The 57,671-nt window shown below is 51.8% G+C and carries 38 protein-coding genes (2 of these 38 cut by a window edge); 24 read left to right on the top strand and 14 right to left on the bottom strand.

Annotated elements, in window-relative coordinates; translation table 11 throughout:
• The 6 genes from KK083_RS17930 to KK083_RS17905 form a co-directional block, all read left to right on the top strand.
• A protein-coding gene (locus tag KK083_RS17930; RefSeq protein ID WP_254165568.1) for a glutamine synthetase family protein crosses the window boundary here: on the top strand, positions 1-1,098 show its 3' portion. 261 nt of this gene lie to the left of the window's left edge; only the last 1,098 of its 1,359 coding nucleotides appear in the window; the start codon falls outside the window, past its left edge; its stop codon occupies positions 1,096-1,098.
• 248 nt (positions 1,099-1,346) lie between these two features.
• Complete coding sequence (locus tag KK083_RS17925) at positions 1,347-2,972, top strand: tetratricopeptide repeat protein (protein WP_254165566.1); 1,626 nt, start codon at positions 1,347-1,349, stop codon at positions 2,970-2,972.
• 239 nt (positions 2,973-3,211) lie between these two features.
• Positions 3,212-4,345 carry a phytase gene (locus tag KK083_RS17920; protein ID WP_254165564.1) on the top strand — a complete coding sequence of 378 codons (1,134 nt, stop codon included), beginning with the start codon at positions 3,212-3,214 and terminating at the stop codon, positions 4,343-4,345.
• Positions 4,335-7,121, top strand: coding sequence for a TonB-dependent receptor (locus KK083_RS17915; RefSeq protein ID WP_254165556.1), 2,787 nt, complete (start codon positions 4,335-4,337; stop codon positions 7,119-7,121). The genes KK083_RS17920 and KK083_RS17915 overlap by 11 nt, the downstream gene beginning before the upstream one ends.
• Before the next feature lie 21 nt (positions 7,122-7,142).
• Positions 7,143-8,717, top strand: a complete 1,575-nt coding sequence (locus KK083_RS17910) for a hypothetical protein (RefSeq protein ID WP_254165554.1) — start codon at positions 7,143-7,145, stop codon at positions 8,715-8,717.
• Positions 8,718-8,987: 270 nt separating this feature from the next.
• On the top strand, positions 8,988-10,124 hold the full coding sequence (locus KK083_RS17905; protein WP_254165552.1) for an iron-containing alcohol dehydrogenase: 1,137 nt from the start codon (positions 8,988-8,990) through the stop codon (positions 10,122-10,124).
• 229 nt (positions 10,125-10,353) lie between these two features.
• Here KK083_RS17905 and KK083_RS17900 read toward each other — a convergent pair whose 3' ends face one another.
• The 5 genes from KK083_RS17900 to KK083_RS17880 all read right to left on the bottom strand — a co-directional run bounded on the left by KK083_RS17900 (position 10,354) and on the right by KK083_RS17880 (position 15,767).
• Complete coding sequence (locus KK083_RS17900) at positions 10,354-10,590, bottom strand: hypothetical protein (RefSeq protein WP_254165550.1); 237 nt, start codon at positions 10,588-10,590, stop codon at positions 10,354-10,356.
• 614 nt (positions 10,591-11,204) lie between these two features.
• Complete coding sequence (locus tag KK083_RS17895) at positions 11,205-12,242, bottom strand: hypothetical protein (protein ID WP_254165548.1); 1,038 nt, start codon at positions 12,240-12,242, stop codon at positions 11,205-11,207.
• Positions 12,239-12,832: a DUF6436 domain-containing protein gene (locus KK083_RS17890; RefSeq protein WP_254165546.1), complete on the bottom strand. Its 594-nt coding sequence runs from the start codon at positions 12,830-12,832 to the stop codon at positions 12,239-12,241. Before KK083_RS17890 ends, KK083_RS17895 begins: the two co-directional genes overlap by 4 nt.
• A 286-nt stretch (positions 12,833-13,118) precedes the next feature.
• Complete coding sequence (locus tag KK083_RS17885) at positions 13,119-13,952, bottom strand: rhomboid family protein (RefSeq protein WP_254165544.1); 834 nt, start codon at positions 13,950-13,952, stop codon at positions 13,119-13,121.
• Positions 13,953-14,126: 174 nt separating this feature from the next.
• Positions 14,127-15,767, bottom strand: a complete 1,641-nt coding sequence (locus KK083_RS17880; protein WP_254165542.1) for an ABC-F family ATP-binding cassette domain-containing protein — start codon at positions 15,765-15,767, stop codon at positions 14,127-14,129.
• Between the two features lie 285 nt (positions 15,768-16,052).
• Here KK083_RS17880 and KK083_RS17875 point away from each other — a divergent pair, with 285 nt between their 5' ends.
• The 11 genes from KK083_RS17875 (at position 16,053) to KK083_RS17825 (ending at position 34,054) form a co-directional block, all read left to right on the top strand.
• Positions 16,053-17,789, top strand: coding sequence for a PQQ-dependent sugar dehydrogenase (locus tag KK083_RS17875; RefSeq protein ID WP_254165540.1), 1,737 nt, complete (start codon positions 16,053-16,055; stop codon positions 17,787-17,789).
• A 383-nt stretch (positions 17,790-18,172) separates the two neighbouring features.
• Positions 18,173-19,183: a sugar phosphate isomerase/epimerase family protein gene (locus KK083_RS17870; protein ID WP_254165538.1), complete on the top strand. Its 1,011-nt coding sequence runs from the start codon at positions 18,173-18,175 to the stop codon at positions 19,181-19,183.
• 105 nt (positions 19,184-19,288) lie between these two features.
• Positions 19,289-19,870 (top strand): RNA polymerase sigma factor, encoded by a 582-nt coding sequence (locus KK083_RS17865; protein WP_254165536.1) that lies wholly within the window; start codon positions 19,289-19,291, stop codon positions 19,868-19,870.
• A gap of 82 nt (positions 19,871-19,952) precedes the next feature.
• Entirely contained in the window at positions 19,953-20,159 is a 207-nt protein-coding gene (locus KK083_RS17860) for a hypothetical protein (RefSeq protein WP_254165534.1), read from the top strand.
• Between the two features lie 54 nt (positions 20,160-20,213).
• Positions 20,214-21,218, top strand: a complete 1,005-nt coding sequence (locus tag KK083_RS17855; RefSeq protein ID WP_254165532.1) for a FecR family protein — start codon at positions 20,214-20,216, stop codon at positions 21,216-21,218.
• A gap of 28 nt (positions 21,219-21,246) precedes the next feature.
• Positions 21,247-24,786 (top strand): SusC/RagA family TonB-linked outer membrane protein, encoded by a 3,540-nt coding sequence (locus KK083_RS17850; protein ID WP_254165530.1) that lies wholly within the window; start codon positions 21,247-21,249, stop codon positions 24,784-24,786.
• A gap of 7 nt (positions 24,787-24,793) precedes the next feature.
• Entirely contained in the window at positions 24,794-26,197 is a 1,404-nt protein-coding gene (locus tag KK083_RS17845; RefSeq protein ID WP_254165521.1) for a SusD/RagB family nutrient-binding outer membrane lipoprotein, read from the top strand.
• Between the two features lie 29 nt (positions 26,198-26,226).
• A complete protein-coding gene (locus KK083_RS17840) occupies positions 26,227-30,105 on the top strand; it encodes a lamin tail domain-containing protein (RefSeq protein ID WP_254165519.1) in 3,879 nt (1,292 codons plus the stop codon).
• Complete coding sequence (locus tag KK083_RS17835; RefSeq protein ID WP_254165517.1) at positions 30,102-31,328, top strand: M14 family metallopeptidase; 1,227 nt, start codon at positions 30,102-30,104, stop codon at positions 31,326-31,328. Before KK083_RS17840 ends, KK083_RS17835 begins: the two co-directional genes overlap by 4 nt.
• An 11-nt stretch (positions 31,329-31,339) precedes the next feature.
• Positions 31,340-32,308: a hypothetical protein gene (locus KK083_RS17830; RefSeq protein WP_254165515.1), complete on the top strand. Its 969-nt coding sequence runs from the start codon at positions 31,340-31,342 to the stop codon at positions 32,306-32,308.
• Between the two features lie 195 nt (positions 32,309-32,503).
• On the top strand, positions 32,504-34,054 hold the full coding sequence (locus KK083_RS17825) for a glutamate racemase (protein WP_254165513.1): 1,551 nt from the start codon (positions 32,504-32,506) through the stop codon (positions 34,052-34,054).
• A 190-nt stretch (positions 34,055-34,244) separates the two neighbouring features.
• Here the strand turns inward: KK083_RS17825 and KK083_RS17820 are convergent, their stop codons facing one another.
• The 4 genes from KK083_RS17820 to KK083_RS17805 all read right to left on the bottom strand — a co-directional run bounded on the left by KK083_RS17820 (position 34,245) and on the right by KK083_RS17805 (position 41,525).
• On the bottom strand, positions 34,245-35,759 hold the full coding sequence (locus tag KK083_RS17820) for a S10 family peptidase (RefSeq protein WP_254165512.1): 1,515 nt from the start codon (positions 35,757-35,759) through the stop codon (positions 34,245-34,247).
• Positions 35,760-35,870: 111 nt separating this feature from the next.
• A complete protein-coding gene (locus KK083_RS17815) occupies positions 35,871-37,271 on the bottom strand; it encodes a RagB/SusD family nutrient uptake outer membrane protein (RefSeq protein ID WP_254165510.1) in 1,401 nt (466 codons plus the stop codon).
• Between the two features lie 22 nt (positions 37,272-37,293).
• Positions 37,294-40,338, bottom strand: a complete 3,045-nt coding sequence (locus KK083_RS17810) for a SusC/RagA family TonB-linked outer membrane protein (RefSeq protein WP_254165508.1) — start codon at positions 40,336-40,338, stop codon at positions 37,294-37,296.
• A gap of 485 nt (positions 40,339-40,823) precedes the next feature.
• A complete protein-coding gene (locus KK083_RS17805; RefSeq protein WP_254165506.1) occupies positions 40,824-41,525 on the bottom strand; it encodes a DUF481 domain-containing protein in 702 nt (233 codons plus the stop codon).
• Positions 41,526-41,643: 118 nt separating this feature from the next.
• On the opposite strand from KK083_RS17805, the gene KK083_RS17800 reads away from it, so the two are divergent.
• Complete coding sequence (locus KK083_RS17800; RefSeq protein ID WP_254165503.1) at positions 41,644-42,282, top strand: hypothetical protein; 639 nt, start codon at positions 41,644-41,646, stop codon at positions 42,280-42,282.
• 80 nt (positions 42,283-42,362) lie between these two features.
• Here the strand turns inward: KK083_RS17800 and KK083_RS17795 are convergent, their stop codons facing one another.
• Positions 42,363-43,481 carry a glycosyltransferase family 4 protein gene (locus tag KK083_RS17795; RefSeq protein ID WP_254165501.1) on the bottom strand — a complete coding sequence of 373 codons (1,119 nt, stop codon included), beginning with the start codon at positions 43,479-43,481 and terminating at the stop codon, positions 42,363-42,365.
• A 228-nt stretch (positions 43,482-43,709) separates the two neighbouring features.
• On the opposite strand from KK083_RS17795, the gene KK083_RS17790 reads away from it, so the two are divergent.
• Both KK083_RS17790 and KK083_RS17785 read left to right on the top strand, forming a co-directional pair.
• On the top strand, positions 43,710-44,696 hold the full coding sequence (locus tag KK083_RS17790) for an ABC transporter ATP-binding protein (RefSeq protein ID WP_254165499.1): 987 nt from the start codon (positions 43,710-43,712) through the stop codon (positions 44,694-44,696).
• Positions 44,697-44,855: 159 nt separating this feature from the next.
• Positions 44,856-45,533, top strand: coding sequence for a phospholipase D-like domain-containing protein (locus KK083_RS17785; protein WP_254165497.1), 678 nt, complete (start codon positions 44,856-44,858; stop codon positions 45,531-45,533).
• 150 nt (positions 45,534-45,683) lie between these two features.
• Here the strand turns inward: KK083_RS17785 and KK083_RS17780 are convergent, their stop codons facing one another.
• On the bottom strand, positions 45,684-46,025 hold the full coding sequence (locus KK083_RS17780; protein ID WP_254165495.1) for a winged helix-turn-helix domain-containing protein: 342 nt from the start codon (positions 46,023-46,025) through the stop codon (positions 45,684-45,686).
• Positions 46,026-46,155: 130 nt separating this feature from the next.
• Between KK083_RS17780 and KK083_RS17775 the strand changes: the two genes are divergently transcribed.
• Both KK083_RS17775 and bcp read left to right on the top strand, forming a co-directional pair.
• Entirely contained in the window at positions 46,156-46,782 is a 627-nt protein-coding gene (locus KK083_RS17775; protein WP_254165493.1) for a porin family protein, read from the top strand.
• A gap of 276 nt (positions 46,783-47,058) precedes the next feature.
• Complete coding sequence (gene bcp / locus KK083_RS17770; protein ID WP_254165491.1) at positions 47,059-47,571, top strand: thioredoxin-dependent thiol peroxidase; 513 nt, start codon at positions 47,059-47,061, stop codon at positions 47,569-47,571.
• 89 nt (positions 47,572-47,660) lie between these two features.
• On the opposite strand, the gene KK083_RS17765 is transcribed toward bcp, so the two are convergent.
• Together KK083_RS17765 and KK083_RS17760 are read right to left on the bottom strand one after the other, a co-directional pair.
• Complete coding sequence (locus KK083_RS17765) at positions 47,661-48,428, bottom strand: DUF4440 domain-containing protein (RefSeq protein WP_254165489.1); 768 nt, start codon at positions 48,426-48,428, stop codon at positions 47,661-47,663.
• 296 nt (positions 48,429-48,724) lie between these two features.
• Positions 48,725-51,103: an ABC transporter permease gene (locus KK083_RS17760; protein WP_254165487.1), complete on the bottom strand. Its 2,379-nt coding sequence runs from the start codon at positions 51,101-51,103 to the stop codon at positions 48,725-48,727.
• A 509-nt stretch (positions 51,104-51,612) separates the two neighbouring features.
• On the opposite strand from KK083_RS17760, the gene KK083_RS17755 reads away from it, so the two are divergent.
• Both KK083_RS17755 and KK083_RS17750 read left to right on the top strand, forming a co-directional pair.
• Positions 51,613-54,072 (top strand): transglycosylase domain-containing protein, encoded by a 2,460-nt coding sequence (locus KK083_RS17755; RefSeq protein WP_254165477.1) that lies wholly within the window; start codon positions 51,613-51,615, stop codon positions 54,070-54,072.
• A 250-nt stretch (positions 54,073-54,322) separates the two neighbouring features.
• A complete protein-coding gene (locus KK083_RS17750; RefSeq protein ID WP_254165470.1) occupies positions 54,323-56,446 on the top strand; it encodes a penicillin acylase family protein in 2,124 nt (707 codons plus the stop codon).
• Between the two features lie 148 nt (positions 56,447-56,594).
• Here the strand turns inward: KK083_RS17750 and KK083_RS17745 are convergent, their stop codons facing one another.
• Positions 56,595-57,671, bottom strand: partial view of a hypothetical protein gene (locus tag KK083_RS17745; RefSeq protein ID WP_254165463.1) — the 3' portion only. 291 nt of this gene lie beyond the right edge of the window; only the last 1,077 of its 1,368 coding nucleotides appear in the window; its start codon lies off the right edge, out of view; it ends in the stop codon at positions 56,595-56,597.

Below are 57,671 nucleotides of genomic sequence, written 5' to 3'. Positions count from 1 at the left end.
AGAACGATCCCCTGGGAGAATGACGTTCCCTTTGTGCTGGGTGACATCATGGATGCATCGGGCAATCCGGCGTACGTTTGTCCGCGGCAATTGGTGCATAAGGTGCTTCAGGATGCGGAGCAGGCGGGTTTCACGCCGTACTTTGCGCAGGAGTTCGAATGGTTCAATTTTTCAGAGACACCACAGAGCGCGCAGGATAAAAATTACAGGAACCTCACACCGCTGACGCCGGGCATGTTCGGATATTCCATTCTACGCAGCACATTGAAAAATCCGTTCTTCACAGACCTGTTCGAGCTGTTGGGAAAATTCAATGTGCCCTTGGAAGGACTGCACACGGAGACCGGACCCGGTGTATACGAAGCTGCCATCCAGTATGCGGGACTGGCGGAGGCCGCTGACCGTGCTGTGCTCTTCAAGACCGCTGTTAAGGAGATCGCCTACAAGCACGGCATCATGGCAACGTTTATGGCCAAGATCAGCGAAAGCCTGCCGGGATGTGGCGGCCACGTGCACCAGAGCCTGTGGGACAAAGCCGGAAAGAACAACCTGTTCTACGACGCCAAAGACAAGCAGAAGATGAGCGCGCTGATGAAAAGTTATATCGCGGGACAATTGTATTGCCTGCCGCACATTCTGCCCATGTATGCGCCCACCATCAACAGCTACAAACGCCTGGTAGAAGGTGCGTGGGCGCCGACCACACTTACGTGGGGCATCGACAATCGTACCGTGGCATTGCGCGTGTTATGCGGTGGCAGTAAATCGTCGCGACTCGAAACGCGGGTGATCGGCTCGGATGCCAACCCGTACCTGGCCATGGCCGCAGCGCTCGCGTCAGGATTATACGGCATCAAAAAGAACCTGAAGCTGAAGCAGCCCGCCACGGAAGGCAACGGCTACAAAGACTTCTCGAACGGTGTGCTTCCCGGCAACCTGTATGAAGCCACACAACTGATGAAGTCATCGGCCGTAGCCAAAGAGATCCTGGGAGAAAAATTCGTAGAACACTTCACCCAGACCCGCGAGTGGGAGTGGAGGCAGCATTTGAAAGCGGTGACGGATTGGGAATACCGGCGTTATTTTGAAATTATTTAGGAGTAGGTACGATCCCGATAGCTATCGGAAACGAGATACGAAGTACGATTTCGTACCTACCTGTTGCCTACTGCTATTGCCTACTGCCTACTTACTACCCGGTTCGAAGCGTAGTGGTGAAAGTCCGAAGCTTAGTCTCCGTTCGGAGCTGCCTCGTACCTCATACTTCGTACCTCGTACCTTCTTAACACCCTATTAACATTCAGGAAACATCCCCTTCTTAATTTTAAGCTTTCAAAAAAGCTTACGTGAAAGTTCGTGTATTTGGTTTGGCCGGGTTGTTATTGCTGACGGTGTCTTTTAGTATTGCCCAGCCTGTGAATGCCGTGATTGATTCGATCTGTGCCCGCGCGGAGCAGAAACTGTTTGCCCAGCCTGATTCGGCGTTCATCCTGGCACGCGCAGCACTGTCGCAGGCACGCGAGCAGAAATACAACGCCGGCATCGGCAGCAGCCTGCACCTGATCGGGTCTGTCTTCTATCATCAGGGATTTTATAATGAGGCGCTGAAAAAATTGCTGGAAGCGGAGGTCATCTTTGAGACCGAACATCTTGACGATGAGATGGCCGCCAACCTCAATCAGCTGGGCCTTGTCTATTATAATATCCGCCAGCCTGACGTGGCCCTGGAGAAACACCAGAAAGCATTATCGTTATACAAGAAAACAGGCAATGAAAAGGGGAGGGCTTATACCTTTGGCTGCCTGGGGCGTTTGTTCGAAAAAAAGACGGACTATTCCCGCGCGCTGGAATTTCAAAACCGGGCGCTGCAACAATACGAAGCCCTGAAAGACATTCAGGGAACGGCCACCATCCTGGAAAACATCGGCAGCATTTATGAAGACCTCGGGCAGTTTCCGACAGCGAAAGAATTCTTTACAAAAGCCCTGTCGTTGAACGAGCTGACCAAAGACAGCCTTTCCATGATCGTGAACCTGAACAACCTTGCCGACGGCTACCGCAAGACGAACAACAACGAACAGGCTATTGTCTACACGAAAAAAGCGCTGGAGCTTGCTTTGCGGCTCAGGGACCAATACCAGGTGGTGAGTGCTTATAAAGACCTCGGTAAAGTGTATTACCAGGCCGCGCTTTACAAAGAAGCATACGAGAATCTCGAAAAAGGCCGCACACTCTATGAGGAGCTCTATGGAGAGGATATGCGCAAACAGGTAACACTGCTTCAAACACTCTTCGATGTGGAAAGAAAGAACAACGAGATCCAGATGCTGGAAACTTCTCAGCAGCTTGATTCGGTGATCAAGATCTCGCTGGCGGCGGGGATCTCGCTCGTATTTCTTTTGGGCACGGCCATCATCAGCCGGCAAAGACTGAAGATCCGGCAGGACCAAGACATCATCGAAAGAAAAGAGTCAGAACAGCGGTTGATGCAGGCAGAGCTTGAAAATTCGCACCTCCAGGAAAAGCAGCTTCAGGTGGCCCTCGACGACAGATCAAAATCGTTGACAGCCCACACACTCCACATCATCAGCAAAAACAAAACGCTGGAAGACATCCGCACCAAGCTGGCAGAAACGATGCAGGACGATCTGCGCGACCAACGGAAAAAAGTATCCAACCTGGTTAAGCTCATCGACCAGAATTTTGTGCAGGATAAGGACTGGAACGATTTCCGGAACATCTTTGAACAGGTGCACCAGAATTTCTTCGACCAGCTCCACCGCATCTCCACTGACCTGACGTCTGCCGATGTTCGCCTGGCCGCGCTCATCCGGTTGAACCTTCCTTCGAAAGATATCGCCACCATCCTGGGCATCTCCACCGACAGCCTGCGTATTTCCCGTTATCGTCTTCGTAAAAAGCTAGCCCTCGAACAGGGGCAGAGTCTTACAAACTTTATCCTTTCACTTTGATCGTCAGCACGAGCACTGTTGATGCATGTTAACTGTAGTTGTATACGGCGGAGAATTGTTAACATTTGCTTAACATGTCATAACCAACTGACTCTCAAATTATTTAAAACACATTCCCGTTTTTTGTTGCCTTGCTGTTAACGGTCCTGGATTTCATTGTTGCCTATTTGATAACGCGTTTTGGTTGTTCTGTGCACCGTCGGGCCCCAATCTTTGCCTCCACAAACAACTGTTAATTCATGTACAATTACCTCGCCGTAATAATCCTCGTTCTGTTGCTCTGTAGCGCCTGCACACCTTCTCATCAGGAAGCCGGCGTTTCTGATACGCTGCGTCGCCAGACGGTGTATCCTACCCAACAGGTCGTCGAGCCCGCGATCGTGACCGAACCCGTGATGTTCGATACAGATGATCCTGCCATCTGGGTAAACCCCGCTGATCCTTCTCAAAGCCTGATCATCGGCACGGATAAAGATGAGAACGGTGGGCTCTATGCATTCGACCTGCAAGGGAAAATAATCAAGGAGAAAACACAATCATTAAAAAGGCCGGACAATGTAGATATAGAATACGGCGTGAACATCGGCGGCAGATCTTACGATATCGCCGTTACCACAGAGCGCCTTACGCACAAGCTCAGGATCTACAGTGTGCCCTACATGAAGCCGCTTGATAACGGAGGCATCGAGGTCTTTACCGGTGAAACGGGTGACATGTTCCGCGACCTGATGGGGATCGCGCTTTATAAAAACGCTTCCGGTGACATTTATGCCATCGTCGGGAGAAAGAACGGTCCCGACGGTACGTACCTGTGGCAATATAAGCTGGAAGACAACGGGCACGGCGCTGTAAAAGCAACACTCGTACGCAAGTTCGGAAAGTACAGCGGCAAAAAAGAGATCGAAGCCATTGCCGTGGATGACAAGCCTGGATACGTCTATTATTCAGACGAAGGTGTTGGCGTACGGAAGTATTACGCAGATCCTGCCAAAGGAAATGAAGAGCTTGCCTTGTTTGGCACTTCCGGTTTTACCCAAGATCACGAAGGTATTTCCATCTACCAGGTCAGTGACAGCACCGGATACATTCTGGTATCGGATCAGGGCGCCAACCAGTTCTTTGTTTTCAGTCGTGAAGGCTTTGAAGGCAATCCGCACGATCACAGGCTTGTGAAGATCATTAAAGTGGCGGCACAGGAAAGTGATGGGTCGGACGTGACCAGTGTATCGCTGAACGACACTTTCAGGAACGGATTGTTCGTGGTGATGTCAACCGACAAGACCTTTCACTACTATCGCTGGGAGGATATTGCCGGAGACGATCTCAACACTGCTGCAAACAAAAACCAAACAACTACGGCGTATGGCAAATAAGATCCTGTTCGTGCTGTTGTTGTGTGGCTTTGCTTCGTATAGCGCCACCATCAAAGGTGTAGTTACCGATGTTACGGGGGAAACACTGGTGGGCTCATCGATCATTATAAAAGAGGTGAGCAATGCGTATAGCATGGCCGGGTTAGATGGTTCTTATTCCATCACCAACCTGAAACCGGGAACTTATACCATTACCGCAAGCTTCATCGGTTACAGAAGCATTTCGCGGCAAGCGACCCTTTCCGATGACGGCGATGTTGTAACGGTGTTGTTTGCGCTTGAAGCCGATCTCACACAACTGGGAGAGGTGACCATCACGGCCAAAGCCACCGGTGGATCAGATACAGAGGCCCGCATGATCGAGCGCACCTCACCCAATACCCTGAATGTGATCTCTGCCAAGGCGATCGCTTTATCGCCCGATATTTCTGTGGCCAATGTGATCCAGCGTGTCTCGGGATTATCTGTTGAACGAAGCAGCAACGGTGATCCGCAGTATGCGATTGTTCGTGGCATGGACAAACGGTACAGTTACACGCTGGTGAATGGCGTGAAGATCCCAAGTCCGGATAACAAGAACCGTTACGTGCCCCTCGATATTTTTCCCGCTTCGTTACTGGAGCGACTGGAAGTTTATAAAAGCCTGACGGCGGATATGGAAGGCGATGCCATCGGCGGCGGTGTGAACATGGTCATGAAAAGCGCCCGGGAGACTTTCGAGGTGAAAGGTGATCTTCAGCTGGGATACAACTACATCAACTCCCAATACGGTTTCGACCGGTATAAGAGCGCAGGCATATCGAAACAATCGCCGCGCGAGATGTATGGTGACGGATACATGGCACAACCGGGCGATTTCACCAAACAAAACCTGGAAGTGAAAAACATCAAACCACTTCCTGACATGATGGGCTCGTTCTCCATCGGCAACCGTTTTGTTCATAACAAGCTGGGTGTGATGCTGGGCGGAAGTTTTCAGAACGCTTATCGCGGAACAAAAAGTCTCTGGTTCGATTATGATACCGATCGTTTTGGCTCCAACCGTCCCACACTTGGGTCGGTGCAAGACAGGCACTATTCCACACAACAAATGCGGGGCGCTGCCCATGCAAGGCTCGATTACAAGATCAACGACAGCCATGATCTTAAATTTTACACCGGATATTATCGGTTGATCAATAACGAAGCACGCGAGATCAAAGAAACTTACCTGGATGGAAGGGCTTTCAGCTCAGCGCAGGGCGATGCCATTCTGCAATACAGCACACGCACCAAAACCACTGACCAGGGCATCATCACTGCATCGCTGCAAGGCAATCATAAGCTGGGGGCGCCGCTCACGCTCTCATGGTCCGGTGTATATTCTACGGCTTCCAACAATCAGCCCGACAATGCCAGGTTCGTCCGGAACAGCAAGCTGGAGGATTTTGTCGAAACAGCGCAGAACGTAGAACGCAACAATCCACGGCAGTGGACCAACAACACAGACACGGACGTGACAGGTTATCTGAATCTCATTTTTCAACCTGAATCGTGGGGCGGTAGTTTGTTAAAAGCCGGGGGTATGATCAGGCAAAAGAACCGCGACAGTTATTACGATAACTACATGTTCGATCCTAACCCGAACCTGCAGGTGCAAGGGGAGGACTGGAACACGTACAGCGATGTGGTTTGGAAGGTGATCAATCCGATAGGCACATCATCCAATGCTTTGAATTACAAGGCGCACGAGAACATCAATGCCTTTTACTTCCTTGGCAAGCTTGACGTTGAAAAAATAGAGCTGAACGCGGGTGTGCGTGTGGAGAATACCGATCAGGGGTATCGGTTGAAAAATGCGCTGGCGGGACAAACGCCTGACAGCACGCAGACCTACACCGATGTGCTGCCCAGCGTGTCGGCCAGGTATAAGATCAGGCAGGGCATGAACCTGCGCTTCACGTACTACAAAGGCATTTCGCGCCCGGGCTTTTTCGAGATCGTTCCTTACAGAATACCGGACGACGGTTATCCCGAATATGGCAACCCTTTGCTCAGGCGTGTGAAGGCACATAACATCGACTTGCGCTGGGAGATCTTTCCGAATGCCACCAACCAGGTGCTGCTCGGCGCTTTCTACAAACACATACTTGATCCCATTGAATATGTTGTTGATTCGGCAGGCATTACGAACGATAATGTTTTGCAGCCTAACAATTTCGGTACCGCCCGAAACATGGGCATTGAAGCAGACATCACACGTTACTTCAATAAGTTTGGCATCCGCGCCAATTACACTTACACACATTCCAGCATCACTACTTCCAAGGCGCTGCGTACACGGGTAGATCCCAATGATCCATCCAGCGAGCTGGTGTTGAAGCGCGCAAGCCAGACACGTTCCCTGCAGGGACAGGCAAAACACATCGGTAATCTCTCATTGCTGTATAAGGATATTGACAAAGGCTGGGAGTCGCAGCTGTCACTGGTGTATACGGGAGAGCGCCTGGAGGCCATATCACTCTTCCTCGACAACGACATCTATGCCAAACCCATTGTCATTCTTGATTTCGCCCTGGAGAAAAAAGTATCGAACACGGTTGAGATCTTCATCAAAGCTTCCAACCTGCTGAACGCGTCATACCAGATGTACGTGAAGAAGCCGGTCTACAACGATCCCAATAAGCTGCAGGACTACCCGCACCAGGATGACCCTGAGCATAAGACACTGGTACGGAAAGACCAGTACTATCAATCGTTGCGTCTTGGTGTGAGAATGCAATGGAACAGAAATTAAACCAACACAAATTAATACACTATGAAAAAGTTTATTTACCGAATGCTTACCGCGGCCTTCATTGGCACAGCCGTGATCATGACAAGCTGTGATGATGAAGATAACAAGCCGAGCGCGCCGCAGATCATTCCCGACGTTTCTGAATTGTCTATCATACCCGATGCGACCAAATCATTCGACGTTACCTTTTCTGCTGCGGGAAAGATCGGGCAGATCAGTGCGGAAGCTGACAAGGGAACAGTGACCGTGTCGGACATTACCGGTGAAGGCGAGGCTACCGGAAAAGCAAAGATCACGTACAAAGCTCCGGCGGCGGCGGGCGATGACATCATTACCATCACCATTACAGATGGCGTACAGCAACAAAAAACACTCGACGTTGCCGTAAGTGTTACCCAGGCCGTGCCTGTTGAGCTTGCCGGTGGCGACGTGGAAGGTGAATGGGGGCCTTTCAAAACGTATCATGTAACAGGCAACCTCACTGTTCCCGCAGGAAAATCACTGAAAGTGCTCGAAGGCACAACCATTATCGTGGACGGCCCTTACGCTGTTACGGTAAGAGGAAATTTCTATAGCTACGGAACAGCCGAGAACCAGGTGTTGTTTACCGTACCTTCAGCCAAACGTACCAAAGCCAACATCTTTGGCGGTTTATGGGGCGGTGTGCTGGCCTCCAATGCAACTACTACCGAGATGGCGGTGATCTACACGCGTATGGAGTACGTTGGCCTGCCAGGCGTAGCCGGAACGGATATTGTTTCCACCGGCGAGGTGGCCGAAGGCGCTCCCACCTATGCGCTGTATTTCAATAACCCGAATGGAAAGATCGTGGTGATGAATTCTACCTTCGCTTATTCTGTTGACGTTGCCGTACAGATCAACCAGGGCTCGTTGCTGGTGGCCAACAACACCTTCATCCTGAACGGACAATCAGGCGGCGAATCCGTGAACCTGAAGAGTGGTGCCGTAGGTGATATTGCTTTCAATACATTTTATGCAGCAGCTACCAATGGTGTGAAGTGGTCTAACTCCGGCGACCGTACCCCGCAAAACAATGTGAATGTATATAACAACACGGCGATCGGTTGTGGATGGAGACAAACCAAGTCAGGCCGTGGCGGCTCGTTCAACCTGGAGAAAGGTGGCAAAGGCAAAGTGTATAACAACATGGTGATCAACAGCAAATATGGTGTGAAGTTCCCTACCGGAGCAGATGCCCCGGATGTAGCCAACTCGGCCGTTGGTTACAACCTTTATTTTGGTAACAATGATGCCAGCGTAACGGGCTTTTATCCCACAGAAGGATCTATCACCTTGGGAAGCTTTGAGACCAGCCATGACGTGTCTGGCGTAAAAAATGCGAACAATCCGATGTTTGTCAGCTTTGACGTATCAACCTTCAATGTAGATGCGGCCAAGAGCTCGGCCAATGCAGATTTCCCTGCGGCATTTAATCTTAGGCTCCAGGCAGGTTCTCCTGCGCTGAACCATGGCAAGACCGGCTTTGCAACGAACTTTACCACCCTCACGGTTGACGGAAAACAATATACAGTACCTGCGCCTGTTTCGTACATCGGAGCTTTCGGCAGCAATTGATTTAGTTGGCTTGCTGATCTGTTAGTTTACGATTAGAACCATCATTTAACAAGTGGTGGTTCTTTTATTTTTTATGCTGGAAATTTCCGGTCGGATACACTGAAGGTTTTTTATAAATTAGCCAGGACTTACAAGGTACGGTAGTAGAGTAGGCAGTAGGCAAATAACAGTAGGCAACAGGTAGGTACCGAATCGTACCTCGTACCTTTCAAAACGTGACCGTAGGCTAGGCAGCGAAACAAAAACAAAAACTTCTAAATAAACCAGAATATGGTGTATCAATATAACTTCCCCACCACCATCAGGTTCGGGGCCGGTGCCAGCAAGGAGCTTCCGGACTATCTTGTGAAGAACAACCTGCAGAGGCCGCTGGTGGTGACGGACCCTACGGTGGCACAGCTTCCATTCTTTAAAGAGATCATCAACGACCTGAAGAAAAAGAACATCGGTGTGGAGGTGTTCCATGATATTCACAAGAACCCTGTTAAGTCGGATGTGTATAAGGGAACGGAGGTGTATGACCAGACAGGGCGCGATTCGATTGTGGGCATCGGGGGCGGGGCGGCGCTGGATGTGGCGCGGGCCATTGTGCTGCGGGTGAACCACCGGGAAGATCTTTTCAAATACGACGACCTGATCGGCGGCGATGTGTACGTGACCAATGATGTGCCGCATTTCGTTACCATTCCCACCACGGCGGGCACGGGCAGCGAGGTGGGCAGAAGCGCCATCATCTCTGACGATGTTACGCACCAGAAGAAGATCCTGTTCGCACCTAAGCTGCTGGCGAAGATTGTGTTTGCCGACCCCTTGTTGACCATGGATCTCCCTGCTTTTATTACGGCGGCTACAGGCATGGACGCGCTCACCCACAACATGGAGGCCTTCCTGGCCAAGACGCCGCATCCGCTGTGTGAAGGTATTGCGCTGGAAGGCATCCAGCTCATCAGCCAGTCGCTGGAAAAGGCTGTGAACAAACCTGACCTGGAATCGCGCAGCCGCATGCTGATCGCTTCATTGATGGGAGCCGTGGCATTCCAGAAGGGCCTGGGCGTGGTGCATTCGCTGGCGCACCCGCTTTCATCGTTGCTGGATACACATCACGGACTGGCTAATGCTGTTAACATTCCTTACGGGATGGAGTTCAACATTGCCGGGTTCGAGCCCAGGTTCAGGCGTATTGCCCGCACCCTCGAGCTGAAGCAAGATACCGGTAAAGCCGTTGTTGATTACCTCTTTGACCTGAACAGCAGGATCGGCATCCCGCACAAGCTGAGTGCCATTGGTGTGAAACAGGAGCACATTGAACCCCTCGCTGACCTCGCCATTGCAGACTTCGCCCATCCCAACAACCCCAAGCCGGTAACACGGGAAGATTTTAGGGCGCTATATCTGCGGGCCCTTTGAACGAAGACTGATTTTGGTTACCGGTTGCCAGTTGCCGGTTAGGGAGAGTTTGAAGTTTAAAGTTTAAAGTTTCAAGTTGTGTTGTAGCAACAGTGATTGGTTGTTTGTCAACGTTTTGAGTTAAGTACACAGAGGGTGGCGCTTCAACAGGCAACCAAACCGATACCCCTTGACAAACACCTTCACCAAACCTTAAACCTTAAACTTTAAACCTTAAACTTTAAACTGGCTACCCTTTCAGCTTCTTCACCACCTTCTCCCAAACCTGCTTCATCTTCTCCGGGTTCAGGCGTTGTACGATGCCGAGCTGGTAGATGGTGTTGATCTCGTCAAAATAATAGAGATAGATGTCGTCCTTTTCGAGCCATTCTTCCAGCGATGAAATCTGCTCGTCGGTAATCCTTTTTTCCAGGAAAAGAATTACCAGTTCTTCGAATTCATGCGGGATTTCATCAGGGGTGCCCATGCACAGGTAAGATGGTCTTAAGAGCAAAAAAGTTACTATTCATGGCTACTTTATGTCCGGTCAAGGTAAACTGCGCCATATTCAAAAAGTTACCTGTTATCGCTGCTGATCTTTCATCGGACCAGATTCTAAAACCGAGTTAAGGTTTTCTTCCGCGAAACACAAATGTTTTGCCAAAGCGAAAAATATAAAATGGATTTGTTTTTAACGGTAGCCTCATGCGGCGCTGTCCACATCTGAACAACGCCTTGTCCGTTTACAACAACCCCATGGCTGCTGGCGATTAACGAAGAGAACGGTATCAGCTCCGTGACTCGTTCTGAAGCGAAAGCGCACCGCCGCCGTTCCCGGGAACGAGTGTGCGACGAACGCCTGGCGTCAAATGATGATGGAGGACTTCATCAAGCCATATGCAATGGTGTGCAACAAACGAGGAGACAGAATGGAATAGCCACAGGAATTCTTAATAAATGAATGTTACTAATTGTCGCTGCAATGTTACCAACGGCGGGAAGTCCATGGTCCATGGTCGATAGTCCATGGTAGGGAGGTCAATAGGATCAGTTGAAGTTCACGCTGCACGGCCATGGACTATGGACCATCAGCTATGGACTCTAAAATATCTGGCTGCCTACCGGCGATTGTGAGCTTTGTGGACCCTGGTCTGGTGTTTCCTCTTTAAACTCGGCTTCTTCCAGGTTGATACGAACTTCTTTGAGAATATCGTCTAGCTCGCTGGCGGAAAGACTAAGGTGCCTGAGCACTTCTTTGCCGTTGCCGGTGAGATTGACTTCATGCCCCAGCAGGTTCACCAGTCCGAGGATCCGCGCCAGCGGGCTGCGCACCTTATGAGAGTTGATGAACGCGTGCTGCATGAGCGTTTTGTTCTGGTTGATAAGGGCTTGCGTACGGTTCTCCACCAGGTTGTTGAGGTTCTCATTGATCTGCTTGAGCTCTTCGGCGGAGGCCAGCAGCTCTTCTTCGGAAGCCCGGAGCTCTTCGTTCTTTTCCTTCACATCCCGGTTCACGCTCATCAGGTCTTTGTTGAGGTCTTCAACCTCTTTGCGTAAAGCCGAAAGTGTTTTGATGTTCAGGGCATCCTGCAGGGTACGCTTGCGAATGTTGTAACCCCATATACCGGAGACGAGGCACACGCCCGTAGCCAGCACAGCATGAAAGATGAACGTGGTGAGGTCCATGTATTCGAGCTGCGTAAAATAGACCTCCTGGTACCCCATGTACTGAAGGTAGGCAAACGCGCCGTGGTGAAGGTAAACGATCAGGATCAGCGGGATCTGCAGCTTCCAGTTGTGGTAGATGATCAGCGCCGTGGAGCTGATGAATACCCAGAAGTGCATCTCCGCCATGCCGTGCATCTGGTAAATGTATTGCGCGGCAAAAACAGCGCTGATGGCACTGAGCACATATTGATAAAGGTTCGATTCAGGAAGCAGTCGTTTGGTGACGAAATAGGCGAACAGGCACAGGCCGCCAACGCCCACTGCAACCAGCCATGTTTCATAAAAGAGGGCTATGAAGATGCCGAAGGCGAACATGAGCAGGAGCAGGCGCGCAATGATGCGGTCTGCCTTTGCGTTGATATCCGCATAAAGTTTCGTGATGTCTTCCTTGCTGAGCGAGATCGTCTTCATTGTACGGATAGCGGTTCAACTTCATCTTCCTGAGCAATGCTGCACCCATACGATTGCGTGGCCAGCGCGCTGAACTGCGGCGGCGCCTTGAACGCGATCAATGAATCCAGGGCCATCTGCACAAAGTTGCTGTTCTTATCAGTACAGTACCTGGAGCGATTGTAATTGCCTCTGAAATACAGTTTGTTATCGGTCTGAATAATGGTTGCCTGCGGGGTCGCGTAGACGCCGCACGCTTTTGCCAGCTTCTCACCCTTGTCTACCAGCACCGGCACTTTTCGTTCTACCATGTATTGTGCTGATGTCACATCTTCGCTTTTGGCGACCACTACGTAAAAATCTATCTTGTCGCGATAGTCCTTGTTCAGCGAAAGGAAATGTTTGAGGTTGAAACGTGAGCAGGGGCAATCGGGACTAAAAAAATGCAGGAGCTTGGGCCTGGCGTGTTGTTGCGGCAGCAGGGTTGTGTCGAACCGGAGCACTTCATTCGGTAAAACAGCCTTGTAGTTTGCCGGCACGGGCGTGGGTAAAAGGTATTGCGCCTCCTGGTACCAGAAGATCAATGCAATCCCCGAAAAGACTGCGAACAAGATCAAACTAACCCCTAGAATGCGCATAAAAACCTTAAAGATACGACATAAAATCCTGATCCCGGTTAAGAATCTGTTACGACGCATGTTTTTTTCAATGAGCGGTGCATTTTTTCAAAGCAGCGCGCCTAATGACATGCTCCCGGTAACGATTGTGAACCACGAACGGCGGGAGATGGGCCCAGCGCTGAATTTTATATGCCAAGGCCGGGAAAATATACGGAGCACGGAATCGAACCAGGAGAGCAGGTCTCAAATCTCATATCTCACATCTCAAGTCTCAAATCTATTTACTCAGCTTCTCCAGATCCTCTTTTTCTTCTTTCGACAGGCTTTCAATCCCCGCGTTGTTGATCTTGTCCAGCAGCGCGTCGAGCTTCTTCTGATTGCTCCGCTTTTGAGTGTTGTAACGGTCTTCCACCGTAGAGAAACCGCGGTTTTTCCCGAATGGATTGTCTACCAGCAGAAAATCCGGACGGGTGAAGATGAAGTAAAGGAATACAACGGAGGGGATGGCGACGAGTAGTACCGGCACATAATTGAGCCAAAGCACCTGCGGGAATATCGCGATAGCAATGGCCATGCCGATGAGGCCGCCGCCGAGGTGTGCTTCATGGCCGATGTTATCGCGCTGCGACCTGATACCATAAATGCAGTAGAGCACATAGAGCAGACCGAAGGCCCAGCTTGGCAGGTGGAAAGGCAAGAAGAGCAGGCCGAGCTGCATGCCAGGAAAAAGCGCGATGGCCGCGAAAACCATTCCGGTCACGGCACCCGATGCGCCCACCGCGGTGTAGTCGGCATGGTTCCGGTGAATGTACAGGGCCAGCAGGTTTCCCCCGATCAAACTGCCGAAGTAGAGCCCGAGCAGAGGCCCGATACCGAGGGCAGATTCCAACGGGCCGCTGAAGGAATACATGGCCAGCATGTTGAAGATAAAATGCATCCATCCCGAATGCAGGAACCCCGAGCTGATCAGCCGTTTGTATTCCTTATGAACCAGGATGCCATCGATCTGAAAAGAATAACGGTCAAAATAACGCGGGTCCGTCATGCCCTTGTAGGATATAAAACCGGTGACGAGCAATACGCTGAATGCGAATATACCTGAATTTTCCATGGGGGTCTTGGAAAGTAAATTCGTACTAAAGGTACGAATTAGTTGCCAGTTACCGGTTGCCGGGTAGCCGGTTCTTGCGATGTATACTTTACTACTGGACTACGATTCAAATATAAGGTCCACGAAGAGTCGCAACACGTCACTAACTGGCAACTGGTAACCGGCAACCTAGTGTCAGGCTTTCGTCCGCTCGATCTCCCGCAAGTTCTCCATTTTCTTGTTGCGCAGGAAGCCGTTGATGTCTTCGAAATGTTCGCGGATGCGTTTGTTCCCGAATTCGAACACCTTATTGGCCAGCCCGTCGAGGAAGTCGCGGTCGTGCGAAACGAGGATCAGCGTTCCATCGAAGGCCTTGAGGGCTTCCTTGAGCACATCCTTGGTTTTGATGTCGAGGTGGTTGGTGGGCTCGTCGAGGATCAGCAGGTTCACCGGTTGCAGCAGCAGACGGATCATGGCCAGGCGTGTCTTTTCTCCACCGCTCAGCACTTTCACTTTTTTGTCGATGTCGTCGCCGCTGAACATGAAGGCGCCGAGAATATTTTTGATCTGGGGACGCATATCGTCGGGGCAGATCTGTTCGATGGTATGGTAGATGGAGATGGATTCGTCCAGGAGCGATGCCTGGTTCTGCGCGAAGTAGCCGATCAGCGAGTTATGCCCGAGCTGAAGCTTCCCTTCGTAGTCGATCTCGCCCATGATCGCCTTTACCAGCGTGGATTTTCCTTCTCCGTTCTTCCCGACAAAGGCTACTTTCTCGCCGCGGTTGATAGTAATGGTGGCATCCTGAAATACAAGATGATTGCCGTAACGTTTGGTGAGGCCGTCGGTGATCACAGGATAATTTCCCGAACGCGGGGCAGGAGGGAATCGCAGGTTCAGCGATGAAGTGTCTACTTCGTCCACCTGCACGATCTCCATTTTCTCCAGCATCTTCACCCGTGATTGCACCTGGAGCGTTTTCGAATAGGTGCCTTTGAACCGTTCGATGAATTCCTGGATCTCGGCAATTTGTTTTTGCTGATCGTCGAACTGCTTCTGTTGCTGTTCGCGACGCTCCTTGCGAAGCTGCAGGTAGTGGGTATAGTTTGTTTTGTAGTCGTAGATCCGGCCCATCGTCACTTCGATGGTGCGGTTGGTCAGGTTGTCCACGAAAGTTTTGTCGTGCGAAATGACGATCACCGCCTTGGCGTTGTTGATGAGGAACTCCTCCAGCCACTGGATGGATTCGATGTCCATGTGGTTGGTGGGCTCGTCGAGCAGGATCAGGTCAGGCTTCTGCAGCAGGATCTTGGCCAGCTCGATGCGCATGCGCCATCCGCCGCTGAACTCGCTGGTGGGCCTTGTGAAATCAGACCTGAGGAAGCCTAGGCCCATGAGAGTCTTTTCCACTTCCGCATCGAAGTTGATCTCTTCGATGGAGTAGTATTTTTCGCTGAGCTCGGAGACCTGCTCGATGATCTTTGCATATTCATCCGATTCGTAATCCGTGCGCGTTTCGAGCTGCGTGTTAAGCTCGTCCATCTGCTTTTTCATGTTCAGGATCTTCGAAAAGGCTTTCGATGCCTCTTCAAACACGGTGGCATTGTCTTCTGTGAGCAAATGCTGCGGCAGGTAGGCGATCACGGCGTCCTTGGGAGCCGACACCTTGCCACGGGTAGGTTTGTTAACGCCCGCAATGATCTTCAAAAGCGTGGACTTTCCCGCTCCATTTTTGCCCATCAGGGCTATCCTGTCGTTTTCGTTGATGTTAAAAGTGATGTTGCTAAAGAGGGCCGAACCGCTAAACTCAACACTTACCGCGTCTACAGAGATCATGATCGATAAAAATAAGCGGCAAAGATAACAAAAGTTACCGGTTGCCAGTTGCCGGGTGACCGGTTCGTGCGGTGTATTATTATACATCAGGGTTTCAATTCTTTTGGGGCCCGTAGCATGACCATAATTCATAAGACCAAACGGAACTGGCAACCGGTAACCGGCAACTGCCACCATTTTTTAACTGGCAACCATTAAACCAAGACGGTAACCGGCAGCATCACACGGGTTTTGGATTCTGATTTTAACTTCTAGATTTGGTATGACAACGTTTGCAATGAACTGATGAAAATCCGAGTCGTTCCCGTACTGCTTGTGCTGGCCATGCTGCCTTACCTGAGCTCCTGTAGTTTTAAGCAAGCCGACGCCACGGCATCCGACCAGGGCATCGCTACCGACTCGGCCACAATAGCCCTGGGGCAAAACACTTTTACACAGAACTGCAGCGCGTGCCATAACTTCAGCAACGATGGCATCGGGCCGCAGCTAGGTGGCATTACATCGGCAGTCACGGCCGATTGGATCAGAAGTTTCATCAGGAATCCCGAAGCGGTGATCGCTTCGGGAGACGAGCGGGCGGCGATCCTGCATGAGAAATATAAGACCGTGATGCCTTCTTTCGCCAGCTATACAGACGAGCAGATCAATGGCATCATCGCTTACCTGCATACCCGCAAATCGAAGAAACGCAAACCCGACCATCCCGATGCGTTGAAGGATCCGATTCCCGAACCGATCGCCATGTCAGACCTCGTTGTGGAGATGGAGCTGGTAACGCAGATCCCCGCGTCGAGCCAGGAGGGGCAGCTCACCCGCATCTGCAAGCTCGACCATCAGCCTGGCACCTATGCGCTGTTCGTGGTCGACCTTCGTGGCAAACTTTATCAGCTGCAGAACAACCAGCCTAAGTTGTACATGGACATGCCGGCCCTGCGCCCGAAGTTCATTCACCAGCCGGGTCTTGCAACAGGGTTCGGCAGCTTTGCTTTCCACCCGGAGTTTCAACGGAACGGCCTCCTGTACACTACCCATGTGGAAGGCCCGGACGCGGGCAAAGCTGATTTCACTTACAACGACTCAATTCCAGTAACCCTGCAATGGGTGCTTACGGAATGGAAAACGCCAACGCCGGAAGCGTTCCCCTTCAAAGGTGAGGGCCGCGAGCTGCTCAGGATCAACATGGTTGGTTCCTACCATGGTGTGCAGGAGATCACCTTCAACCCGCTGGCCAAACCCGGCAGCGAAGACTATGGTTTGTTGTACATCGGTATCGGCGATGGCGCCAGCGTGGAGAAAGGTTATCCTTTCCTGGCGCACAGTCCGAACAGGATCTGGGGTACCATCATCCGCATCGATCCTGCGGGAAGCAACAGCGCCAATGGAAAATACGGCATCCCCCAAACCAACCCGTTCGTAAACCGTGCCGACCCCAACACCGTTCGTGAGATCTACGCTTACGGATTTCGCAATCCTCATCGCATCTCGTGGAGCAGGGCCGGACAGATACTCGCTTCCAACATCGGCCATCATAACATTGAAGCGCTCAACATCATCTTACCCGGCCACGACTACGGCTGGCATACACGCGAAGGTACTTTTGTGATGGATGCCAACGCCAACATGAGCAACGTGCTGGCCTTGCCGTCAGACGACGCAAAGCTCGACGTCACATATCCCGTGGCGCAATATGATCATGATGAAGGAAACGCGATCTCCGGTGGTTATGAATACTGGGGAACGGCCATTCCTGAATTGAAAGGTAAATACCTGTTCGGCGATATTGTGAAGGGCAGGCTGTTCTATGTAGAGATGAAAGACCTGAAGCTGGGAAGCCAGGCGAGGATCAGCGAATGGAAAGTGACGCTGAACGGATCACCCCAAACGTTGACAGCGCTTTGTGGTGCGAAAAAGGTTGACCTGCGATTTGGCCGCGATCATTCAGGAGAAATTTATATCCTGACGAAGCCCGATGGAAAAGTGTACAAGCTCAAAAAGGCAAGGCTTGCGAAAGAAGGTGTCTGATTCGAAGAGCAGAATTACCCATTGCAGATAACGCATTTCCGATAGGAGATGAGACATTTCCAATCGAAGACGGAATATTTCCAATGGAAGACGGAGCATTTCCTCAAGGAGATGAAGCATTTCCTTAATGAGATGAGGCATTTCCGATAGGAGATGAGACATTTCCAATCGGAGACGGAATATTTCCAATAGAAGACGGAGCATTTCCTTAAGAAGAAGGGGCATTTCCTTAAGGAGAAGGAGCATTTCGTTAAGGAGAAGGAGTATTTCCTTAAGGAAAAAGAGCGTTTCCAATAGGAGTTAGCGCATTTCCGACCGGGGATACGGCGATTCCAACCAGCGATAGAACAGTTCCATTGAAGCAATACTCTTAATTTAACAATATGAGCAAGATCAACATCCCTTCAACAACTGCCACCCGCAGACAATTCATAGGAAGCGCTGCTACGGCTGTGGCGGGGCTCGCCTTCAGCAAGTCTGTGTTCGGAGCGCCAGCCATCATTACCAACCTCGGTAAACCCAACTCAAAGTTCAACGGCGTTCAGATCGGCGCCATTACCTATTCGTTCAGGTCATTGCCTGTGAATGCAGAGCAGGTGCTTAAATATTGTATCGATGCCAATGTGAGCGCCCTGGAGCTGATGGGCACAACAGCTGAAGCATTTGCCGGAGCACCGAACACGTCAACCGAGCCAAGGCCGGCACCACAAGGCCCGCGACCGACACTCACACCCGAGCAGAAAGAAGAACAGGCCGCAAAGGCAAAAGAGCTCGCAGCATGGCGCGCCTCCGTGAGCATGGACAAGTTCAAGCAGCTCGCCAAAATGTATAAGGATGCTGGCGTGAGCATCTACGCATGGAAGCCCAGCGCGCTGGGAGCAAACAACACCGATGCGGAGATCGACTACGCCCTGCGCGTGGCAAAAGTATTGGGTGCCAGCCACGTCACCGTAGAGCTTCCGAACGATCCGGCACAGTCCAAACGACTCGGTGCGCTCGCGGACCAGCATAAGATCGCGGTAGCCTATCACGGTCACCTGCAGCAAACCATCACCGCCTGGGACGAAGCCCTGGCACAGGCCAAATACAACGGACTCAATTGTGACATCGGGCACTACGTGGCCGCGGGCTTCGACCCAATACCGTTGCTCGAACAAAAGCACGATCGCATCTACAGCATGCATATCAAAGACCGTAAATCGAAAGAGAACGGTGGCGCCAACATGCCCTGGGGCGAAGGTGATACACCCATCGCGAAGGTGCTCCAGCTGATGAAGAAGAACAAATACAAATTCCCGGCAACCGTTGAGCTCGAATATGACATCCCTGAAGGCTCCGATGCCGTGAAAGAGGTGGCGAAGTGTGTGGAGTTCTGCAGGAAGGCGTTAAGTTGAAAGTTTGAAGTTTTAGGTTTAAAGTTTCAGGTTTAAAGTTGGAGAATCGAAGGAAAGTTTGCGATCCATAACTTTAAACTTTAAATTTTAAACTTTTAACTTCGGATGAGCGGAGAGGAGGATTCAACATATTGGGAGCAATTCAGAAGAGGTGACCAGCAGGCCTTTTCTGCGATCTACTTTGCGCATTATAACAGTCTCTATTATTATGGTCTGAAGATCTGTGGCAACACTGATACCGTTAAAGATACCATTCACGAATTATTCTTCCGGCTCTGGAACAACCGCGAAAATGCAGGTGACGTAAAGTCTGTCAGGTTCTACCTGCTCAAGGCGCTGAAGCGTGATCTCGTGCGCCGTTTAGACCGCGACAAAAAACGCATCACACTGCACGCGCTCTCCGCAGAGGTCGATATCGAATTTTCACCGGAAGATCTGCTCGTGCAGACGGAGGCGGACGATGCCCAGAAGAAACTTTTTGCAGACCTGCTCAACACCCTGCCCAAACGCCAGAAAGAGGCGCTCTACCTCAAATATTATGAGGATCTCAGCAACGATGAGATCGCCGAGATGATGTCTATGAACTATCAGTCGGTGGCCAATCTCCTGCAGCGTGGCCTCAAAACCCTGCGCGACAATATAAAAATGTGGCTCCTGGCTTCCTTTTTATATCATTATTACGCCTGATAAAAAAAATCGGTATTTACTGAGTAAAAAATATAATCTCGTGCCTCTTGGGGTGGAAATCATGATTATACCCCATAAAGGCATGAAACCAGAAAATGTAAATTCACCGGAGAACCTGTCCGAATACGGTCTCCTTCCAAAGCCAGCCGCGCTGCAAGATCTCCCGGCCCACGCTGAAAAGAACAGCCTTTCTGCCGAAAGCCCTGCACCCGCCAGCGGTCCTGTGAAAACGGCGGAACCTGTTTCAGTTGCCGCAGCGGCACGCCATAAAAGCATCACTATTCTTTAACGATAGCACCCTTCCGGAAGGGAGCGCAACTGACGCAAAAAATTATTCTCTACAATGAAAGACATTGAGCACTATACACTTGAAGACCTGATCCAGGATCGATCCTTTATCGAATACGTGGAAAAAAGTAATGCGGAGTCCATCAGCTTCTGGGAAGCGCAGCGCACCGGGCATCCGGATAAACGCCAGATGTTCGACGCCGCGGCATGGGTTATCAAAGGGCCGACCTTCAACCGCAAAACGCTGCCCGACCAGGTAGTGAATGCTGAGTGGCAACGCTTGTCGGATGCTATTAATAGGGGAGCGCAGCAGAACACTTCACCCTGGTACCGCTACCGCTGGGCAGCGTCCGTGGCCGCGCTCGCGTTTCTCGCAACTTTTGTCTGGCTCTTTGTTTTGAATCGCGACATCACTCATGCTACAGCTTTTGGAGAAATAGCAGAAGTATCACTTCCTGACGGATCGTCGGTGATGCTGAATGCCAATTCCAGGCTTTCGTACGCCGCCAGCTGGGCCGACGATGAACCGCGCGAGGTGTGGCTCACGGGCGAAGCTTTTTTTGAGGTGAAGAAGCGGAACACTGCCGATGGCCGTTTTATTGTGCATTCAAAAAATACACGGGTGGAAGTGCTGGGCACCTCGTTCAATGTGAACAACCGCAAGCAGGAGACCACCGTGGTGCTGAATACCGGTAGGGTGGCGCTGCAAAAAGATGATGACCGCGATACCGTGCGTGTGATGATGAAACCGGGAGACCTGGTCACCCTGTCGCCTGTTACCAACCGTGTGAAGAAGCAGCGTGTAAATCCCGAGATCTACTCGTCTTGGAAAGATCACAAGTTCATCTTCGACAACACGCCGCTGTATGAAGTGGCGATCCTCATCGAAGAGAATTACGGCAAGGAAGTGCTCATCCGTGAAGAGTCGCTGAAGAACCGGGTGCTCTCGGGAGAGATCCCCGTGCCGAGCATCGATGTGTTGCTGGAGGCCCTTTCACGCTCTTTCGATATCAAAGTGACGCAGAAAGACAACCAGATCATTCTCGAAAAGAAAATGTGATCCTTACCTGAAGCCTTAACCACTACCTATGAAATATTTCTACATTGCGTTTGCTTCACTTGTCTTGCTGCTCTGTTGTAAGAGCAACGGCGTCGCCCAGGCCGATGAGCAGCTTACCCTCACGGAGGCATTGAAGGCAATCCAAAAAACTTATAACGTATATTTTCTTTACGAGGCATCGAACCTCCAGGGAAAGACTGTTTCCAAAAGTGCGCTGGTACTTTCGGGCGACATTGAAGATGCGCTGAAGCCGGTGCTTGCTCCGTTCCGTTTCAAGTGGGAAAAGATCAATGGCAACACGTATGTGGTTGCACCGGATAAGAACAATGCGGGAACGGATGATAATTCGGGCGCAGCATTTCCGGGCGCCCCCGTGGCCTCTGGACTCACTGCCAGCAGGTCAGGTGCTTACATCAAACAGACCGTCAGCGGAAAGGTGACCCTGCACGACGAAAATAACGCCGGCGTTCCCGGGGTGAACATCTATGTGAAAGGAACTTCCATCGGTACCTTCACATCCATTGATGGAACCTATACCATTGAAGTCCCTTCCGTCGATGCAGTGCTCGTGTTCAGCTTCATCGGTTACAAAACCGTGGAGGAGACAGTAGGGGAGCGCACGGTGATCGATGTTTCACTGGTACAGGATATCACAACGCTGGGAGAAGTGGTGGTCACTGCCATTGGCCTCGAGGCAGATAAACGGCAGCTGGCCTATTCCATCCAGAATGTAAATGCAGAGCAGGTTGCCAATGCGCGGGATGCAAACCTCGTCTCCGCCCTCAGCGGCAAGGTGGCCGGTGTGCAGGTCACGTCTTCGTCAGGCTCGCCGGGAGCTTCGGCAGCCATCCGTATCCGTGGTAACAAATCGTTCCGCGACACCAACAGCCCGCTCTTCGTGGTGGATGGCGTGCCCGTTGACAATGGGATCTCCGGCAACGGTTCTACCGGCGTGGATGTTTCCAACCGGGCCATCGATTTTAATGCCATGGATATTGAGTCCATGTCGGTGCTGAAGGGGCCTGCAGCCACCGCGTTGTATGGCATCCGCGCCGCCAATGGTGCCGTGGTGATCACCACCAAACGTGGTAAGAAAAGTGCCCCGGTGATCATGCTCACGTCATCTTATTCGCTCGACCAGGTAAACAAGCTGCCACCGAGGCAGAGCCTGTATGCGCAGGGAGCTCCTTCAGGCGGTGTATACGCTTACATAGATCCGGGTACTTCAAGCGCCGCCAACATCAACTCGTGGGGGCCGCTCATCAGCGAGCTGGAGTTCAACAACGAAAACCGTTATCCATACGATCGCAACGGTCGGCTTGTGCCCAGGGGTACCGGCAATGGCAATCCCGCGAAAGCGTACGATCCGTATGAGACCTTCTTCGTCAACGGGCATACCCTTGACCATAACCTGTCAGTATCGGGGGGAAACGACCTGGTTAAATATTATGTTTCGGCGGCCAAGCTCGATCAGACGGGCGTTGTGCCTAACGCAACCTTCCAGCGCACATCGTTCAGGTCTAATGTGGATGTGAATCTCTCGCCGCGATTTACACTGGGCACTTCGGCCATGTTTGTGAACTCCGGTGGCGACAGGGTACTACGCGGCAACATGGTATCAGGTGTGATGTCAGGCGTGTTGCGTACAACGCCCACGTTCGATATCGGCAACGGTCTTCAAGGACGCAATGCTGCAGACGATCCCACAACCTACCAGCTCAGTAATGGCGAACAACGCGCTTTCGCCTGGAATGCCAGCACGGCCAACGTGAAGTACGATAACCCGTTCTTTACCGTGAACCATGCGCCGTGGAGAGACAATGTGAACCGGTTCATGGGCAACTTCAGCCTTGGCTATGAGATTGCCAAAGGTATCAAGGCACAGTACAAGGTGGGGGTCGACCATTTTACCGACCGCCGCAACTCGGCCATCGACGTGAACTCGGCGTCGGAGCCTTATGGCACCGTCTCGCAATCTGTGCGAACAAACACCGATATCAACTCAGACCTGATGCTGCTCATTCACCGGCAGCTGAACGAAAACCTCGAGCTCAATGCCACGGTTGGCCACAACTTCTTCAGCACCCATTTCGTCACGCAAAGCGCCTCCGGGAAAGAGCTGGTCATTCCGGGTTTCTACAACATCCTGAATGCAAAAACGGTTACTTCTGACGAAAGCATGACCCGCCGAAAAGTTGCAGGCTTGTATGCCGACGTCAAGCTTTCGTACAAAGATCTTTTACTGCTGAACCTGAGTGGCCGCAACGACTGGTCTTCCACGTTGCCCAGGGCTAACAACTCGTTCTTTTATCCCGCCATCAGTGCTGGCCTCGTGGTTTCGGAGCTGTTGCATCTTCCGGCGCAGCACCTGCTTTCGTATGCCAAGCTGCGGGCGTCCTATGGCCAGGCAGGGAACGATGCCTCTATTTATGCCACCGGAACTTACTACGATGGCGCGGTGCTGGATGGCGACGACATCATTGGCGGTGTGAACTTTCCCGCCTATGGAACAACCGCTTTCGAGCGCAGCTCGGTGCTCGGCAACAACAAGCTTCGCGCGGAGTTGTCTACCACGTATGAGGCAGGCGCAGACCTTAAATTCATTAACGGAAGGATCGGCGTGGATGTCACCGCTTACAAGATCGTTTCAGATGACCAGATCGTCACGGCGCTGGTAGCGGCACCGTCGGGTTACGCGAGCTACCGGAAGAATGCAGGAACCATCGAGAACAAAGGGATCGAAGTAGTGTTGTCCGGGATGCCCATCGAGCAGAAGAACTTTACCTGGGAGATCGTGGTGAACTTCACGCACAACCGTAACATTGTGACTGACGTGCCTGATAATGTTGAATCCATTTCGCTGGCTTCCTTTACGGGATTATCGTCACTGATCGTTGAAGGACAACCGTACGGTGTTTTGTATGGTACCAAATATAAAAGGAATGAGGCGGGTAAGCTTATCATTGGAAACGACGGCTGGCCTGTGATCAACGATGTGCAGGGCGTTGTGGGCGATCCCAATCCCGATTGGTTGTCGGGCATTACCAACACACTTACCTATAAGAGCCTTTCGTTCTCGTTCCTCTGGGATATCCGCAAAGGTGGTGACATCTGGAACGGAACCCGTGGCTTCCTGAACTACCTGGGCATTTCGAAGGAGACCGGCGAGCAGCGCACCATCGAGAACTTCGTTTATGACGGCGTTACCGCCGAAGGGCAGGTGAACACCACGCCGGTAGATTTTGCCAATCCCGTGAACGGCCTCACCGGAATCCGCTGGAGAAGGTCCGGCACGTATGGTGTTGCCGAAGATGTGATCGAGGACGGATCGTGGGTAAGACTGCGCAACGTGTCGCTGAGCTATACATTTCCCAAGTTCAGGACGGCAAACCTGCTGAGTGGTGCAAAGCTTACCCTGTACGCCAAGAACCTGCTGCTCTTCACATCCTATACCGGCATCGACCCGGAAACAAACCTGCGGGGTGCTTCGAGCGACGCCGGTTGGGACTACTTCAATATGCCGAATACCAAAAGTTTTGGCGCAACCCTTCAATTCACCCTGAAATAAAAGAATCATGAAGCGATATTCGATCAAGAGCTGTTTTCTGATGCTGCTGATACTGATGGCGTGCGACTTCGGCGACACCAACACAGACCCTACACGCCTCCAGGATGTGGATGTCTGGAACATCCTGCCCGCCGCGCAGGCACAGTCTGCCCGCAATGCCGGCTCCATTGGCGCGCGGGTCACCGGCACCGTGATCCAGCATTTCAAAGGCACCAGCCTTCAGCCCGAGAGTTATATGAACTACGTGCTGGACGAGAACATCATCGACGACTACTGGCGCACCGGATTGTATGTAGGCGCGATGAAAGATTGCAACATCATCATCCAGAAATCCAACGCACAAAACCTGCCGCATTACCGCGGTGTGGCCAAAGTGCTGATGGCGTATAACCTGGCACTGGCCACTTCATTGTGGGGCGATGTACCTTACAGCGACGCGTTCCAGGGCGAAGCCAATCTCACACCGCTTTATGACACACAACAGGAAGTTTACGCAACCATCCAGCGACTGCTGGACGAGGCCTTGTTTGACTTCGCACGGTCTCCCGGGCTCTTTGCACCGAAGGCCGACGACCTGGTCTTTGGTGGTAACATGGCACGGTGGGCTGCCACGGCCAGGGCGCTCAAGGCGCGCTATTATCTTCACCTGACAAAGGTTGACAACGACGCAGCCGTCAAAGCGCTCACGGAGCTGGCCATGGGAAGCATTGGCAGCAATTCCCTGCAGCCTGACTTCCCCTTTGAGAATACCCCCAACGGTGGCAACCCGCTGGCTTTTTTCGCAGTTGACAGGGCAGGGCAGATGGAGCTGGGCACATACCTTGTCAATTTAATGACCTCGCGCAACGATCCGCGTCTCACGTATTATGGCGCCAGGTCCGGAAGCGTCTACGACATCTCCGGCACCGGTGTTTTCTGGACCACGTACACCACACCCATTCCACTCATCTCGTACGCAGAAGTGGAGTTCATCAGGGCAGAAGCTTACCTGCGCCTGGGCGATGACGTGAAAGCGGCAGAGTCGCTGAAGAAGGCTATCACCGCCAACATGACCCGCATCGGCCTGACGGAAACTGCTTACCAGAATTATGTCAATACACAGGGAGCGTTCAGCGCGCAACAAACGTACGAAGACAGGCTGAAGCAGATCGTGGAGCAGAAATACATAGCCCTGTACGGTCAGGGTACGATCGAGGCTTGGGTGGATTACAGACGCACGGGGTACCCGGTGCTGACGCCAACACCGAACGCACAGACCAGCTTCTTCAGCGAAGGTGTGCCGGTGATCCCGCGACGGTATCTCTATCCGCAGAGCGAACGCAGTGCCAATCATGCGCATTACCTCGAAGCCATCGAGCGCCAGGGAGGCCACAAGCTCGACAACGATCTGTGGGCGTTTAAATCGAACTAGATAAAGAACAGATCCATAACCTGAAGGATATGAAGAATTTTTATACAATGAAACTGAAGGTATTGTGCGGGATAATGTTTGTGCTCGCTTTCAGCAATGTTTCAACAGCGCAACTGATCATTAACGAGGTTCTGCCGTGGCCTGCAGGATCGAGCGCGCCCACCCCGGTGGATGCGAACAATGATGGAACGACCAGCGCCTTCACCGATGAGTTTGTTGAACTGGTGAACGTGAGCGGCGGCACGCTTGACATCAGCGGATGGTCTGTATGGGACGGCCCCTCAGGCTCTAACCGGTTTACATTTCCCTCCGGCACCATACTGGCAGCAGGAGAGGCCATCCTGGTCTTTGGTGGATACACAGGAACCGCGCCGGCCACCTTCAACGGGAGCCGCCTGTTTTTAGGAACAACACCTTCTGCGGGGTTAGGCCTGGTCAACACCGGCGATGCCATCGAGGTCAGGAACGGTGCCACCGTGATCGATACCTATGCGTACCCTTCTGCTACCAGCGGAACATCTTTCGTCAGGTCAACCGACGCCGATGGTACAAGTGCCTTTGCAGCGCACCTCACACTCAACGGTAAGTTCATCTCACCCGGAACAAGAAAAGACGGTACACCCTTTATTACCAAAGTTAAGTTTGCGTTAACAGCTGACTCAAAGAACGAGAACAGTGGGAATTATAACCTGGTTGTGGCGCTGGAAGGAGCTTCGCCAACGGTTGCCACCACATTTGATCTGGCACTCACTTCCGCCCACAATGATGATGTTGACTTTCAGGTTACCCATACCGTTGCCGCGGGAGAGACACAGGTCACCATTCCCATCACCATAGTAGATGACGCACTGCTCGAGGGAAACGAGCAGCTTACTTTTGCCATTCAGAATGTGTCAGGCGGGATCGGCGCTGTTGCATACACGCCTTCTACTTTTACACTTACCTTGCTGGACAACGATGTTACCAGCGTGTCTTTTGCATCAGCTTCGGCTACTGTGGCCGAGGGCGCCGGTACTTACCAGCTCACACTGTCCATTCAGTCACCTTCGCCAACGCTGACCACTTCCGTGGAAGTTGCGATCACCACCAGCAATGCGGCTGCTGATATTACCTATAGTACACAGCTGGTGACCTTTCCTGCCAACAGCTCTGCTAATCGTACGGTGACCGTTACCATCGTAAATAACACCGAGGTGGAGGCGGATGAAACGTTTACGTTCAGCCTGCAGAACCAGAGTCAGCCTGGCGGAAGCGCGGAGATCGGCGCCATCAGCACGTTCACACTCACCGTTGATGACGACGACGTGTCACCGTTGAAGATCAACGAGTTCTGCGCATTCCCCTCGGCCAGTGGCACGGGTGTGGATGCCAACGGCGATGGCAATATCAATGGTAATAATGACGAGTTTATCGAGCTGGTGAATGCGGGTGCCAGTAGCCTCGACATCGGTGGCTGGGCGATCTATGCAGGCTCACCTGCAACACTGCGTTTCACCTTCGATGCCGGCACTGTGCTGGAACCTGGCGAAGCGCTGGTGGTTTTCGGAGGATGGCATACCGGGCAATCGCCGGCACCTTTGAAGATCGGCGGAAGCCGTGTATTCTTCGGCGTGGTCTCCGGCACGGCCAATACAGGATTGGGTCTGAGCAACACGGGAACAACCATCCAGGTGAAAAATGCGCTGGGTGTTGTTCAGACAGCATACACCTACGCCGAAGCGGAGACCGTCAACAGTGTGTCGCGGGTGCTGGACCCGGAGGTCACTGGCAACGCCTACATCGCGCATCCCATGCTGGCAGGGAAGACAATTTCTCCGGGTACAAAAGCGGATGGTACAAATTTCATTGATGCAACACTTGTGTCGTTCAACGCCGGCAGTGCTTCCATACATGAGGCCGATGGCACATACACCCTGAAGATTACTATTGCTCATCCACATGCCATCAACGCTACGTCGGCAACCGTCGTGCTCACCCAGGGCGATGCTGCCGACCTGAACGGATATCAGCCGGCAACGGTGAATTTTGCTGGAGGTGTATCTACCGATCAGACAGTAACAATCACACTCCATGACGATGCCATTGCGGAAAGCAACAAGGTATTTACATTTACGCTGCAGAATGTGCAGGGCGGAAGCAATGCTACGGTAGGCGCCATCAGCACATTTACCCTTACCGTTGCAGATGACGATGCCGTTCCCGGTCAGCTTCTCGTGATCAATGAGATCCACCCGCGCCTGGAGCTTGCACCGAACGGAGATACCAACGGCGATGGCACGCGCAGCACCACCAACGATGAATTTATTGAGTTCATGAACATTTCGGCAGGAGCGCTCGACATCAGTGGATGGCGGGTGATGACCGGCTCGGGCACGGGAACACTGCAGCACATTTTCCCTGAAGCTACGGTAGTGCCTGCCCGTGGTGCGGTGCTTCTGTTCGGAGGACCAGATCCTGACGAAGGTGCTTTCGGTGGGTCGGTGGTGCAAACAGCGGATGATGGCACCGGCGCCATAGGCCTGTCGCTTACCGACCAAAGCGCTACAGTAAGGTTGCTGGACGCATCCGGAGTCTTGCAGGATGAGGTGACCTACTTCAGTGAATCGTCGTCCTTTGCGGGCATTTCGATCACAAGAACACCCGATGGCGGCGCATTTACATTCGATGCACAGCAGCGCGCCATTGCCAACCACCCCTCGGTGCTGCTGGAAGACGGCAGGCAGCATCAGCATTCCGCAGGTTTCAAGTCAGACGGCACACCATTCATCGAGATCACGGGTACCACCGTGCAGTTCGCTACAGTGGCCGGTGGCCGTTACGAGCAGGACGCTTCGCCTTCGCCCGTGGCAGTGACCATTGAGCGTGCCCATGCCACGCAATCCACCACGCTGGAGATCGGACTGGTGTCTCCGGATCCTGACAACGAGCTTTCATTCTCGCCTTCTTCGCTCACCTTTGCGCCTGGCGAATCGGAGACCCAGTACATCAACATTGTTATCAACGACGATCAGTTGCTGGAAGGTGACGAGGTGTTTGTGCTGCAGATCAAAAATGTAAGCGGGGGAGACCACGCTGCGCCCGGCAAGAACAAGGCCTTCCAGTTCCGCATCTACGACAACGATATGCCTGTGATCTTTAACGAAGTGCACGCGGCACCCGCCTCCGACATCAGCGGCGATGCCAACCACGATGGTGCACGGAGCGCTTCCGAAGATGAGTTTGTGGAACTGGTGAACGTTACCGATCAGGTGATCGACATGGGCGGGTGGAAATTATACAGTGGCACCGATGTTCTCCGCCACGTCTTTTTGCCTGGCACAAAACTGGAACCGCGTAAGGCGCTGGTCGTTTTTGGCGGTGGCATTCCCCTAGGATTCTTTGGTGGAAGTAAATTTCAGCTGGCCTCGGAAGGAGGACTCGGGCTCACGGACAATGGCACAGCGCTTGTACTGCGAAACAAGGCTGGCGAGCTGCAATCGTCCTTCACGTATGGTACCGATGGTAACATCAAACAATCGCTCACAAGAAGTCCCGACATCACCGGTTATTATGTACCGCACTCGCAGGCCGAGAATGCCAATGGTATCCTGTTCTCTCCAGGAATAAAAGCCAATGGCTGGCCTTTTGGCGATCTCACAACGGGAATTTCAACGAAGGGAGTAGCTGCCGTCAGCTTCTATCCGAATCCTGCCAGGACCTCCGCCACGCTCGTGACAATGCAGGCCGATCTGCCGTTCGACTATGTAATTGCAGACGTGACCGGTAGAACAGTAAGGCAAGCTCGTGCGATCACAGGCGAAGCAAGCATTGATCTGGAAGGGCTCAACGAGGGCCTCTACTTCTATACCGTGCGAGGAACCGGAAACGGAAAAACACTGGGCAAGGGAACCTTTATCGTGATGCCATGAAACAATTCTTAGGAACAATGTGGGTACTACTGATAACAACGGCTTGCCTGTGCGCCATGACCCCGCTTGCGGAAACCGGGCGTGACACAATACAGAAAGACCTCGTGAAAGTAGATCTTCAGTCGCGCCGGATCCATTCTTTTGATAACGGTGTTCATTTCTCCGGCAATTTTGCAGGGGCAAGGCTGGGCACGCCGCTCAAGGTCAACGATTCGGTGTTCCAGGTGAATATAACGCCAGAGAATGAGCCTATCAACAAGAGTCCGTGGTACGCTTTCAAGCTGTGGAGTGATCGCCGGAAGGATGTGTATGTAACATTGCATTACACCTATGGCACGCACCGCTACCATCCGAAGCTGAGCACCGATGGAAAACGTTGGAAGGACATGGAGAAGTCGAACGTGACCACGAGCAACGAAGATGTAACACTTCGTTTCACCACAGGTGCGGATACCTTGTGGGTTGCGGCGCAGGAGCTGATCCCTTCATCAGAGGCCTTGTATTGGGCGGATAGCCTGGCTGATAAATTTTCATCGCTGAAAAAACGGGTCATCGGATACAGTATCCTGGATCGGCCTGTGGTTTCTTTTCGCATCGGCGATAAGAGAAACGCCAATACACTCGTAGTGCTCTCACGGCAACATCCGCCCGAGGTCACGGGCTACCAGGCCATGCAGGCTTTCACGGAGCGCATACTGGCGAAGAACAGGCTGTCGTCCAGGTTCAGAAAAAAATTCGATGTGATCGTGATCCCTTCCATCAATCCCGATGGCGTTGACCTGGGGCACTGGCGTCACAACGCAGGCGGTGTTGACCTCAACCGCGACTGGGACAAATTTCTCCAACCCGAAACACGCGCTGTGAGCGGTTACCTGAAAGCGCTTGCCGCGAACGGTGATGCGTTGCAGTTCTGCCTCGATTTTCACTCCACAGAGGAAGATGTGTTCTACATCGTGACAGAAGAAAAACAGTCCATCACCCAGCGCTGGCTGGCGGCGATCCAGCGGGCAATTCCTGACTACAAGGTCAACCAGAGCTTCCATGGCATCGGATCGGCTACCTCCAAGAACTGGATCTACAAACAGTTCGGCGCAGAAGCGGTGACGTATGAAGTAGGTGATGGAACGGACCGGCAACTGCTGAAACGAATAGGAGAGACGGCCGCAGATGAGCTGATGAAAGTATTACTGGAAAAAACATCCGGAAGAAAAAATAAAAAGTGATCATGAAGGATATGAAAAAATTGAAGACGGCAACGGTTGCCCTGGGCCTGGCAATACTTTTAACAGGATTGACGTACTGCTCACAGGAAGTGGGACTGCCGGCGGGTAAGATCGTGAACCCGTATGACTCTACTAACTTTACCCCGACCCCGGGAGAAGTTTTCTACGGCACGGGTAACTACACGGAGTACATTGCAGGCGATGATGCCAGCCGCATCATATTGTCGGCGCCCCACGGCGGTTATGAAACACCTGAGAGCATTCGCGATCGCACATCGGGTGTGACCGACGCCGACCGTTATACACAGGAGCTGACGCGCACCATTGCCGACTCTATCCTGGCGCGTACGGGCATCAGACCCCACGTGATCATCAACAAGCTGCACCGGAAAAAGCTCGACCCCAACAGGCCGATCGGCGAAGCCGCCCAGGGTGACGCCATCGCACAGCAGGCCTGGAGAGATTACCAGTATTTTCTTGCCTACGCCCGTGCAAAGGTCGTGGAGAAGATGGGCGAAGGATTATACCTCGATATGCACGGCCATGGCCATGCCATTCAGCGAATTGAAGTAGGATACCTGCTGGGCAACGCGGACCTGGCAAAAAGCGACGAGCAGCTGAACGCGCTTGCCTCCAGCACCAGCATCCGCGCGCTTGCCAGTCGCTCCACTTTGCCGTTCTCACAACTGATCAGGGGTGACAACAGCTTCGGAACGCTGCTGCACAAAGCTGGCTATGCTGCGGTGCCGAGCGCCCAGGACCGGCATCCCGGCATCGGCGTAGATTATTTTGAAGGTGGCTACTGCACCCAGACCTATGGCTCGCTCAAGCAAGACGGTGTCGACGCCATCCAGCTTGAATGTTACCGCACCGGCCTGCGCGACCCCGAACAGAGCCGCAGGGCATTTGCAGGGAAGCTGACGGATGTGATCGTTGATTATTTCAATGCTCATTATCAGATTGACATCAGGAAGGATTAGCAGAGTCCACGGACCACAGTCGACGGTCCACAGCCGGCGGCGTTGATCCGCATAGTCGTTACAGGCCCGGGGTGTGTTGGCGGCGTTTGAGTTGAGGTGTATTGCCGTGGAGGTGGACCGTGGACCATCTCCCCATTTTCAGGGATAGGTTTTGAAGCCAGGTCTTTTATATTTGTAGTTATTGACCTTACCACAATGATCAGGAATTTATTGCTTTTCTCTTTGGGCGCAGGGCTCTGTGCTTCTCTTTTTTCCGGATGCGCTTCTAAAGCGGAGACAGCAGCCACCGAGAACCTGTCGGCCATCGAGAAGGCCATCCTGAACGACAAGGAAAGTTTCTATCACATCGATTTTAAGAAATACCCCGAGAAAAGGAACATACTTCCCGTTGGCGTATTCGATTCGGGCACCGGCGGACTCACCATCCTGAATGCGCTGCTTGCCTTCGACGCGCATAACAATGGTAACGGTGCTTCGGGTAGCGATGGCGTGCCCGATTTTTCGAAGGAGAAGTTCATCTACCTCGCAGACCAGGCCAACATGCCTTACGGTAACTACTATGCCCAGAACAAGTCTGGGTTGCTGATCGAGCACATTCTCAAAGACGGCCAGTTTTTGCTGTCAGACAAATATTACCAGGACAACAAGGCCACCAATTTTAAAACTGACAAGGAACCTGTAAAGGTTATTGTCGTGGCCTGCAACACGGCAACAGCGTATGGCAAAGAGACCCTGGAGGCATTCATCCGGCAAAGCGGAGCCAATATCAAGATCATCGGTGTGATCGATGCCGGGGCTAGGGGAGCGTTGGAAGTGTTCTCGAAAGAGGAGAGCGGTTCCATCGGCGTGCTGGCTACCGTGGGTACCATTGCTTCCAAAGGTTATGAAAAAACGTTGCTGAAGCTGAAGGACGAGCTGGGATACAAAGGCAACATTATGATCTTCAACCGCGGTGGCTATGGGATGGCCGAAGCCGTTGACGAGGAGAAGGAATTTATAGACCGCAACGCCAGCACTCCACGCACCAGTTACAAAGGCCCGTCGTGGGCGCACCCCGATTACACCATCGACAAAGCGCTGCTGGATGTTTACAACTTCAACTTCTCGCAGAACAAGGTGCTGTGCGATAGCAAGGGCAACGGCGAGTGCGAGATCCTGCAGCTCAACTCAGCCGAGAACTATGTACGGTATCACCTGGTGTCGCTGATGGAGCAAATGCGTAAAACACCCGATGCCCAGCCACTCAAAGCGCTGCTGCTGGGATGTACCCACTATCCATACCTTACCGGAGAGATCAGGCAGGTGCTTGGCGAGCTGTACAACTACAAGAAAAACGGCGCATACGTATACCGAAGCCTGATGACCGACAGCATCAAGCTGATAGACCCGGCTGTGAATGTAGCCAAAGAATTGTATGCATTCATGCAGGAGCAGGCGCTGTTCAACGCGGCGGGCTCCATGGACAGCAGCGAATTCTACATCAGCATGCCGAACCTCACTAACAAAAATGTGATCACTGACAGCCTCGGCCGTTTTACCTACGAGTACAAATACGGCAGGAACGAAGGAGAGATCCAGGAATACGTGAAGATGGTACCGTTCAGCAGGCAGAACATTCCGCAGGAGACACTGGAGCGACTGAGCAAAATGATCCCCCAAACCTACAGCAGGATCATTCGCTTTAATGAAAGCAATCCGAAAACCTCTTTCCTGCTTCCGGAGCAACGGATCACGGTGAACCAGTAGAGTCCACACGTAAATCAATAGTCGTCAGACCACTGCGCGCAGTCGGCGCGTTGTCAGTGGTCCGACGACTATCCTCCGCAAAAAAAGCCCCTTCTCCGTAAGAGAAAGGGCTCCTGGTTTCATTTCCCAGCCTACAATAGTCACACGGCTTGTCTGTGGACCGTGGACCGTCGACTGTGGACTCTTCAAGTTACTTCTTCGGCAACGTGTCCTTATAAAACGCTTTCACATCTTTATTCATCTGTACCAGCGATGGCTTATGGATATACACCATGTGGCCTGACGGATAATACTTAAAGCTGATGTTGTTCCGGAGCGAAGGGTCGAGGAACATGTGGTCAACTGTGTATTCCGTAGCAAAGAAAGGTGTTGCCAGGTCATAGTATCCGTTGATGATAAGCACCTTCAGGAACGGGTTCTTGTGGATGGCATTGCGCAGTGTTTCCGAGTTGTTCAGGTAGCTGTTCTGCACGTTGCTGTAGTTCCATGGCCGCACCCTTCCGGTGAGGATCTCGTAAGGCAGATCGATCTTCACTTTCAACGTTCTTCTGAGGTGGTCGTTGATGGCCATGGCATAAGGTCCATAGATCGCAGCGCTGTAGCTCGGATCGAATTCGTATTGTTCGCCAGCGTCGTCATAGTCGAGGCCTATGAAACGGCCGTCAAGTCTTCCTACGGTCTGGCCTTTCTCGCGCAGCAGCTCTTTTACGAACCGGGAGATGGCAATGCGGTAGTTCGACTGTGCAAGGTATTTTTTCGAGAGGCCGGTGTAGCGGTTCAACTTGTCGGCAACCTGGTCTTTCTCCTGCTGCGTCAGGCGGTCACCCTTCATCAGCATGGTAGAATACTCGCCGATAGCGTACTCCCTTACTTCTTTCAGGAACGCCTCGAGGTCGGAAGGTTTCTGGGGCAGGGCATTGTGGTAGGCTGCAATGGCCGCGTACGTAGGCAGGAACAGCGCATAGGGCAGGTCGTTGCCTTTTTCAAAGTTGGTGGTCTGGAAGTTCATGATGGACGAGATCAGGATGATGCCGTTGAGGTAAAATCCATAGCGGTCCTGAAGGTAGCCTGAAAGTCCTGCTGAACGTGTGGTTCCGTAGCTTTCGCCCGAGAGGTATTTAGGCGAAGCCCAGCGCTCATAACGTGACGTGTAAGCCCTGATGAAGTCTCCTACGGAAGCAAGGTCTTCCTGGTATCCGAGAAACTGTTTCTTGTCTTCACCGTCTGCGGGACGGCTGTAGCCTGTTTCAACGGGATCGATGAACACGAGGTCGGATACTTCGAGCCAGGTGTCGGGGTTGTCTACGATCTCATACGGTGGCGACATCGATTCACCGTTGTCGGTCATCAGGATGCGCTTGGGGCCGAGGCCACCCATGTGAAGCCACACAGACGCGGAGCCAGGGCCACCGTTGTAAATGAACGTGATGGGCCGTTCTGCAGGCGTTCTGGTGCCATCCAGTGTATAGGCTGTATAGAAGATCTTGGCTTTGGGCTTTTTGTTCTCATCGGTCATATGCATGTATCCAGAAGTGGCCGTGTACGCCAGCACTTTGCCGTTGGCGGTGAGCTGGTGTTTGGTAACTGACACTTCATCGTTTCCGGCGATGGTCTGATTGGGTGCCGCGGTAGCGGAAATGGATTGTGCCTGTGCCTTAAAAGAGAACACAGCGCAAAGGAAGATCGGGAATAGTAGTCGTCTCATGTTTAATTAAAGAATTATAAAAATGTTCAATGGGTTATGAGCAATGAATATTACTTGAGCGGTTGTTTTAAAAAGCGAAACGCCTGGGTTTTTCCAGGCGTTTCGTTGTTGTTACCGGTATGCTGAATTTTGCAGCAGGTTGGTATTGGTGAGTACTTCTACGTTAGGGAAGGGGAAGACCTGGCGACGGGCGTCTGTCAGTGCGTAAGATGACTGACTTCCCTTGGAGCGCTTCACATTCGTGAGCACTGTCAGCGCCTTGCCTGTACGGATCAGGTCGAACCAGCGATGGCCTTCACCGATAAACTCGAGCTTGCGTTCTGCAAGGATGGCAGTGCGCAGCTCATCCTGTGTGGCTGCTGTGGTGTTGCCGATGCCTGCGCGTGTTCTCACGGCATTGAGGTCGTCAGCAGCTCCGGTGAGGTTGGTTCCGATCTCGGTCCTGGCTTCTGCACGGATCAGGTACATTTCTGCCATGCGTATAACCGAAACGTTGTCAATGTTACCAGGGGTGTTCCACTTGGTAGTGTAGTACGTGTTGGTAGTGCTGTTCTTTGCTGTGAGCTTTCCACGTGCGTCATTGGCATCAGCGGTCATTTCCAGGTAAGTGGCATCATGCAGCGCTACGCCACCACGGCCCGAAAGCGATGTAGGATAGTACCAGTTTCTCAGTCCGCTTACGTCATTGTTATTGTACTGCAGCTCGAAGATAGACTCAGCCGTATTCTTGGTCCTGAAAATGTTTTCAAAAGGAACAACCAGGCTGAACCTTGTATCACTGATCACCAGGCTCGCATAGCTCTCTGCCTGTGCCCAGTTCTTCTGGTACAGGTAGTAGCGGGCGAGCAGTGCACGGGCAGTTGCTTTTGTAGGCCTTGCCTTGGTCTGCAGGTTATCCGTGCGGGTTTCTGGCAACAGGTTCAGTGCGGTCAACAGATCCGATTCTACCTGCTGGTAAGTTTCCGTCAGTGTGGTGCGTGGAGCATAATCGGAAGGGCTGATCCCGATGGAAGGTGTCAGTTTTATGACAACACCAGCTTCCTCATAACCACCGGGGATGCCTCCAAAGAAGCGGGCCAGCTCAAAATAGGCCAGCGCCCGCACAAAATGCGCCTGTCCCATCAGGTCGTTCTTGGTTGCCTCAGCACCTTCAATGCCCGGAACTTTGGCGATGATGTTGTTCGAAATGTCAGAGCACCTGTACAACACGGTATAAAGATCCGATACTTCCGAGTTATCGGGTGTCTGGCTGAACTCATCAATGTTGATCAGCGCATCCCAGGTATCGATCTGTTGTGAAACATCAGAGGCAACATCGGAGAGTACCTGAACGTGCCAGTCATAAACGCCCTGAAGGTTATTATACAGGCCATTCACTGCTCCCTGGGCGGTGCTGACATTGATAATGGCCTGATCTGTATCTATCTGTGTAACGGGGTTCAGTTCGAGCACGTCGCACGACGACACCACCATTAAAGCTGAAAATCCTAATGCTATTATTTTCTTTTTCATACTTGTTCTCAACGCTTAATAATTAGAAAGTAATATTTACGCCGCCCATCCAGATCCTCGGTTGGGGCATCACCGCGTAATCCACACCCTGGATCAGCTCTGCTGCGTCAGCAGATACTTCAGGATCCAGTCCTGAGTACTTGGTGAAGGTCAGCAGGTTCTGTCCGGCCACATACAGGCGGAGGTTGCTCATGCCCAGTTTATTGGAAATGGTCTTGGGCAGGGTATAACCGATGTTCAGGTTCTTGAGCCTCAGGTAGCTGCCATCTTCAATATGCCTTGACGGGCGAAGATTGCTGTTGTAGTTTATCCGGGCCATCCTCGGAACGTCGGTAACGTCACCGGGTTTCTGCCAACGGTCAAGCTGCTGTGACGAATATCCGGTGGTTCTTTCGCCACCGTGCTCGTAGAAGAACCTGTTATAATTGAAGATCTCGTTGCCAACACTGAACTGGAAGAAGGCAGTGAGGTCGAAGTTCTTGTAACGCAGATCGTTGGTAAGACCGCCGATGAAGTCAGGCCATGCGTTGCCGACAATGAACCTGTCTACGTTCGGATCGAATACGTCATCAGTGCCAGTGTTCCAGATGGCGTTACCGGTCTGGGGATCGACGCCGATCTGCTCATGCGCCCAGAAAGAATATAACGGGAAACCTTCCTGTACCCTGATATAATCGCGGGTAAACTGCGGGAACGGCGCAGCGATCTTCTTCACCAAATTCTTGTTTTGAGAGATGTTGAAGCCAATATCCCAGGTCAATGATTCCTTGGCAATAGCGGATGCTTTCACGGCAAGCTCCACACCTTTGTTCTCCATTTCGCCGTAGTTCTGTACCAGCACGTTGTAACCGGTAGAGCGGGGAACAGGAACGTTCAGCAACAGGTCTTTCGTCTGTTTATTGTAGTAATCGAACGTCACACGAACTTTGTCTTCGAACAGGCCGAGGTCAAAGCCGATATCGAACTGGCTGGTGGTCTCCCATTTCAGGTCGGGGTTCGCCAGCTGGATCGGGTTAAAGCCGGGGAAATCACCATAAGCAGCAGCCTGCGTTGTGGTGTTGATAGGCACAGTGCCACCACCGCCAACGAGTCCGCCGCGCTGACCACCCCACAAGCCTCTTGATGCAAAGTTGGCAATACCGCTTTGGTTACCAGTAACACCGTAGCTCACACGCAGTTTCAATTCAGATACCGCGTTTACATCATCCATAAACTGTTCGTTAGACATTACCCATCCTGCGGAAGCAGAAGGGAAGAAGCCCCAGCGGTTGTTAGCACCGAAACGTGACGATCCGTCGTAACGCATGTTGGTGGTGAAGAGGTACTTGTCAGCGTAGTTATAGTTGATCCTTCCGAAAAGCGAAGCGATACCCCACTGGGTCATATCCGCCCTTGACGTGGTGATCGCCGCCGAGCTGATCTTGGTGAAATTATCGCCAGGATACTGCTGACCTGTGGCCACTACTTGCGTATTGGTGTTTTTCTGAAGTGTATTACCGAGCAGGAAGTTGAACTTGTGCTTTCCTGAACGCTCGAACTGGTAAGAAAGGATGTTCTCGTTGATCCAGTTCAGATCCTGCGTAACGCTCGAAGAACCGCTGCCGTTCACGCCACCACCTGTAGTGGTTTTTGAATTGCTGTACTGGTCTTCTGTAACATAGTTGTTATCTAAGCTCCAGCTTGTTTTGAAGATAAGACCCGGCGTGATCTCCCAATCGGCAAATATGTTACCAATGAGGCGATCGGTCACCATCTTATATTGAGTTTCCTTCACTACAGCAACCGGGTTTTCAAAAACAGGTCTCTTGTAAGTAACACCATCCGCCTCGTAGATGGGAATATTGGAAGGATAGAAGAATGCATTGGTGAGCGCACCGTTGATGTTGTTACCATTCTGAACACGGTTACGCACCGTGGTGGAATAGAAGATGCTGGTACCCAGCTTGATCTTGTCAGACACCATGAAGTCGAGGTTTGCCCTGCCCGAAGTCCTTTCAAAGTTGGTGGGCTTGATCAAACCTTCCTGCTTGTAGCGGTTGCCCGATACAAGGTATTTTACCTTTTCAGTTCCGCCAGATACGTTGGCATCGAGGTTGAAGAGCGCACCATCCTGGAAGATCTGGTCCATCCAGTTGGTATCGATAGCATCATCAGGATTCGCATAAGGCGCTGTGAAGCCTGCCAGCGATCCGCTGTGTGTATCCATATAATTGTTGGCCGCAGCTTCATTCTGCAGTTTTTCAAACGTAGGGCCGTCAACCCTCAGATCGTTGGGATCTCTCCAGGCTGTGCTGGTACCCGCATAGGTATTGATGGAGATCTTCGGACGGGAAGTAGCACCTCTTTTAGTGGTGATCAGGATCACGCCGTTGGCAGCCCTGGCTCCATAAATGGCAGTTGCTGACGCATCCTTCAGGATCTCGATCGACTCGATATCCGCGGGATTCAGGTCAGCAATAGGAGAGGTAGCCTGGCCGAAGGTGGTCCGTGCAAGGTTGGCGCTTACGATCGGAATACCATCTATAACATAGAGTGGATCAGAGCTGGCGTTGATAGAGGTACTTCCCCTCACGCGTACCAGGGCTCCTGTGCCCGGCTCACCTGAGTTGGCGCTTACCAACACACCCGCGGCCCTTCCCTGGATCAGCTGTGATGTGTTCGGGGTAGGCACATCGCGGATCTCGGCAGCACTCACTTTGGAGATGGCGCTCGTCAATGTGCGCCTGTCCTGCTCACCGTAACCTACCACGATAACTTCTCCCAGCTGCTGGATGTCATCTTCGAGAGAAACATCGATCACGGTCTGGTTACCGACCTCAACTTCCTTGGTAGCAAAACCAATGAACGAGAATATCAGCACTGCATTCTCTTGCGTAAACTTTACTGTATACGTTCCGTCGGATGCCGTTGTGGTACCCATGGTTGTACCTTTTATTGTAACATTTACACCTGGCAACGACTCATTGTCCGAAAACGACCGGACCGTTCCCGTTACCGTCTTCTCCTGGCCCCATCCGACGCGGGCCATAAAGAACATCGCGAAAATCAAGAGTACATACTTTTGCATAACTTTTTTAACATGTGGGTTAGTGAATAAACAGAAGGTAAAACTAAGGCGGAAAGAATATATTCATTTGTGACTATCGGTTTAAAAATACAAGCGAAATGTATTTAAGCCGGACGAAAGGAAATCGCTTTTTGAAGCCCTTTGCCACTATGAAGCCTGTTAGAGTCTTTAAAAAAGAAAAAAAGCACCAGGCATTCCGTTAGAAGTGTACAAAACCGCGAAGATCATTACATGCGCGCGAGTCGATGTAAGTTTTTCGTCAGCTATTACACATTTTTTATCACGTCATATACGGGAGTGGCTTGGCGTAGCCTTGTACTGGTATATGGTTGAGTTGAAAGTCCACGGTCCACAGTCGACAGTCCACGGCGAGCCCCGCGTACCTTCCTATTCCGTATTTCGTTCCTCATACTTTTTAAATAGGTGGAAGCTCCGAATGCAACACCACCCCCGTCTGTGGTCCGTGGTCTGTGGACCGTCGACTCTTAAAAATACCTCTCCAGCGTAAGCCCGAAATTGATCAGCAGGTTTTCGCGACGCGTGAGGTTCAGCTTGTTATAGGTCACCGAGGTAGTGAAGCTCAGCCAGCGCATGAGCCTGACGGAAATGTTTGTATTGGACCTGACGATATAATCGTGGCCGTTATCCAGCGCATGCTGCACGAAATCAGTACCATCGATCGTTACCGCTTTGCCGACGAGGAACCGGAACTTGAGACGGAAGGAATTGCGAAAGGTCTCATACCGGTTATTGCCTGTCTCGGCATTGTTATGCAGGTCGCTCTTTTCATAAAGGATGCCATCACTGATCACTACCACGGCATTGGTTCTGTCAATAATATTATAACCGATGCCGAACCCTGACTGTAGCCGGTGGTTGATCTTCAGCGAAAAGCTCCGCTCATAACTTGCCAGTCCCCAGTAATAGAAACGTTCTGTTTGAAACAGGTTGAAGTCGAGCGCCGAAGTCAGGTCGCGGTTGGAGAGCTTGCCCTGCTGTTCGCCGTAGACCAGTCCATGCGTGGTGTTCAGCGAATGACTCTTCTTATATAAGGAGAACTTGAAATTGTTGTTGAGCACGTAAGCGCTACGGTCGTTGGTCTTGTTGATAATGCCGGTGGAGCTGAAATTCACATAATAGTTGGTGGTATCATTGAACTGGGCATAGGAGGGCCCGAAGCAGGCCATGATTCCCAAGAGCAAACATAATTTCAGCCGGTGCATGAGGCGCTTACAGGAAAAAATTGTGCCTCACGCTTTTCCGTGCCGGCATCTTTTATTTCCTATTTTTGATAAAACTTAACGAATGAACAAGCACTTCAAGCCGAATGAACGGGAGCTGGTGAAGGTGGCAACCTTCTTCAAGAAACAAAGCCGCAAGCTGATCGGCGAAGGGAAGCTCGGCAAGGAGCATGCAAAAGTGGAAGAAGCCGTAGACCGTTTTGTGGAGCAGATGGAACACCATGCCAATACAAGGGCCTCCATCCTCCAGGAGCGTGAATACCTGAACAAGCTGGTGAAAGACGATGCGGAGTGCCCCAACTGTCACAAGCGGGATATGCTGAAGCTCATCGGCACGGAGAAGAACGAGAAAGGATGGAAGAGCAACCGCTACCGCTGCAGGAGGTGCAACATCGAGTTTACCTGGAACCGGCCCAACAATCCATGGGATATGCTGCGGTATATCGAAGAAGTTCTCCAGGTGCTGCAGCTGAAACAAGGCGACGCTTCTGTTTCAGACGCGGAAAAAGAACAGATGGCCACGGCGATTCAAAATATGCAGGCCAACTTCAACAAGCTCAAACCCGTAATCGATGCCCACGAGCAGGAATATAACAACCTGCTCACGCGCGATTCAGAAATGGAAAAGCTGATCCATGAGTTCAAGAACTCCCTGCTGATTGAAAAGATCAAGATGGATACCTGGGAGAATAAGAATAAATAGTCCACGGTCGATGGTCCACAGTCCACGGTTAGACCCGTGCGTCACAGCGAATGAGACGGCCATCCACTGTTAACGCAGGGTCAATAAACCGAGGCAACCCGCTCCTGCCGTGGACTGTCGACTGTGGTCCGTGGACTTTGTTCCATTCTTGCATTCAAAAGCTGAACGGCATGCCAGGTTCCGGGCAACACCGAGAACAGTGTTACGCCCGTCAATATTACCCAGGCGGGAGCCATCGTGTTTGCCAATGCCTCCACAACGAGCACGATCAATATGATTGCCATCGCGAGGATGACAGATACTATTTTGTGTGAAAAACCAAACGATAAGAACAGGTGATGAAGGTGTGTTTTGTCTGCTTTGAAAGGAGAAGTACCCCGCATCAGGCGGGCTATGTAAACCCGCAGTGAATCCAACACCGGCACAAAAAACACACTGCTGATGAGGAGCATGGTCTTTGTCTGAACTGCGATGGCTTGCCCTTCGGCGAGGTTCAGCAGACGGATCGCGGAAACCACCAGGATAAACCCGAGCGAGAGCGCGCCGGCATCTCCCATGAATACTTTGCTGCCAGTACCGCTGAAGTTGTGACGCAGAAAACCGGTCACGGCACCTGCCACGGCAAACATCAGCAGCATCACTTCTGTGGCGTGCAGGTACCAGGCGATGGCAGCCAACACGGCAGCCGTGATCAGCACCAGACTTCCCAACAAGCCGTCAATACCATCCATGAGATTATAAGCGTTCACTACACCGGTGATCACCACCACGGTAATGACATATTGCATGGTCACCGGTATCTCACCGATGCCAAGAATTCCATACAGAGATTCGATGCGAATGCCTGCCGACGCAACGATGTAGGCACACGCGGCTTGAATGAGCAGGCGGTAAATGGGCCTGATACCTGACTTGTCATCCCAGGCGCCGGCCACCAGCATGACAACTGCGGCCAGCAGCACAGAAACGTTCTCTGCCGCCCCTTGCAACGAAACACCACAAAGTGCCAGCACCAGGGCAATGGTCATAAAAACCGAAATGCCACCCACGAGGGGTATCGGTGTATGGTGCAGTTTGCGGTGATTCGGCTTGTCTACCAGCCCAAACCGGTTGGCAAAGCTTCTCATGAATGGGATCCCTACGGCGGCAAAGGCCAGCGCGGTGAATCCAGGGGTGATGTAAATGATGATCGTTTCCACGCCAGGTATAAGGCGATTCGCATGCCGGACCGGGAAACCTTGATTTTGAGCTATTTTAAGCGGCTGGAGAGGCTTGAAATTTCCCGATCTGAGATTTTTTCCCGGAACCGGCAACAAAGAACCTGTGTTATGTACCTGAAAAAGTATCCTATATTTGCGAGGGGTTTCCCAATGCCTGATGCCCAGTTTCCCAATGCCATTCTTCCCGTTTTGTCAACTCCAGAAAACATGATGTTGCTCACCGTATCCAGTATCTCTAAGCTGGGAGAAGGAGATCATGTGCTAAAGGATGTGAGCTTTTCGCTGCAGCGACATCAGCGGATTGCCATTGCAGGGGAGACCGGTTCCGGAAAAAGCACGTTGCTGAAGATCATCGCGGGATTGATCCAGCCCGACACCGGTGAAGTAAGACTGCATGACGAACGTGTACTGGGCCCTGCTGAAAAACTGGTCCCCGGCCATCCCGACATCGCCTATCTTTCGCAGCATTTCGAGCTGCCGCAGTTCCTGAGAGTCGAGCAGGCGCTGGATTACGCCAATGTGTTATCTGACGATAGTGCGAGCACACTGTACGAGGTTTGCCGCATCGGCCACCTGCTCAGGCGCAGAACCGATCAGCTGTCGGGCGGAGAACGTCAGCGCGTGGCCATTGCGCGCCTGCTGATCGCTTCACCCTCTTTGTTATTGCTGGACGAACCGTTTTCGAACCTGGATGTGGCGCACAAGCAGCTGCTGAAAACCGTGATCGAAGATATCGGTGCCAGCCTGAAGATCACCTGTATGCTGGTTTCGCACGATCCCGCCGATACATTGTCATGGGCGGATCACATCCTGGTGATGAAGGCGGGCAGGGTGGTGCAACAGGGGAGTCCTGCGGAGGTGTACAGCCAGCCCGTTGATGCTTACACGGCAGGACTGTTCGGAAAATATAACCTGATCGATCCGGCTTCATCCCGGCAGATTTTTGAGCTCGCAGGAATCAAGGCGAACGGAAAAAGTATGTTGATCCGTCCAGAGCATTTTAAGATCACGCAACAGGGAGCCAATACGCTGACAGGAAAAGTGTCACAGGTGAACTTCTTCGGTGGATACTACGAGCTGGAAGTAGCACTACCCCACGGCAACATCACCCTGAGAAAAACAACCGGCGACACCATCCCCAAAGGCGAAACCATTCACATCACCTTCGATCCCGCCAACGCCTGGCTTATTTGACCTTACACCTGCACCCTTCCCCCAGTCCCTTCTCCTGACTCCTGGCTCCTGGCTTCTGACTTCTAGCTAACTACTCCTCCTTACTACTTACTTCTTACTCCTTACTTCTATTTTAAACTCCTATCTTTGAGTCACCCAAAAAAGAGTCACACTCAAAAAATGGATATCATCACCCGCCTGAAGCAGAGTCTTGAAGACGATTATTTTTCCAAAGCGGAGAAAAATGAGCTCTGGCTTGAGCTCGAAGCGCAGCCCATGGATGCCGAAGCGCTGAGCCACCTGCGCAGCAAGGTCTACGAGCTGGCCTACGAGAAGGCTACTGCCAGCAACTACGCGCTGGTGATGCAATGGGTGAAGGATGCCAGCAACCTGCTGCAGGCGAAGTCGACGCCGCACGCCGAAGCATTCTTCAGTCCCGGTGAAACATGCCGTCATGCCATCATCGGGCAGATCAACGGCGCCATACATCAGCTGAAGATCTGTGTATTCACCATCAGCGACGATCAGATCACAAGGGCTATTATGGCTGCCCATACGCGGGGCGTTGCCCTGAAGATCATCACCGACAACGACAAGTCATTCGACGTTGGATCGGACATCCACCAACTGGCCCAGGCAGGCATCGCCGTAAAAACCGACGTATCGAGCAATCACATGCATCATAAATTTATGGTGGCCGACGAGCGCAGCCTGATCACCGGAAGCTACAACTGGACCAGCAGCGCAGCCCGTTTCAACTACGAAAATATCCTGCTGACCCATGAGGTTGGTGTGGTGAGGTCGTTCTCTAAAGAGTTTGAGAGGTTGTGGAGGGAGACGGAGGCGTACCTGAATTAGTTGCCAGTTGCCGGTTAGGGGAGTATCAAGTTTAAAGTTTAAGGTTTCAGGTTTCAAGTTTTAAAGTTGTCATCAACGTTTTGAGTCGAAGCACAGTGGTGAATGGTGCACTGCCCCAACTGGCAACCGGTAACTGGCAACCGGCAACCATCAGATGAGTTTCAGCAGCACAGTATCCTTCTCAATAATCGCCTTCAGTTTCGAAGTCAGCGCTCTGTATCTCGCAACCACTTTCTTCCCTGTCTCAGTGAGCTCTGCGCCGCCACCGCTTTCGCCACCTTTGTGCGAGACCACAAATGGTTTTTTGCCCCGTGTGTTCAGCTCGTCAATGATGTCCCAGGCTTTTTTGTAAGACATGCCCATTTTTTTTGCTGCCTTGGCAATGGAGCCTTCTTCGCTAATGAGCTCGAGCAGCTCAGCGGGTCCGGGCCCGAAGAACTTGGTGCCGTCAATATCGATCCAGCAGCGAAAGCGTATCTCTTTTTTTCTCATGTATATAAAGAAAAACTGCCGGCATGAGATTTCCAAGCGCTTTTGCCCCAATTACCTGGATGCAGATCTCATGTACTATTATTGTCAGCTCCGGTGTCAAAACTTTATAGGAAAAACCTAATTTCGCCGCATGAGAAAAATTTTACTATTGGTTGTAGCCTCCGTCGCTTTTTGGAGCGCGAAGGCCCAGGTCAGCTTTAAGATCAAGGGGGGAGCAAATCTTAACGGGATGGCGGAGAAGCCTTTCGACCTCCCCGACGCAAAAGAAAGGTCAGCTTTCAGCGGAAAAAAAATGACCAACATCGGCTTCCATGCAGGCGCAGCCGCGAATATAAAAGTAGCAGGCAGGTTTGGGTTTCAACCCGAGCTGGTCCTTTTTCAGCGGGGCATTTACCAGGACAAGATCCGCGTAAATGTCAACTATCTGGACCTGCCATTGCTGGCCGATGTTTCACTGCATAAAAAAATAAACGTCCAGTTCGGGCCGGTGCTCTCTTATGTGCTATGGGCCAGGGGTTATTCGTATGTGAAAGGCAAGCGAGCTGATGTCACCGATGGTATAGAGCCCTTCAACGTGGGCGTTACAGGCGGGCTTGTCTTCGATGTTACTGAAAAGATCGCTGTCTATGCACACTACTATAACAGTTTTCTGTATACCTGGGATGTATCCTATCGCGACGAAAACAACCTGCCCAGGGGCGGAGTAGAGTTTTATAACCGGAACATTTCGCTGGGAGTAGCTTATCAGCTCAACTAGTAATAAGGGGGGAATTCTTCATCTCCTCTGCATTTCTATTGGCATTTCAAATTGAAAGTTCAGGGTGCTCCATCGGAGCCTTGTTCTGAGCGCACGTCATTGGGGCGAAGCCGGGTGTGATGGCTTGAATGAGCCACGTGATCACGTTGTGTTTTGGAAGGCGATACGAGTATATGGTCGGTTAGGAGTGGTTGTTAGAAAGTAATTGACACTTGGGATATTATTTTTCAACGCTGATAGCTTAAATTCAGGGTGTCAACCATAAATCCATAAGTCATGAAATCTATCGCCGTTATTTGTTGCCTTGTGATTTTTGCATTTGCTGCTTCGGCGCAAACCAAGCTGAAGGCCGGAGACAAAGCACCTGATTTTTCGGGAAAGGACCAGGACGGAAACCTGGTGAGCCTGCAGCAGTACAAGGGTAAAAAAGTGATCCTTTATTTTTATCCGAAAGATAATACACCGGGCTGCACGACACAGGCCTGTAACCTGAGAGACAACAAAGACCTGCTGGCAAAAGAAGGTTATGAGGTGCTGGGTGTAAGCACCGATGACGAAGCCTCGCACAAGGATTTCAGGGCAAAGTATTCGCTTCCGTTTCCCCTGATCGCCGATACAGATAAATCGATCAATCAGAAATACGGCGTATGGGTGGAGAAGGAACGCGATGGCAAAAAATTCTTTGGTACCGCAAGAACAACCTTTATCATCGACGAGAAGGGCATGATCACCGAAGTGATCGATAAAGTTGAAACGAAGGATCACACCAACCAGATCCTGAAGCTCTAACCTGATGGCATTAGCTGCGAGCTTTAAGCTGCGAGCCACGAGATCGTGCTCTTGTCTGGCAGCCCGAAGCTCATAGCTCAAAGCTTTGATCACTGCTTTCTCGAAGCCTCATCCACCTTGGCGCCATGCTCATGCACGATCATCTTCGTCACTTTTCCGTTGCTGGTCACAAACTCGAACTGCAGGTCGCGCTCTTTCAAAAAAAATATTCTTTCCGTTTCTGCATACAGCGTGGTTTGCGAATTGGATGTTTCCATTTTCAACGTACCGCCGTCGGCAACAACCGTGACCACGCCGGCCTGTGCCGACTCGTATTTGCCGGCATATTGCTTGAGCTGGGAAGGAGAAACGGAGATCTCCTTCCGGGTATTCCTGTAAGGTGCTGGTCCATGATCATAGCTCAGGATGCGTGACATCTTCCAGGTGTTGTTCTTGAACTGCCATACGTGGGTGAACTTTGCCAGCCCGTCAAGGAATTCTTTCTTTCCTTTTTCGTTAATGTAAAAAACGTGCTCGCCGGAGAGTATGGCGCCATAGTTATTCAGGGGGAACACCTTTACGCTGCCCGCCACTGCTTCCCTTCTCAGCCTGAAATTCTCATTGCCACACAACCCTTTCCTGACGGCGTCCACCATGCTTGTTTTCGTTGAGGTAAGCCCGTTTTTGTCGTGGTAGAACTCAACGTCATCAGTGAAAAATGCCGCCATGCCATCAACATCGCAGGTATTGTATGCCTTCCAGAAGAGACTGTCCAGGTGAAGGATGGTGCGGTTCAGATCGCCGGACTGCGCCAGCGCTGAGCCTGTTATTCCCAAGCATAGAGAAAGGAATGTAACGGTGAAAGTGTTGAATTTCATTGGATGGATTTTTAAAAGTGAAACACTACACCACTTTGATGCCATAAAATAAAACCGGGGTTACAAGCGCGCCTGACGATATTCACGTGCTTTGTTGTTCATTGCTGAACATCGTCATTTACAGAATTGAACGATGGGCAATGATGGAACTGAGTTCCACGGACTATCAATGAGCTCCGATCAAAAAAATAAAGGCGCGGAAATAACTCCGCGCCAATTGTCATTCGATAACGTTTCGAAACATGAGTAGACACGCTAACTCAAGGCTCACAGCTCACACCTCACAGCTCCCTTCGTTACTGATCTTTCAACGACGTTACCGGGTTGGAGGTGGCGGCTTTCAGCGAATGGTAGCTCACCGTGCCGAGCGCCACCAGTATGGCAGCAACAGCCGCGTACAGGAATACCAGCCATCCGAAGCCGACACTGTAAGCAAATCCCTGCAACCATTTGTTCATCACAAAATACGCTATGGGACTCGCCAGCGCCATGCCGAGCAGCACGAGCTTCAGAAAATCTTTCGACATCATCACCATGATGTTCGATACAGAGGCACCCATTACCTTGCGAATGGCAACAGCCTTCCGGGTTTGTTCCATGGTGAACGAGGCCAGGCCGAACAAGCCCAGGCACGAAATAAAGATCGCAAGACCTGAAAAGATGCTGAACAGCTGGCCGAGGCGCACTTCCTGGTCGAACAGCGCGTCGAAGCTTTCGTCGAGGAACTGGTATTCGAACCGGTGCTGGGGCACTATCTTTTTCCAGGTTTGCTGCACGGCGTCAACGGTGGCTGTAAGATCGGCAGACCTGACCTTCAGCGCCATGAAGCGACCCTCGTACGCACGTTCGAGGTACATCACCAGCGGGTCGATGGTCTCGTGCAGGTCTTTGAAATGAAAATCTTCGATCACGCCGATCACTTTGCCGGGATCTTTTTCGGGCGCACCGAAGTCCATGAGCTTGCCCACCGCTTCATCGGGTTTCCACCCGAAGTGTTTCGCAGCGGTCTCATTGATCACAAACTCACGACCGAATCGTTGCGTGCCTTCCTGGAAATACCTTCCGTGTTTCATGCGCATGCCCAGGGTTTCTACTAGGTCTTCGTCGCCACTGAAAACATATACGTTGGCAGCAATGTTGTCTTTGACACCTTCGTACCAGATGCCTGTAGTGCGCACCATCTTACCGGGCACTTCCAGGAAACGGGTTACGCTCTGCACGCCGGCAATACGTTTCATTTCGTTCTTTACGGAGGCATCGCCAATGCTGTCACCGGGTAGCTTCAGCACCAGGGTCTGCTCACGGTCGAAGCCCATGTCTTTGGTGCGCATGTATTGGAGTTGATCGTACACCACATAAGTTCCCACCATGATCACGAATGCGATGGCGAACTGGAATACCACCAGCGCCTTGCGCAACCGTTGTCCGCTGAGGTTGCCGATAAAGCTTCCTTTCAATATAACGGAAGGTTTGAAGGTGGAGAGCACAAAGGCAGGATACAGCCCCGCGCACAGCCCCACGAACAGGGTAACCCCAAGGAAGATCACCACCACGGTGCCATTCTCCAGCGGGTTTATCGTAATGTGTTTGCCCGAAATGGCATTGAACTGCGGCACGATGAGCACCAGCAGAAAGGCGGCTACCACCAGCGCAATGAAGCTGATCAGCACAGATTCGCTCAGGAACTGGAACACGAGCTGTGATTTTTTGCTGCCCACCACTTTTCTCACACCCACCTCGCGGGCACGCTTCAGCGATTGTGCGGTGGTCATGTTCATAAAGTTGATGCAGGCAATGATCAGGATAAAGAAAGCGATGGCAGAAAGTATGTACACGGTATTCACATTGCCGTTGGCTTCGATCTCCAGGCCGCGGTTGGAGTAAAGGTGAATGCTGGTGAGGGGCTGGAGCCTGAGCACATTGGGAGTCTGGTCGGGTGTGAGTCCCTGATACTTGTCCAGGAAGGAGGAGATCTTCTGCGCAAAGGCAACATGGTCTGTGTTTTCAGGGAGCACCAGATAGGTGTAATGGTTGGTGAGGTATCCCCAGGCATCCTGCGCGTCGGGCCGCATCGGGTCGAAGCTCAGTGACGATGCCATCATGTTCAGGTGCACGTGCGAGTTGGAAGGCAACGGCTCGAAGACGCCAGTGATCACAAACTCACGGTTATCAGTTGCACGCGTCAGCGTTTTCCCGATAGGGTCTTCGTCGCCAAAGTAGGCGCGGGCACGTTCTTCCGTCAACACCATGGTATTGATCTTGGCCAGCGCGTTGGCAGGATTTCCTTTCACAAGCTTGATATCGAACACATCGAATACTGTGGAATCGGCATAAAAGAGACGCTCCTTGTGTTCTGTCATGGTGGCGGAGTTGCGGATGAAAAGCTCTACCGGCTTGATGCGCGCATACTGTGATACTTCAGGGAAATTGTCTTTTAATAATGCGCCCAGCGGAAAGGCCGAGATGGCCCAGTTATTGGCCTCGAGGTCTGTCGCAACCCGGTAGATCCGGTCTGCATGCCTGTTCTGGCGGTCATATCCCAGCTCGAACTGCACGAACAGGGTAATGAGGATACAGCAGGTCATGCCAATAGCCAGTCCGATAATATTGATAGTGGCGTGAAGCCTGTTGCGCTTCAGGTTTCTCAGCGCGGTCAGGAAGTAACTTTTAAGCATACGTATTGATTGAGGCTTTAGGTTAAAGACGGAGCTATCCAAGTCCTGTGCCATTGCGAAAAACACAGTATTTTCTCCGTTTTCACGGGCGTTTTGTGTTCACCCATGTACTTCTATGGTCGATTCCGGGCAGTAAGAATACCCCGTTTTATGCCTGTTTCACCCTTTCTTTCTCACCCCTTCAGCCCCTGATCCCGTGACCACATGCCCAAAAGGAACGCTTAGACGGAAAGTTGTGCACCGATCGCACCCATTCCTTAACATTCAGCGGCTGATTATTACATTGGTGATCCTGTTCGTGGTCTTTTACCGCGCCGCTATTGGTTCCATCCGTAACAAAAAGTTAACTTTGATGTACTTTTCGTCAGCCGGATATTTGTATCCCGGAAACAAGATGCGCCACGGAAATTCTTCAGGTCCTCAGGGTAAGACAAGCAGGGTTGGAATACATGCAGCGCGAGCATCACGCCTGGCTTGAATTTTTATAATGAAGGAACGCAAGTATAGTTATGCATAGTTCTCTAGCGCGAGTGGTTGAGGGGTACAGGAAGATCAGGTCATTCATCAACAGCAGAATAAGGCCGCTGCGAAACGATATTGGGTCAAGGCTCTCGGGCCTGTCCACCTATCTGAAGGCCCACCGGAAGCTACGGTCAATGCTGATCATAGCGGGTGTTCCATTTTTATTCTTATTGATCTTAATGTCGGTTGTCTATTATGAAAGCCCCGGCAAAAAGACATTGCGCGCGTTCAGAAACGCCATTCCATCCGAAGTATACACATCAGACGGTGTGCTGATAGGTCGCTATTTTGTACAGGAAAGAACTCCGGTGAAGTATGAGGACATCTCGCCATCGGTGATCGATGCGGCCATTGCTACGGAAGACGTCAGGTTCTTCAACCATGATGGCGTGGACTACCGGAGCCTGGGCCGGGTGCTGATCAAATCCATCCTGTTGCAGAATGAGTCTTCGGGCGGTGGAAGCACCATCACACAGCAGCTCGCCAAGAACATTTTTCCCCGCCGCGAGTACATGGTTTTGTCCATGATCATCAACAAACTCCGGGAGGCGGTGATCGCCGGAAGGCTTGAAAGCATTTACTCGAAGAAAGAGATCCTCACGCTTTATCTTAATACAATACCTTTCGGCGACAACACCTATGGTATCCAGGCTGCCGCGCAACGGTTCTTTTCGTGTGATGCCAAAGCGCTCACCGCTGACCAGGCGGCCGTACTCATCGGCATGCTCAAGGCCACCCACAACTACAACCCAAGACTTTTTCCGAAGCAGTCGCGCACACGCCGGAACGTTGTGCTGGCCCAAATGAAAAAGTATGGCCTGCTGGCGAAGGACAGGACCGATTCGTTACAGAAGCTTCCCCTGAAGCTGAAGCTGGGTGAGCTGAGAAAGGACGAATCCATTGCGCCCTACTTCAGGGATTACCTGAAAACGGAGCTGCAGAAGTGGTGCGAGGAGAACAGGAAAGCCGATGGCACGCCTTACAACCTCCAGACTGATGGTCTTAAGATCTACACCACCATCGATTCAAAACTTCAGCGCTACGCCGAACGTGCTGTGGTGCGGCAGATGACCACGTTACAACAGCAGTTCTTCGATCATTGGGGAAAGGAAGAGCCCTGGAAAGGCAACGAAAGTGTGATCACAGATGCCATTAAAAGAACAGGACGTTATAAAAACCTCCGGCAACGCGGCCTCAGTGAAGAAGAGGTCATGCGCGAGCTGGGAAAACCCGTGTCCATGCGGCTGTTCACATGGGATGGTGGCAAACAGGCCAAGGTGAGTCCCATCGACTCCATCAAGCACCACCTGCAATATCTCAACGCGGGATTCATTGCCATGGAACCCGCCACCGGCAAGATCAAAGCGTGGGTAGGGGGTATCGATCACGACTATTTCCAATACGACCATGTAAAGATCTCCACCAAAAGACAGGTGGGTTCGGTATTCAAACCCATTGTCTATGCGCAGGCCATTGAAGAAGGGGTGTCGCCATGTGAGTTCATTCCCGCCGGGCAGCAGACATATATCGATGAGGAAGGGCAGGAGTGGACGCCGCGCAATTCTCAGTACGACTACCCGGTTCAGTACTCCATGCGTGGGGCATTGGCCTATTCTGTGAACACAGTTTCTGTCAAGCTTATCAGCAGGGCGGGCATCGATAACACCATCCGGCTGGCGCGCAACATGGGTATTCAAAGTGAGATCCCCGATGTGCCTTCCATTGCCCTGGGTTCTTCGGCGATCTCGCTGGTGGAAATGACGGCCGCATACGCATGCCTGGCCAATGAGGGCATTACCAAAACACCGTTCTTCATCGCCGCCATTGAAGACCGTGAAGGTAACATCTATAAGAACATCGGCGCGGACGAAACGGGGAAACGCGCTTTGTCGCAGGAGACAGCACAGCTGGTAAGGCACATGCTGCAGACCGTGGTGCATGAAGGCACTGCCTCGAGACTTCGCTGGAAGTACGGCGTTTATAACGATGTGGCCGCGAAGACAGGCACAACGCAGGCCAATGCCGATGGATGGTTTATGGCGATGACGCCGAAACTGGTCATGGGCACATGGGTAGGCGCAGACGATCCGCGCATCCGGTTCAGGCACACGCTGCTGGGCCAGGGATCCAACACGGCATTGCCAGTGGCAGCCTATTTTCTCAAAGAAGTGAACAATGATCCCTCCTATAAGGAAATTTCCAGAGCGCGGTTCCCGGTGCTGCCTCCTGTACTGAGTAAAAAGCTGAGCTGTGATCTTTATGAGCTCGACGATAATTTACTGCTGCAGATCGAAAAATCTGTACGCGCCCGCGACTCCGTTATTCACGCCGACACACTCGTAGCGCCACCACCGGAGACCTTTCTGCAAACCCTTTACAATCGCAAACGGAAGATCGCCGGCATGTTGTCAGAAACCAACGACGACACAGAGCCGGGAATGAATTGAGAATCAGTTGCCAGTTCCGGTTGCCAGTTTAGGTTTGTGCGAGCTTCATTGGTACGTTTACTGATCACGTGTAACGACTTTCAGAAATCATTCTCAGAAATCACACCGCCAGAACTGGCTATCCGGCAACTGGCAACCGGTAACAGTTAGCGCGGGCACGCCTTTTATATCCAGATACATTGCCGGTTGTGAACCTGCGGCCCTCCTTTCAATGTTTAAATAATTAGTTGGCCTTTAGAAGTTTGGCGTCATGAAGAAGTTATGTGTTGTGGTGTTCCTATGCAGTACCGCGTTCGCCGTTTTCCCGCAAAATTCCCGACTTGATCCACTGATCGTGGATGATCCTTCACGGATCGATATTGTTCGCGACGCTTATGGCGTTCCGCACATTTTCGCAAAGACAGATCCGGAGGTAGCGTATGGCCTTGCGTGGGCGCATGCCGAAGATGATTTTGAAACCCTTCAGAAAGCGTTCCTGGCCAGCAAGACAATGCTCGGGCAACACATAGGCCGCGATGGAGCCATGGTGGATTACATCATACACCTTTTGCGGTTGCGCGAGCTGGTGAATCTCAACTATGAAAAAGATATTTCGCCGGCGTTCAAAGCAGTGCTTCAGGGATATTGTGATGGCTTCAATGCCTATGCTTACACGCATCCGAAAGAAGTGCTGGAGAAAAAATCGCTGCCCATCATCCCGCAGGATGTGTTAACCTATTCTGTATTACAGCTGGCGCTGGGATGTGGTGTTGAAGACGCGTTGCGAAAGATCAATAACGGTACTATGCCGCTGGTAGGATGGGAGCCTGGCGGATCAAACGCTTTTGCTTTCAACTCGAAGATCACCGCCGATGGAAACGTGTACCTTGCCATCAACACACACCATCCGCTGGAAGGGCAGGTGGCCTGGTACGAAGCACACCTGTGCAGCCAGGAGGGTTGGAATATTGTGGGGTCGCTGATGCCGGGCGCGCCTGTCATCATCGCGGGCATCAACGAGAACCTGGGCTGGGCTCACACCGTGAATCACCCCGATCGCCTGGATGTTTACCAGCTTGAAATGAACAGTGATAACGACCTGCAATACAAGGTAGATAACACGTGGTATACGTTGGAAGAAAGAACCGTGAAGCTGAAAGTGAAGATGCCCGGCTTCAACCTGCATGCAAAAAAGAAAGTGTACTGGAGCATCTATGGTCCTACCATGATCACCGAAAGGGGCGTGTTCTCCATCCGCACCACCGGCCTGATGGATATCCGCGGCCTGGAGCAATGGTACCGGATGAACAAATCGGGGAATTTTTCATCGTTCAAAAAAGCGCTGAAGATGGAAGCGCATCCCAGCTACAACATTGTTTACGGCGACCGCTACGACACGATCTTTTATATCTGTAACGGCAAACTTCCGTTGCGTGATCCCAGCTTCAACTGGCGCGAGACATTACCCGGCAACACGTTGCTTACTTTATGGTCGCGCACACACCCGCTGGAAGACCTGCCACAAGTGCTCAACCCGCCTTCGGGATATGTGTACAATACGAATCATTCGCCATTCCATGCCACGGCGCCGGCCGACAATATCAGTGAGGAGGGCTATGACCCTACGATGGGTTACGAAACGCATGACAACAACCGGAGCCTGCGCGTGATGGAGCTGCTGCAGCAACTGCCGAAAGTGAGCTACGAAGATTTTAAACGTATCAAGTACGATGTGCAGCTGCCGCAAAAGCTGGCATTCCCTGTCAATGTTGATACACTTTTTATGCTGAATGAAAACCAGCATCCGGAGTATGCCGGGCTGATCACCACCCTGAAGACCTGGGATAGAAAGGGCACCACCGACAGCCGGGGCGCCGCGCTTTTCGGGATCTTCTTTTACCATGTTGCAGCCAGGTACCAGGCCGATCCTACATACAAGGCAATGACCAAACAGGATTGCATCGAAGCATTGGCCTACATGAAGCAATACCTGCTCTCGAACTTCGGCACCACCGATGTTACGCTGGGAGAATATCAGCGCCTGGAACGCGGCAACAGGTCTATTCCGTTACCCGGTCTTCCGGATGTGCTTGCGGCCATGTATTCAACACCTACCGAGAATGGTCGCGTGAAAGGAACGGTTGGCGATTGTTACATCGCGCTGGCGAAGTTTACGAAAGACGGACCTGAAATTGAAAGTGTGAATTGCTTCGGCGCCTCCAACCGCAAAGGCAGCCCCCATTACGACGACCAGATGGAGCTCTTCCAACAACAGAAAACACACCGGATGACCCTCCGCAGGGACGAAGTGTACCGCGAAGCAAAAGCCATTTATCACCCCGAAGTGCTTTCGAAGCTACCGCTTACTGCGAGGTTGACCAAAGGAAGGAGATAATCAATTGACAATTGACAAAGGGCAATTGACAACAATCCCAACTCGACTTGTAGAGTATTTTTCTCAAACCAGGTTCACTTTTCTATGCATTAATAAAAAGGCCCATTTGCCATGACGTTTGTCAATTGTTCCATTGTCAACTGTCAACTTATTCCACCGCTTCTTCCCAACTCTTCCCGCCATCCACACTCCGGTAAGAGCGCGATTTGGTCACGCCTGAGAAGCCACACACCAGGCTGAACTTGTTGTCGTCATTGCTGTCGATGTACAACAGGTCACAGTCTCCACGCGGCGCTGATAGGAGCTGCCAGTCGTTAGCGTTCGTTTCCTTTACATAGATGGAAGCCTGGTTCTTGATGAGGCTGCTGGTGATGGGACCGATCACGAGTTTGTTTTTGGTGGCGGTTACAAGGGGGATGCGTTTGATATCTTCCGGCAGCTCCATCTTTTTGAAGTTGATGTCGTCGTAACCGGAATACCACAATCGTTTGAACTTGTTGGGCCCGGTGGTGTAGAGGTAGATCTTGTCGGGGCCGAAGCTTACATAGGGTATATTGAACTGAGGATTGATAGCCGCGGGATCGACACGATAATCGGCTTGTTTTTTCCAGGCAAGCGTTGGGCCGGAGGAAGAAAAGATATTGAGGTTCTCGTCAACCGCCAGGAACTTATCGGCGCCCAGCAGGTAAACGTGCGGCTCGCTTTCAACATCCTGCGGAAGCGCAACAACGGAGACACCCTGGTCGGTGCCATACAGGTACTGACCCTGTCCTAACGTGCAGAACAATTTGTCGCCCGTAGAAGTCGCCCGCGTGATCTCGCGGTAAGTGCCGGTCTCTATCGATTGAAATCCTTTTACGGCACCATCGGAAGTTTTGTCCAGTTTCACCAGCACGCCTAAAACGCCATAGAGATATTTGACACCCTTCCTCGGTTTGGCCTTCTCACGCTCCACCACCAGCTCTTCATAACTTTTCTTCAGCTTGTCAGTCTTCTCCTTATCGGCAAACTTCCAGGCGGCGCTCATTCCACTGGCAGCATATTGCTTCTGAAACTGTGTGGTATACCATTGGGCGTCTTTCTCATTATCGAGCGATAACAGCATCACCTTGTTTGAGCCGGGCTCTTTGATGATAAAGGTTAACCCGCCATTGACCACCTGGCCGGAAGTGATCGTAAAAGGCAGCTGTGTCTGGATGGTGAAGGTCTTGCCGCCCATGCCCAT

The sequence above is a fragment of the Chryseosolibacter histidinae genome (genome assembly GCF_018598225.1).
GTDB lineage: Bacteria > Bacteroidota > Bacteroidia > Cytophagales > Cyclobacteriaceae > Chryseosolibacter > Chryseosolibacter histidini.
The sequence above is the reverse complement of the archived record's forward strand: the minus strand, read 5'-3'. Positions and strand labels throughout refer to the sequence as shown.

Bases quoted from the DNA above. Each gene is read 5' to 3' on its own strand.
- KK083_RS17920 (WP_254165564.1), top strand. From the start codon at position 3,212: ATGTACAATTACCTCGCCGTAATAATCCTCGTTCTGTTGCTCTGTAGC.
- KK083_RS17915 (WP_254165556.1), top strand. From the start codon at position 4,335: ATGGCAAATAAGATCCTGTTCGTGCTGTTGTTGTGTGGCTTTGCTTCG.
- KK083_RS17910 (WP_254165554.1), top strand. From the start codon at position 7,143: ATGAAAAAGTTTATTTACCGAATGCTTACCGCGGCCTTCATTGGCACA.
- KK083_RS17905 (WP_254165552.1), top strand. From the start codon at position 8,988: ATGGTGTATCAATATAACTTCCCCACCACCATCAGGTTCGGGGCCGGT.
- KK083_RS17900 (WP_254165550.1), bottom strand. From the start codon at position 10,590: ATGGGCACCCCTGATGAAATCCCGCATGAATTCGAAGAACTGGTAATT.
- KK083_RS17895 (WP_254165548.1), bottom strand. From the start codon at position 12,242: ATGAAGACGATCTCGCTCAGCAAGGAAGACATCACGAAACTTTATGCG.
- KK083_RS17885 (WP_254165544.1), bottom strand. From the start codon at position 13,952: ATGGAAAATTCAGGTATATTCGCATTCAGCGTATTGCTCGTCACCGGT.
- KK083_RS17880 (WP_254165542.1), bottom strand. From the start codon at position 15,767: ATGATCTCTGTAGACGCGGTAAGTGTTGAGTTTAGCGGTTCGGCCCTC.
- KK083_RS17875 (WP_254165540.1), top strand. From the start codon at position 16,053: ATGAAAATCCGAGTCGTTCCCGTACTGCTTGTGCTGGCCATGCTGCCT.
- KK083_RS17870 (WP_254165538.1), top strand. From the start codon at position 18,173: ATGAGCAAGATCAACATCCCTTCAACAACTGCCACCCGCAGACAATTC.
- KK083_RS17865 (WP_254165536.1), top strand. From the start codon at position 19,289: ATGAGCGGAGAGGAGGATTCAACATATTGGGAGCAATTCAGAAGAGGT.
- KK083_RS17860 (WP_254165534.1), top strand. From the start codon at position 19,953: ATGAAACCAGAAAATGTAAATTCACCGGAGAACCTGTCCGAATACGGT.
- KK083_RS17855 (WP_254165532.1), top strand. From the start codon at position 20,214: ATGAAAGACATTGAGCACTATACACTTGAAGACCTGATCCAGGATCGA.
- KK083_RS17850 (WP_254165530.1), top strand. From the start codon at position 21,247: ATGAAATATTTCTACATTGCGTTTGCTTCACTTGTCTTGCTGCTCTGT.
- KK083_RS17845 (WP_254165521.1), top strand. From the start codon at position 24,794: ATGAAGCGATATTCGATCAAGAGCTGTTTTCTGATGCTGCTGATACTG.
- KK083_RS17840 (WP_254165519.1), top strand. From the start codon at position 26,227: ATGAAGAATTTTTATACAATGAAACTGAAGGTATTGTGCGGGATAATG.
- KK083_RS17835 (WP_254165517.1), top strand. From the start codon at position 30,102: ATGAAACAATTCTTAGGAACAATGTGGGTACTACTGATAACAACGGCT.
- KK083_RS17830 (WP_254165515.1), top strand. From the start codon at position 31,340: ATGAAAAAATTGAAGACGGCAACGGTTGCCCTGGGCCTGGCAATACTT.
- KK083_RS17825 (WP_254165513.1), top strand. From the start codon at position 32,504: ATGATCAGGAATTTATTGCTTTTCTCTTTGGGCGCAGGGCTCTGTGCT.
- KK083_RS17820 (WP_254165512.1), bottom strand. From the start codon at position 35,759: ATGAGACGACTACTATTCCCGATCTTCCTTTGCGCTGTGTTCTCTTTT.
- KK083_RS17815 (WP_254165510.1), bottom strand. From the start codon at position 37,271: ATGAAAAAGAAAATAATAGCATTAGGATTTTCAGCTTTAATGGTGGTG.
- KK083_RS17810 (WP_254165508.1), bottom strand. From the start codon at position 40,338: ATGCAAAAGTATGTACTCTTGATTTTCGCGATGTTCTTTATGGCCCGC.
- KK083_RS17805 (WP_254165506.1), bottom strand. From the start codon at position 41,525: ATGGCCTGCTTCGGGCCCTCCTATGCCCAGTTCAATGATACCACCAAC.
- KK083_RS17800 (WP_254165503.1), top strand. From the start codon at position 41,644: ATGAACAAGCACTTCAAGCCGAATGAACGGGAGCTGGTGAAGGTGGCA.
- KK083_RS17790 (WP_254165499.1), top strand. From the start codon at position 43,710: ATGATGTTGCTCACCGTATCCAGTATCTCTAAGCTGGGAGAAGGAGAT.
- KK083_RS17785 (WP_254165497.1), top strand. From the start codon at position 44,856: ATGGATATCATCACCCGCCTGAAGCAGAGTCTTGAAGACGATTATTTT.
- KK083_RS17780 (WP_254165495.1), bottom strand. From the start codon at position 46,025: ATGAGAAAAAAAGAGATACGCTTTCGCTGCTGGATCGATATTGACGGC.
- KK083_RS17775 (WP_254165493.1), top strand. From the start codon at position 46,156: ATGAGAAAAATTTTACTATTGGTTGTAGCCTCCGTCGCTTTTTGGAGC.
- bcp (WP_254165491.1), top strand. From the start codon at position 47,059: ATGAAATCTATCGCCGTTATTTGTTGCCTTGTGATTTTTGCATTTGCT.
- KK083_RS17765 (WP_254165489.1), bottom strand. From the start codon at position 48,428: ATGAAATTCAACACTTTCACCGTTACATTCCTTTCTCTATGCTTGGGA.
- KK083_RS17760 (WP_254165487.1), bottom strand. From the start codon at position 51,103: ATGCTTAAAAGTTACTTCCTGACCGCGCTGAGAAACCTGAAGCGCAAC.
- KK083_RS17755 (WP_254165477.1), top strand. From the start codon at position 51,613: ATGCATAGTTCTCTAGCGCGAGTGGTTGAGGGGTACAGGAAGATCAGG.
- KK083_RS17750 (WP_254165470.1), top strand. From the start codon at position 54,323: ATGAAGAAGTTATGTGTTGTGGTGTTCCTATGCAGTACCGCGTTCGCC.